This window comes from Planomonospora alba, assembly GCF_039534085.1.
In the GTDB taxonomy this organism is placed as follows: Bacteria; Actinomycetota; Actinomycetes; order Streptosporangiales; family Streptosporangiaceae; genus Planomonospora_B; species Planomonospora_B alba.
Genome location: NZ_BAAAUT010000045.1, coordinates 1 through 56163, shown reverse-complemented (window position 1 = coordinate 56163; position 56163 = coordinate 1). Strand labels below are relative to the sequence as shown.

General features: G+C 74.4%; 54 protein-coding genes (1 of these 54 only partly in view). 26 read left to right on the top strand and 28 right to left on the bottom strand.

The window, feature by feature from the left end:
• Positions 1–68: the beginning of a sugar ABC transporter ATP-binding protein gene (locus ABD823_RS24850; RefSeq protein WP_344863586.1), read on the bottom strand. The gene continues 1456 nt to the left of window position 1, outside the view; 68 of the gene's 1524 nt are visible here — the first part of the coding sequence; it begins with the start codon at positions 66–68; the stop codon falls past the left edge of the window.
• Between the two features lie 72 nt (positions 69–140).
• The gene (locus tag ABD823_RS24845; protein WP_344863584.1) at positions 141–1217 is read right to left on the bottom strand and encodes an ABC transporter substrate-binding protein; all 1077 of its coding nucleotides are present in this window, start codon (positions 1215–1217) and stop codon (positions 141–143) included.
• A gap of 286 nt (positions 1218–1503) precedes the next feature.
• Here ABD823_RS24845 and ABD823_RS24840 point away from each other — a divergent pair, with 286 nt between their 5' ends.
• Positions 1504–2316, top strand: a complete 813-nt coding sequence (locus ABD823_RS24840) for a DeoR/GlpR family DNA-binding transcription regulator (RefSeq protein WP_344863582.1) — start codon at positions 1504–1506, stop codon at positions 2314–2316.
• 131 nt (positions 2317–2447) lie between these two features.
• Positions 2448–3995, top strand: coding sequence for a sugar ABC transporter ATP-binding protein (locus ABD823_RS24835; protein WP_344863580.1), 1548 nt, complete (start codon positions 2448–2450; stop codon positions 3993–3995).
• 71 nt (positions 3996–4066) lie between these two features.
• Here the strand turns inward: ABD823_RS24835 and ABD823_RS24830 are convergent, their stop codons facing one another.
• Genes ABD823_RS24830 through ABD823_RS24820 form a run of 3 tightly spaced genes read right to left on the bottom strand, consistent with a single transcriptional unit; the run spans position 4067 to position 7077 of the window.
• On the bottom strand, positions 4067–5572 hold the full coding sequence (locus tag ABD823_RS24830; RefSeq protein ID WP_344863578.1) for a tripartite tricarboxylate transporter permease: 1506 nt from the start codon (positions 5570–5572) through the stop codon (positions 4067–4069).
• A gap of 19 nt (positions 5573–5591) precedes the next feature.
• On the bottom strand, positions 5592–6053 hold the full coding sequence (locus ABD823_RS24825; RefSeq protein ID WP_344863576.1) for a tripartite tricarboxylate transporter TctB family protein: 462 nt from the start codon (positions 6051–6053) through the stop codon (positions 5592–5594).
• Position 6054: 1 nt separating this feature from the next.
• Positions 6055–7077: a tripartite tricarboxylate transporter substrate-binding protein gene (locus ABD823_RS24820; protein WP_344863574.1), complete on the bottom strand. Its 1023-nt coding sequence runs from the start codon at positions 7075–7077 to the stop codon at positions 6055–6057.
• 172 nt (positions 7078–7249) lie between these two features.
• On the opposite strand from ABD823_RS24820, the gene ABD823_RS24815 reads away from it, so the two are divergent.
• Together ABD823_RS24815 and ABD823_RS24810 are read left to right on the top strand one after the other, a co-directional pair.
• Positions 7250–7933, top strand: coding sequence for a response regulator transcription factor (locus ABD823_RS24815; RefSeq protein WP_344863572.1), 684 nt, complete (start codon positions 7250–7252; stop codon positions 7931–7933).
• 6 nt (positions 7934–7939) lie between these two features.
• The gene (locus ABD823_RS24810) at positions 7940–9457 is read left to right on the top strand and encodes a sensor histidine kinase (RefSeq protein WP_344863570.1); all 1518 of its coding nucleotides are present in this window, start codon (positions 7940–7942) and stop codon (positions 9455–9457) included.
• Positions 9458–9588: 131 nt separating this feature from the next.
• On the opposite strand, the gene ABD823_RS24805 is transcribed toward ABD823_RS24810, so the two are convergent.
• The 4 genes from ABD823_RS24805 to ABD823_RS24790 all read right to left on the bottom strand — a co-directional run bounded on the left by ABD823_RS24805 (position 9589) and on the right by ABD823_RS24790 (position 14372).
• The gene (locus ABD823_RS24805; RefSeq protein WP_344863568.1) at positions 9589–10548 is read right to left on the bottom strand and encodes a TAXI family TRAP transporter solute-binding subunit; all 960 of its coding nucleotides are present in this window, start codon (positions 10546–10548) and stop codon (positions 9589–9591) included.
• Between the two features lie 156 nt (positions 10549–10704).
• A complete protein-coding gene (locus ABD823_RS24800) occupies positions 10705–12420 on the bottom strand; it encodes a heparinase II/III domain-containing protein (RefSeq protein ID WP_344863566.1) in 1716 nt (571 codons plus the stop codon).
• A gap of 214 nt (positions 12421–12634) precedes the next feature.
• The gene (locus ABD823_RS24795) at positions 12635–13750 is read right to left on the bottom strand and encodes a CU044_5270 family protein (protein WP_344863564.1); all 1116 of its coding nucleotides are present in this window, start codon (positions 13748–13750) and stop codon (positions 12635–12637) included.
• The gene (locus ABD823_RS24790) at positions 13743–14372 is read right to left on the bottom strand and encodes an RNA polymerase sigma factor (protein WP_344863562.1); all 630 of its coding nucleotides are present in this window, start codon (positions 14370–14372) and stop codon (positions 13743–13745) included. The genes ABD823_RS24795 and ABD823_RS24790 overlap by 8 nt, the downstream gene beginning before the upstream one ends.
• A gap of 201 nt (positions 14373–14573) precedes the next feature.
• Here ABD823_RS24790 and ABD823_RS24785 point away from each other — a divergent pair, with 201 nt between their 5' ends.
• The 3 genes from ABD823_RS24785 to ABD823_RS24775 all read left to right on the top strand — a co-directional run bounded on the left by ABD823_RS24785 (position 14574) and on the right by ABD823_RS24775 (position 18224).
• The gene (locus tag ABD823_RS24785) at positions 14574–14813 is read left to right on the top strand and encodes a DUF7873 family protein (RefSeq protein ID WP_486352086.1); all 240 of its coding nucleotides are present in this window, start codon (positions 14574–14576) and stop codon (positions 14811–14813) included.
• 1028 nt (positions 14814–15841) lie between these two features.
• Positions 15842–17407 carry a pectate lyase family protein gene (locus ABD823_RS24780; protein ID WP_344863558.1) on the top strand — a complete coding sequence of 522 codons (1566 nt, stop codon included), beginning with the start codon at positions 15842–15844 and terminating at the stop codon, positions 17405–17407.
• 274 nt (positions 17408–17681) lie between these two features.
• Complete coding sequence (locus tag ABD823_RS24775) at positions 17682–18224, top strand: hypothetical protein (RefSeq protein ID WP_344863556.1); 543 nt, start codon at positions 17682–17684, stop codon at positions 18222–18224.
• A 155-nt stretch (positions 18225–18379) separates the two neighbouring features.
• Here the strand turns inward: ABD823_RS24775 and ABD823_RS24770 are convergent, their stop codons facing one another.
• Positions 18380–19510 (bottom strand): LuxR C-terminal-related transcriptional regulator, encoded by a 1131-nt coding sequence (locus ABD823_RS24770; RefSeq protein WP_344863554.1) that lies wholly within the window; start codon positions 19508–19510, stop codon positions 18380–18382.
• A gap of 304 nt (positions 19511–19814) precedes the next feature.
• Between ABD823_RS24770 and ABD823_RS24765 the strand changes: the two genes are divergently transcribed.
• Entirely contained in the window at positions 19815–20330 is a 516-nt protein-coding gene (locus tag ABD823_RS24765; RefSeq protein ID WP_344863552.1) for a hypothetical protein, read from the top strand.
• Between the two features lie 101 nt (positions 20331–20431).
• Here the strand turns inward: ABD823_RS24765 and ABD823_RS24760 are convergent, their stop codons facing one another.
• Positions 20432–21679, bottom strand: coding sequence for an AI-2E family transporter (locus tag ABD823_RS24760; RefSeq protein ID WP_344863550.1), 1248 nt, complete (start codon positions 21677–21679; stop codon positions 20432–20434).
• A gap of 65 nt (positions 21680–21744) precedes the next feature.
• Positions 21745–22365, bottom strand: coding sequence for an L-threonylcarbamoyladenylate synthase (locus ABD823_RS24755; RefSeq protein WP_344863548.1), 621 nt, complete (start codon positions 22363–22365; stop codon positions 21745–21747).
• A gap of 204 nt (positions 22366–22569) precedes the next feature.
• Here ABD823_RS24755 and ABD823_RS24750 point away from each other — a divergent pair, with 204 nt between their 5' ends.
• Positions 22570–23451, top strand: coding sequence for an alpha/beta fold hydrolase (locus ABD823_RS24750; RefSeq protein WP_344863546.1), 882 nt, complete (start codon positions 22570–22572; stop codon positions 23449–23451).
• Between the two features lie 18 nt (positions 23452–23469).
• On the opposite strand, the gene ABD823_RS24745 is transcribed toward ABD823_RS24750, so the two are convergent.
• Positions 23470–23916 carry a MarR family winged helix-turn-helix transcriptional regulator gene (locus ABD823_RS24745; protein WP_344863545.1) on the bottom strand — a complete coding sequence of 149 codons (447 nt, stop codon included), beginning with the start codon at positions 23914–23916 and terminating at the stop codon, positions 23470–23472.
• Between the two features lie 61 nt (positions 23917–23977).
• Between ABD823_RS24745 and ABD823_RS24740 the strand changes: the two genes are divergently transcribed.
• Positions 23978–25219 carry a multidrug effflux MFS transporter gene (locus tag ABD823_RS24740; protein WP_344863543.1) on the top strand — a complete coding sequence of 414 codons (1242 nt, stop codon included), beginning with the start codon at positions 23978–23980 and terminating at the stop codon, positions 25217–25219.
• Positions 25220–25243: 24 nt separating this feature from the next.
• On the opposite strand, the gene ABD823_RS24735 is transcribed toward ABD823_RS24740, so the two are convergent.
• A complete protein-coding gene (locus tag ABD823_RS24735; RefSeq protein WP_344863541.1) occupies positions 25244–25909 on the bottom strand; it encodes a DinB family protein in 666 nt (221 codons plus the stop codon).
• Positions 25906–26790 (bottom strand): NAD(P)-dependent oxidoreductase, encoded by an 885-nt coding sequence (locus ABD823_RS24730; protein WP_344863539.1) that lies wholly within the window; start codon positions 26788–26790, stop codon positions 25906–25908. The genes ABD823_RS24735 and ABD823_RS24730 overlap by 4 nt, the downstream gene beginning before the upstream one ends.
• 127 nt (positions 26791–26917) lie before the next feature.
• Between ABD823_RS24730 and ABD823_RS24725 the strand changes: the two genes are divergently transcribed.
• The 6 genes from ABD823_RS24725 to ABD823_RS24700 all read left to right on the top strand — a co-directional run bounded on the left by ABD823_RS24725 (position 26918) and on the right by ABD823_RS24700 (position 32587).
• Positions 26918–28000 (top strand): GlxA family transcriptional regulator, encoded by a 1083-nt coding sequence (locus ABD823_RS24725; RefSeq protein ID WP_344863538.1) that lies wholly within the window; start codon positions 26918–26920, stop codon positions 27998–28000.
• Positions 28001–28090: 90 nt separating this feature from the next.
• Positions 28091–29170 (top strand): NAD(P)H-dependent amine dehydrogenase family protein, encoded by a 1080-nt coding sequence (locus ABD823_RS24720; protein ID WP_344863536.1) that lies wholly within the window; start codon positions 28091–28093, stop codon positions 29168–29170.
• Entirely contained in the window at positions 29167–29709 is a 543-nt protein-coding gene (locus tag ABD823_RS24715; RefSeq protein ID WP_344863534.1) for a carboxymuconolactone decarboxylase family protein, read from the top strand. The genes ABD823_RS24720 and ABD823_RS24715 overlap by 4 nt, the downstream gene beginning before the upstream one ends.
• An 83-nt stretch (positions 29710–29792) precedes the next feature.
• Positions 29793–31436, top strand: coding sequence for a GMC oxidoreductase (locus tag ABD823_RS24710; RefSeq protein ID WP_344863532.1), 1644 nt, complete (start codon positions 29793–29795; stop codon positions 31434–31436).
• Between the two features lie 119 nt (positions 31437–31555).
• Positions 31556–31756, top strand: coding sequence for a helix-hairpin-helix domain-containing protein (locus ABD823_RS24705; protein ID WP_344863530.1), 201 nt, complete (start codon positions 31556–31558; stop codon positions 31754–31756).
• A 66-nt stretch (positions 31757–31822) separates the two neighbouring features.
• On the top strand, positions 31823–32587 hold the full coding sequence (locus tag ABD823_RS24700) for a hypothetical protein (protein WP_344863528.1): 765 nt from the start codon (positions 31823–31825) through the stop codon (positions 32585–32587).
• A 16-nt stretch (positions 32588–32603) separates the two neighbouring features.
• On the opposite strand, the gene ybiA is transcribed toward ABD823_RS24700, so the two are convergent.
• The gene (ybiA, locus tag ABD823_RS24695) at positions 32604–33170 is read right to left on the bottom strand and encodes a riboflavin biosynthesis intermediates N-glycosidase (RefSeq protein ID WP_344863526.1); all 567 of its coding nucleotides are present in this window, start codon (positions 33168–33170) and stop codon (positions 32604–32606) included.
• A 167-nt stretch (positions 33171–33337) separates the two neighbouring features.
• Here ybiA and ABD823_RS24690 point away from each other — a divergent pair, with 167 nt between their 5' ends.
• A complete protein-coding gene (locus ABD823_RS24690) occupies positions 33338–34348 on the top strand; it encodes a YhjD/YihY/BrkB family envelope integrity protein (RefSeq protein WP_344863524.1) in 1011 nt (336 codons plus the stop codon).
• A gap of 119 nt (positions 34349–34467) precedes the next feature.
• Here the strand turns inward: ABD823_RS24690 and ABD823_RS24685 are convergent, their stop codons facing one another.
• The 6 genes from ABD823_RS24685 to ABD823_RS24660 all read right to left on the bottom strand — a co-directional run bounded on the left by ABD823_RS24685 (position 34468) and on the right by ABD823_RS24660 (position 41618).
• The gene (locus tag ABD823_RS24685) at positions 34468–35475 is read right to left on the bottom strand and encodes a sugar phosphate isomerase/epimerase family protein (RefSeq protein ID WP_344863522.1); all 1008 of its coding nucleotides are present in this window, start codon (positions 35473–35475) and stop codon (positions 34468–34470) included.
• Positions 35476–35506: 31 nt separating this feature from the next.
• On the bottom strand, positions 35507–36679 hold the full coding sequence (locus ABD823_RS24680) for a Gfo/Idh/MocA family protein (protein ID WP_344863519.1): 1173 nt from the start codon (positions 36677–36679) through the stop codon (positions 35507–35509).
• Positions 36680–36695: 16 nt separating this feature from the next.
• Positions 36696–37754: an ABC transporter substrate-binding protein gene (locus ABD823_RS24675; protein ID WP_344863517.1), complete on the bottom strand. Its 1059-nt coding sequence runs from the start codon at positions 37752–37754 to the stop codon at positions 36696–36698.
• Between the two features lie 92 nt (positions 37755–37846).
• Positions 37847–38887, bottom strand: coding sequence for an ABC transporter permease (locus ABD823_RS24670; RefSeq protein WP_344863515.1), 1041 nt, complete (start codon positions 38885–38887; stop codon positions 37847–37849).
• Complete coding sequence (locus tag ABD823_RS24665) at positions 38884–40392, bottom strand: sugar ABC transporter ATP-binding protein (RefSeq protein WP_344863513.1); 1509 nt, start codon at positions 40390–40392, stop codon at positions 38884–38886. Before ABD823_RS24665 ends, ABD823_RS24670 begins: the two co-directional genes overlap by 4 nt.
• A complete protein-coding gene (locus tag ABD823_RS24660) occupies positions 40389–41618 on the bottom strand; it encodes an ROK family transcriptional regulator (RefSeq protein WP_344863511.1) in 1230 nt (409 codons plus the stop codon). Before ABD823_RS24660 ends, ABD823_RS24665 begins: the two co-directional genes overlap by 4 nt.
• Positions 41619–41839: 221 nt before the next feature.
• Here ABD823_RS24660 and ABD823_RS24655 point away from each other — a divergent pair, with 221 nt between their 5' ends.
• Positions 41840–43009, top strand: a complete 1170-nt coding sequence (locus ABD823_RS24655) for a cytochrome P450 (RefSeq protein WP_344863509.1) — start codon at positions 41840–41842, stop codon at positions 43007–43009.
• A gap of 217 nt (positions 43010–43226) precedes the next feature.
• On the top strand, positions 43227–43784 hold the full coding sequence (locus tag ABD823_RS24650; RefSeq protein WP_344863508.1) for a hypothetical protein: 558 nt from the start codon (positions 43227–43229) through the stop codon (positions 43782–43784).
• Here the strand turns inward: ABD823_RS24650 and ABD823_RS24645 are convergent.
• Positions 43750–44295: a P-loop nucleotide/nucleoside kinase family protein gene (locus ABD823_RS24645; protein WP_344863506.1), complete on the bottom strand. Its 546-nt coding sequence runs from the start codon at positions 44293–44295 to the stop codon at positions 43750–43752. The two genes, ABD823_RS24650 and ABD823_RS24645, sit on opposite strands and share 35 nt — an antisense overlap.
• Positions 44296–44411: 116 nt before the next feature.
• On the opposite strand from ABD823_RS24645, the gene ABD823_RS24640 reads away from it, so the two are divergent.
• The 4 genes from ABD823_RS24640 to ABD823_RS24625 all read left to right on the top strand — a co-directional run bounded on the left by ABD823_RS24640 (position 44412) and on the right by ABD823_RS24625 (position 48200).
• Positions 44412–44942, top strand: a complete 531-nt coding sequence (locus tag ABD823_RS24640; RefSeq protein ID WP_344863504.1) for an HAD domain-containing protein — start codon at positions 44412–44414, stop codon at positions 44940–44942.
• A gap of 50 nt (positions 44943–44992) precedes the next feature.
• Positions 44993–45910 carry an NAD-dependent protein deacetylase gene (locus ABD823_RS24635; RefSeq protein ID WP_344863502.1) on the top strand — a complete coding sequence of 306 codons (918 nt, stop codon included), beginning with the start codon at positions 44993–44995 and terminating at the stop codon, positions 45908–45910.
• Between the two features lie 40 nt (positions 45911–45950).
• A complete protein-coding gene (locus tag ABD823_RS24630; protein ID WP_344863500.1) occupies positions 45951–46817 on the top strand; it encodes a phosphotransferase family protein in 867 nt (288 codons plus the stop codon).
• A gap of 120 nt (positions 46818–46937) precedes the next feature.
• A complete protein-coding gene (locus tag ABD823_RS24625) occupies positions 46938–48200 on the top strand; it encodes an endonuclease Q family protein (protein ID WP_344863498.1) in 1263 nt (420 codons plus the stop codon).
• Between the two features lie 104 nt (positions 48201–48304).
• Here the strand turns inward: ABD823_RS24625 and ABD823_RS24620 are convergent, their stop codons facing one another.
• Positions 48305–48646 carry an MmcQ/YjbR family DNA-binding protein gene (locus ABD823_RS24620; RefSeq protein WP_344863496.1) on the bottom strand — a complete coding sequence of 114 codons (342 nt, stop codon included), beginning with the start codon at positions 48644–48646 and terminating at the stop codon, positions 48305–48307.
• A gap of 64 nt (positions 48647–48710) precedes the next feature.
• A complete protein-coding gene (locus ABD823_RS24615; RefSeq protein ID WP_344863495.1) occupies positions 48711–51617 on the bottom strand; it encodes a PAS domain-containing sensor histidine kinase in 2907 nt (968 codons plus the stop codon).
• A 194-nt stretch (positions 51618–51811) separates the two neighbouring features.
• Between ABD823_RS24615 and ABD823_RS24610 the strand changes: the two genes are divergently transcribed.
• From ABD823_RS24610 to ABD823_RS24600, 3 genes are all read left to right on the top strand, one after another.
• Positions 51812–52501: a rhodanese-like domain-containing protein gene (locus ABD823_RS24610; protein WP_344863493.1), complete on the top strand. Its 690-nt coding sequence runs from the start codon at positions 51812–51814 to the stop codon at positions 52499–52501.
• Between the two features lie 96 nt (positions 52502–52597).
• Positions 52598–52804 carry a hypothetical protein gene (locus tag ABD823_RS24605; protein WP_344863491.1) on the top strand — a complete coding sequence of 69 codons (207 nt, stop codon included), beginning with the start codon at positions 52598–52600 and terminating at the stop codon, positions 52802–52804.
• Between the two features lie 10 nt (positions 52805–52814).
• A complete protein-coding gene (locus ABD823_RS24600; protein WP_344863489.1) occupies positions 52815–53111 on the top strand; it encodes a DUF2795 domain-containing protein in 297 nt (98 codons plus the stop codon).
• Positions 53112–53162: 51 nt separating this feature from the next.
• On the opposite strand, the gene ABD823_RS24595 is transcribed toward ABD823_RS24600, so the two are convergent.
• From ABD823_RS24595 to ABD823_RS24585, 3 genes are all read right to left on the bottom strand, one after another.
• Entirely contained in the window at positions 53163–54638 is a 1476-nt protein-coding gene (locus ABD823_RS24595; protein ID WP_344863487.1) for a DUF2254 family protein, read from the bottom strand.
• A 21-nt stretch (positions 54639–54659) separates the two neighbouring features.
• Positions 54660–55637, bottom strand: coding sequence for an aldo/keto reductase (locus ABD823_RS24590; protein ID WP_344863485.1), 978 nt, complete (start codon positions 55635–55637; stop codon positions 54660–54662).
• A 104-nt stretch (positions 55638–55741) separates the two neighbouring features.
• Complete coding sequence (locus tag ABD823_RS24585; protein WP_344863483.1) at positions 55742–55939, bottom strand: DUF2795 domain-containing protein; 198 nt, start codon at positions 55937–55939, stop codon at positions 55742–55744.
• Positions 55940–56163: the final 224 nt, after the last annotated feature.

Sequence of the window (56163 nt, the reverse complement as noted above, 5' to 3'; positions counted from 1 at the left end):
AGGGCCGTGACGCCCGGGAATGCCTTCAGCACGCCGTCTGTCTCGAGCACCGGGGCGGTGACGGGCACGGGGTTCCTTTCCTGCCGTGGGGCACGCGGGCCGCGAGGCGCGCGCCCCGGTCGGGCGCGGTCGGGCCGGGATCAGTAGGCCTGGCCGAGGGAGTCGGCGGCGTTGGCGGCGTCGTACTCGCGGTCGGCGATGACGACCTTCTCCGGGACGGCCTCGCCGTCCAGGAACTTCTGGGCGGTCTCGAAGGCCAGGGCGCCGAAGCGGGGGTTGGACTCGACCACCGCGTACAGCCAGCCGTCGACGATGCCCTGGACCGCGCCGCGGGTGCCGTCGATGGAGACGATCTTGACGTCGCCGGGCTTCTTGCCCGCGCCCTTGAGCGCGGTGACCGCGCCGAGGGCCATCTCGTCGTTCTCGGCGTAGATGCCGTCGATGTCGGGGTTGGACTGGATGAGCTGCTCGGTGACCTGCTGGCCCTTCTCCCGGGCGAACTCGCCGGTCTGCTCGAAGGTGATCTCGATGTCCGGGGCCTTGGCGGCGATCTGCTCCTTGAAGCCCTGCGTCCGCTCGGTGGTGACGTTGTTGCCGGGGGCGCCCAGCAGGATCGCGACCTTGCCCCTGCCGCCCAGCGCCTTGATCATCTGATCGGCGGCCCGCCTGCCCTGCTCGACGAAGTCGGATCCGATGAAGGTCAGGTAGTCGGAGCAGTGCCTGGCGTTGATCTTGCGGTCGATGGTGATGATCGGCACCTTCCTGGCCGCGGCCTGCTGGAGCACCGGCTCCCAGCCGTCGGAGTTGAGCGGGGCGATCACCAGCAGCTGCGCGCCCTGGGCGATGAGCTGCTGAACGTCGCTGATCTGCTTGGAGAACTGCGACTGGGCGTTGGTGGTCTTGAGGTTGGCGATGCCGAGCCTGGCCGCCTCGTCCTTGATCGACTGCGTCTCGGCGATGCGGAACGGGTTGGCCTCCTTCTCCGACTGGGAGAACCCGACCACGGCGGTCTTCAGGTCGAACGCCGCCGTGCCGTACCGCTGGATCGTGCAGCCCGCGCCGGCCGGGCCGGAGGGGGTCGCCACCTGCTGCCGGGCCTGCGAGCCGGAGGAGCCGGGCGTCGCGGCCGTGGGCTCGGCCTTGGCGCAGCCGGAGGCGAGCAGGGCGGCGGCCAGCAGGGCGGCGGCCCGGCCGGAGCGGTGGGCGAGCAGGGACATCGGTCCTCCTGGGGGCGAGGCCATCGGGTGGTGATCAAAGATTGATGGGATTCCGCAACGGGACGGTAAAGAGATGGCCTCGCAACGGTCACGATCGATCTGATTCGATCAGAAAAGTTAGACGTCCGATCAGATGTGATCGCTCACACTTCCGTCCGGGCCCCGCCGCGCCGCGACTCCCTTCCTGCGCAGGGGCGGCGGGACGCACCGGGAGCCGTCATCCATCCGTAACGCGGATTCTTTATGATCGAAGCCGATCAGCACTAGTCTCAGGGCGGGCGGACAGGTGACGGACGGGAAGACCCACGACGCGGCCGAGAGCGCCCGGCCGCTGTTCGCCGCCGAGCGGCGCCAGCGCATCCTCGACCTCGTACGCGCCAACGGCGCCGTCTCCCTGCGCGACCTCGCCCGGGCCGTCGGCTCCTCGGAGGTCACCGTCCGCCGGGACGTGCGGATCCTGGAGGGCGAGGGCCTCCTCGACCGCCACCACGGCGGGGCCACCCTGCCGGGGGAGCTCTCCCGGGAGCCGACCTACCTGCAGAAGGCCCAGCTGTCCGGCACGGAGAAGACGGCCATCGCCGACCTCGCCGCCTCCCTGGTCGAGGACGGCGACGCCATCGCCGTCGGCGCCGGGACCACCACCCAGGCCTTCGCCCGCCGGCTGGCCAGGCACACCGAGCTGGCCGTCGTCACCAACTCGCTGCTGGTCGCCCAGGCGCTCGCCGACTGCCCGCGCATCGAGGTGGTGCTGACCGGAGGCACACTGCGCGGCTCGATCCACGCGCTCGTCGGCAGTTCCGCCGAGCACGCGCTCGCCGGGCTGCGGGTGCGGCGCGCCTTCGTCTCGGGCAACGGGTTGACCGCCGAGCGCGGCCTGTCCACGCCCAACCTCCAGGTCGCCGGGGTCGACCGGGCGATCGCACGGGCCGCAGAGGAGGTCGTCGTGCTCGCCGACCACACCAAGATCGGTGTCGACACCATGGTCCAGACCGTGCCCACCGAGGAGATCGCGCACCTGGTCACCGACGACGAGGCCCCGACGGAGATCCTGGACGACCTCGCCTCCCGCGGGGTGCGGCTGCACGTCGCCCGCGGCTGAGGCCGCCCCCGGAGGCCCGCAGCGGCCGGTGGATGTCCGACTGCGATCGATGACGTTTCACTTCTTTACGGAATCGTTTCTTTTCTCGGTCATCATCGGGACATGCTCCCGGGCGATCCACGGAGGGTCATATGGCAGCCGCCATTCGGGCCGTCGAAGCGGCGGGCATCGTCAAGGGCTTCCCCGGTGTCCGGGCACTCGACCACGTGTCCTTCACGCTCGCCGCGGGCGAGGTCCACGCCCTCGTCGGGGAGAACGGCGCCGGCAAGTCCACCCTGGTCAAGGTGCTGACCGGCGTCCACCGGCCGGACGCCGGGCGGCTGCGCCTGCACGGCAGGGAGGTGCGGTTCGCCGGTCCCCCGGAGGCCCGGCGCGCCGGGATCTCCACCGTCCACCAGGAGGGCAACCTCGTCCCCAGCATGAGCGTGGCGCGCAACCTCTTCCTCGGCCGCGAGCCCAGGAACCGCTTCGGGCTCATCGACCTCGCCCGCGCGAGACTGCTGGCCGAGGAGATCCTGCTCGGGTACGGCCTGCGCCTGGACGCGCGCCGGCCGCTCGGCTCGTTCGGACCGGGGACGCAGCAGTTGGTGGCCCTGGCCCGGGCCGTCCAGGCGGACGCGCGGGTGGTGGTGCTGGACGAGCCCGCCTCGTCGCTGGAGGCCCGGGAGGCGGAGACCCTCTTCGAGGTGATCGCGCGGCTGCGGGCCGAGGGCCGGGCGGTGCTCTACGTCAGCCACCGGCTGGACGAGGTCTACCGGATCTGCGACCGGGTCACCGTGCTGCGCGACGGCCGCGTGGTGCACACCGGCCCGGTCACCGGGCTCGACCGGCTCCGCCTGGTCTCGCTGATGCTCGGCCGCAGAGCGGCCGAGATCGCGGAGCAGGGGGTGAGCGCCTTCGCCGGCTCCCATCCCGAACCGGCCGACGCCCCGCTCCTGCGCGTCACCGGCCTGGTCAAGGAGCCCGTCCTGAAGGGGGTCTCCCTGGCCGTCCGCCCGGGCGAGGTCGTCGGCCTGGGCGGGCTGATCGGCTCGGGGCGCAGCGAGACCGCCCGCGCCATCGCGGGCGCCCTCCCCCCGGACTCCGGCAGCGTGACGGTCGCCGGCCTGCCCGTGCGCGGCCGCACGGTCCGCGGCGCGATCCGCGCGGGCATCGGCATGCTGCCGGAGGACCGCGCGGCCGAGGGGCTGATCCCCTCGCTCTCGGTCAGGGAGAACATCGCGCTCGCGGCGCTGCCCCGGCTCTCGCGGGCCGGCATCGTCTCCGACAGGAGGATCGACCGGATCGTCGAGACCTTCATCAGGCGGCTCGGCATCAAGGCCACCGGCCCCGGACAGCGCGCCGGCGAGCTGTCCGGCGGCAACCAGCAGAAGGTCCTGCTCGCCCGCTGGCTGGCCATGAGCCCCAAGGTGCTGCTGCTGGACGAGCCCACCCGCGGCATCGACGTCGGCGCCAAGGCCGAGATCCAGGCGCTCATCGACGAACTGGCCGTCGACGGCCTGGCCGTGCTGCTCATCTCCTCCGACCTGGAGGAGCTCGTGGAGGGCTCCGACCGCATCGTGGTGCTGCGCGACGGGGCCGTCGCGGCCGAACTCAACGGCCCCGACGTCACCGCCGGGCTGATCATGCGGGCGATGGCGGCCCACTCCCCCGCCCCGGTGCCGTCCGGCGGAGCCTAGGTCCGTGCCGGGCCCGGCGCCGCCGGCCGGTCCCAGATGTGCCGGGCCCGGCGCCGCCGGCGGAGCGGCGCCTACTCCTCCTCGGCGAAGACGACCTCGCGGCGCCTGCGGACCGCCGGGAGGACGGTCACGACGATCGCCGCCGCGGCCAGGGCCAGGAGCACCGCGGAGATCGGCCGGGTCAGGAAGACCGACGCGTCGCCGCGGGAGATGATGAGCGCCCGCCGCAGGTTCTCCTCGAGCAGGGGCCCGAGGACGAAGCCGAGCAGCAGCGGCGCCGGCTCGCAGCCGCACTTGATCAGGACGTAGCCCAGGATCCCGAAGAAGACGATCGCGTGGACGTCGTAGGCGTTGAAGCCCAGGGAGTAGGTGCCGATCGCGGCGAACAGGATGATCATCGGGAACAGCACCTGGTACGGGACGCGCAGCATGCGCACCCAGAAGCCGATCAGCGGCAGGTTCAGCAGGACGAGCAGCACGTTGCCGATCCACATCGACGCGATCAGGCCCCAGAACAGCACCGGTTCGTCGGTGATGACGTTCGGGCCGGGGGTGATGCCGTGCACGATGAACGCGCCGACCATCAGCGCCATGACCGGGTGGGCGGGCAGGCCCAGGGTGAGCAGCGGGATGAACGACGTCTGCGCCGCGGCGTTGTTCGCCGACTCGGGGCCGGCGACGCCCTCGATCGCGCCGTGCCCGAACTCCTGCCGCCGCTTCGAGATCCGCTTCTCGACGGCGTAGGAGGTGAACGAGGCCAGCACGTGGCCGCCGCCGGGCAGCACGCCGAGCGCGGCGCCGAGACCGGTGCCCCGCAGGATCGGGCCGACGATCCTGCGCCGGTCCTCGCGGGTCGGCCACAGGCCCTTCACCTCGCCGACGACCGCCGTGCGGGTCCGCTCGCCCTCCAGGTTGCGCAGGATCTCGGCCACCCCGAACACGCCGACGGCCACCGACACGAAGTCGATGCCGCCGTACAGCTCGCGCCGGTCGAACACGAACCGGGGCGTGCCGGTGTAGATGTCCTGGCCGACCGTGCCGAACAGGACCCCGAGCGCGATCATCGCCAGTGCCTTGAGCGCCTCGCCGCGTGCCAGCGCGATCGACACGATCAGGCCGAGCAGCACCAGCGAGAAGTACTCGGCCGGGCCGAAGCGCAGGGCGACGCGGGCCAGGGGCGGGGCCGCGACGGCCAGCACGACGGTGGCCGCCGTCCCCGCGACGAAGGACCCGATCGCGGCGGTGGCCAGTGCCGCGCCGGCCCGGCCCCGCCGGGCCATCTCGTGCCCGTCCAGCGCGGTGACCGCCGCCGACGACTCGCCCGGCAGGTTGATCAGGATGGCGGTCGTCGAGCCGCCGTACTGCGCGCCGTAGTAGATGCCGGCCAGCATGATCAGCGCCGTCACCGGCTCGAAGCCGAACGTGATCGGCAGCAGCATCGCCACCGTCGCCGTCGGCCCGATGCCCGGCAGCACGCCGACCGCCGTCCCGAGCAGCACCCCCGCGAAGCAGTAGAGGACGTTCTGGGCCAGCAGCGCGGTCGAGAGGCCCAGGGCGAGGTTGTCGAGGAGTTCCATGCCGCACTCCGGATCCCGGTCAGAGCCCCAGCCACGGACCCCACAGGGGGATCCGCAGCTGAAGCCCGACGACGAAGATGAGCGTGGCCGCCGCGGTCAGGCCGGCGGCCACGGCCGCGGCAGCGAGCGGCCGTACGCGCCTGGCGGCCAGCGTGGTGAGCAGGGCGGTCACCGCCGACGTCGGCACGAATCCGAGGCCCCGCACGGTGGATCCGAAGAACAGGACCGCGAGCACGATGACGGCGACCGCGCGCCAGGGGACCGGCCCGAACGCGGCCACCCCGCCGGCGACGAGCCCCTTGACGACGATCGCCAGGCCCAGGGCGGCCGTGATCGCGCCGACCAGCAGCGGGAAGGCGCCGGGGCCCATCCGCAGCGGGGTGCCCAGCTCGTGACCGAGCGACCCCGCCGCGAACGCGCCACCGATCAGGACGAAGATCCCTCCGGCGAGGACGTCGGGGAGGGAGCGGCGGCGCTCCACCTCAGGAGGCCTTGACGCCGGCGTCGGCGATGACCTTCGCCCAGGTGCCGAGCTGTTCTTCGAGCTTGGCCCGGTGCGCCTGCGGCGTCGCGTCCCCGGCCGGGACCGGCGCGGTGCCGAGCTCGGCCATCTGGTCGACGATCTTCTGGTCGGCCAGCGCCGCCTGCAGCGCCTCGGACAGCTTCCGCACGACGTCCTGCGGCGTGCCCACCGGGACGTAGAGGCCGTGCCACACGCTGACCTGGAGCCCGGGCAGCCCGGCCTCGGCCGTGGTGGGCAGGTCGGGCAGGCTCTCGACCCGCTCCGGAGTGGTGACCGCGTACGCCTTCACCTCGCCCGCGGAGATCTGGCCGCTGGTGTTGGTCGTCTGGTCGCACATGAAGTCGACCTGGCCGCCGACGAGGTCGGTCAGCGCGGGGCCGGTGCCCTCGTACGGGACCTCCTGGAGCTTGACGCCGGCGGCGGTCTGGAACAGCAGGCCGCACAGGTGGGACGCGGCGCCGATGCCGGCGTTGGCCAGCGTGACCTCGCCGGCGTTCGCCTTCACGTGGGCCACGAGGTCCTTCAGGGTCGCGGGCGCGAAGTCCTTGCGGGCGACGACCGTCATCGGCACCTCGGTGACGAGCCCGACCGTCTCGAAGCTCTCCAGCGGCTTGTAGCCCAGGTCCCGGTAGAGGGCGGGCGCCGTCGACATGCCGATGTGGTGCATGAGCACGGTGTAGCCGTCGGGCTTCGCCCGCGCCACCTGGCCGGCGCCGACCGTGCCGCCGGCGCCCTCGACGTTCTGGACGACGATCTCGCCGCCGAGCGCGGCCGCCATCGGCTCGGCGATCATGCGGGTGACGGTGTCCGTCGGGCCGCCCGCGCTGAACGGCACGACGAACGTGATGTTCCGGTCAGGGTAGCCGCCGGGGGCGCCTCCGCCGGAGGCGCCCCCGTTGCCGGAGCAGGCGGCGGCGAGCGAAACGACGCCGATCGCGGCGATCACCCGCGCCACGGCCCGGTGCCTGCTGGTCGTTCTCATGTCGCGACCTCCTCGTCAGCGCCTCCGCATCCGTCGGTGCGTGCGCCGCCTCAGTCTCGGCCGACGGGGGCGCGGATGGTGTCAGGGAAATCCCAAGGAATGCACCGGACGTCAGGGAGATCCCAAGAACTGAGGGCTGACACGGGTGTCCGTCCCGGTCTTAGAATCCGGTATGCGGATCACCATCATCGAGGACGACGACCGCGTGGCGCGGGGTCTGGTGACCGTCCTGTCCCACGCGGGGTTCGAGGTCCACCGCCTGTCCACCGCCGTCGAGGCCGTGCACGCCACCCCGTCCGACGTGGTCCTCGTCGACCTGAACCTGCCCGACGGCGACGGGCTCGACGTGATCCGCAGGCTGCGCGACCGCCCGGAGACCGCCGTCATCGCCGTGACGGCCCGCTCGGAGGAGCACGAGCGGGTCCGCGGCCTGCGCGCCGGTGCCGACGACTACATCGTCAAGCCGTTCGGCGTCCCGGAGCTGCTGGCCCGGATCGACGCCGTCCTGCGGCGCACCCGCGCGGCGCGTGCCCTGAGCCCCCCGGACGAGCCGCTCGTCCTCGGCCCGGTGCGGATCGGCGTCGGCACCCGCGAGGTCACCGTCGGCGGCGCGCCCGCGGCACTGACCCGCAAGGAGTTCGAGCTGCTCCTGCTGCTGGCCCGGCGGGCGCCGAACGTGGTCAGCCGCGACGTCATCCTCGACCAGATCTGGGGCGCGACCTGGGAGTCGTCGAGCCGCACCCTGGACACCCACATCGCGGCGCTGCGGCACAAGCTCGGTCCGGCCGTGCCCATCCGCACGATCCACGGGGTCGGCTACCGGCTCCTGGCCGACCGGCCGGAGCCGACCGGCTGACGTGCCGTGCACCGCCGCCTGCTCGTCGTCCTGGTGCCCCTCGCGGTGCTGCTCGTCGCGGCGCTCGGGGTGCCGCTCGGCGTCTCCGTGGCCGAGCGGGAGATGCAGGAGACGTACGTCGATCGGCTCAACGACGTCGGCCGGTTCGCGTCACTGGCCAGGACCGCGCTGTCGACCGGGCGGACCGGGGCGTTCCAGCAGGAGCTGACGCGCTACCACGAGCTGTACGGCATCCCGGTCGCGGTGGTCGACACCTCGGGCGCGGTGCTGCTCGGACCGGCGGACGCCTACCGCCGGGCCGCGCAGGACGAGCCGGCGCTGCCCCGGATCGTGACCGCGGCGCTGGCGGGGACGCGGCCCGAGCCGTCCGCGCACTGGGCGCCGTGGGACGACTCCGCGCTCGTGGTCGCCGAGCCGGTGGGGCGCGACAGCGAGGTCGCCGCCGCCGTCGTGACGATCTCCGACCTGTCGCGGACGCGCCGGCGCATCCTCGTGCGCTGGGCCCGGCTCGCTGGCCTCGGGCTGCTGCCGCTGGCCGCGCTGGTGGCCGTCGCCTGGCCGGTGTCGGCGTGGGTGCTGCGGCCGGTGCGGGAGCTGGACGCGGCGAGCTCGCGGATCTCCCGGGGCGACCTCACGATCCGGGCGGACGCCGAGGCCGGGCCGGTCGAGTTGCGGCGGCTGGCGGAGTCGTTCAACACCATGATGGACGCGGTCGAGAACGCCGTGCGGCGGCAGCGGGCGTTCGTGTCCGACGCCTCGCACCAGTTGCGCAACCCGCTGACCAGCCTCCGGCTCGCGGTGGAGAGCCTGGAGCCGCACCTGCGCGCCACCGGTGACGGACGGCAGGTGTACGACGTCGCCGTCGACGAGCTGAAGGCGATGCAGCGGCTGCTGAACTCGCTGCAGGCCAGCGCGCGGATGGAGAGCATCCGGACGGCCTCACCGGTGGATCTCGACGCGGTGCTGGCGACCCGGGTGGAGCGGTGGCGGGCGTTGACGGCGGCGGCGGGGCAGAGGCTGGCGGTCGACGTGCCGCCGGGGCTGCGGTTGCTGGAGCCGACGGGCGGCCTGGGCGGCATCCTGGACGAGCTGGTCAGCAACGCGCTGCGGCTGTCGGGGGCGCAGGTGGTGGAGGTGAGCGCCCGGGTCGTCCCCGGTGGCGCGGGCGCCGGGCACGGCGCCGCCGCCACGGGCGGAGACGGGGCTGGAGACGTGGCCGGGGACATGGCCGGGGACATGGCCGAGATCGCCGTCCGCGATGACGGCCAGGGGATCGACGCGTCCGACAGGGCCCGGGCGCTGCAGCGGTTCTGGCGGTCGCCGCGGCACCAGAACGTGCCCGGCACCGGCCTGGGACTGGCGATCTGCGCCGACCTGGTCGGGGCGGCCGGGGGCGGGCTGCGGTTGGAGGAGGGACTGCCGCGCCCGGACGGGTCCGGGCGCGGATTCGCCGCGGTGGTCGCGCTGCCGCTCGTCCCCCGGGCCGCGTCGCCGTCCGGCGCGCCGGATCCCTCACCGGTCTGAGGACCCGGGGGCTCCACCGCCGTCCCGCCGCCCCGCGGTCCCGCCACCCGCCGCCGCCCCGCGGTCCCGCCACCCGCCGCCGCCCCGCGGTCCCGCCGCCGGCCGGTCGTCGTCCCGGCTCGGCTCCCGGGTCAGCGCTTGTGGTCGCGGAACCAGGCGGCCGCGCCCGGATGGAGCGGGATCGACGCGGTGGAGATCCCGGTGCGCACGTTGATCCGCCACGCCTCGGGAACGGCTTCGGCGTCGTCGCGGCCGGCGGAGGCGACGGTGCCGGTGTGCGTGAAGACGGCACCGGTGACGGCGTGGACCAGGTCGCCGGGCAGGTCGTCGCGGACGAGGAGCACGTTCGGCACGGCCACGGTGCGGGTCGCCCGGACGCCGGCGTAGGCGGTCGCGGGGATCACGGCCGGCGCGTAGGGACCCGGGAACGCCGTGAGGAGCGCGTCCGCCTGCGCGTCCAGCGGGATGAGCCGGATCGGGTGCCGCTGCGCCAGCGCCGTGATGGCGGGGGTCGGGACGCCGGTCAGGGAGAACATCGCGTCGATCCCGCCGTCCCGCAGCGCCGCCGCCGATTCGGCCTGGCTGAGGTAGCGGCCGTCGGCGCTCACCCGGCCGAGCTCCAGGACCCGCAGCGACGTGAACTCGGTGCCCGAGCCGCGGGCGCCGAGGGACACGCGCCTGCCCCGCAGGTCCCGGAACTCCTCGATCGCCGAACCGGCCATGACCAGCAGGTGCAGATGGCTGTCGTAGAGCCGGCAGATCGCCGAGAGCCCCGCGGGCGCACTGCCGTCGGCCGTGATCAGCGCGTCCAGGCTCGTCAGCCCGAGGTGCGCCTCGCCGTCCCGCAGCATCCGGATGTTGTCCGCGGACGCCCCGCTCGGCACGGTGGTCACCGTGACGCCCGGCACCTGCTCGGAGATGTGTCCGGCCAGCGAGCCGCCGACGCGCCGGTACACCGCCCCCGCCGGACCGGTGGCCAGTCTCAGGTGGACCGGGCCGGCCTCGGACCGCCGGGAGCAGCCGGCGAGCAGCCCTCCGGCGGCCAGGAGCACCGCCCGCCGGCTGATCCGCGGCTCCGGGTTCGGCACCATGCCGGGATGATACGGACGGCGGCCGCCGGCCGCACCGGGGCGCGGGCGTCCCGCCGGCGCGCTCCGCCCCGCGCCGGCCCCCGCCGGCGGCGCGGACGGCCCCGCGCCGGAGGCGCACGCGTCTCCTCGGCCCCCGGAGCGCTCGCCCCCTGCCGATCACGGACCGGACCGGTCGAGGGAGAGCGGGAAGGAGACCGGGCCGCCGGGGGTGCGGACGGTCACCCGGCCGCCGGAGCAGGTGATCCCGGGGTCGCCGGTGCCGGGGACGACCAGGGTCAGCACGGAGCGCGCCGGAGGCGACAGGACCGTCGCCGACCGCGCCGTCCTGAGGTGGCCGGTCGCGATCTCCTGGACCTCCACCTCCTGGCCGTCGAGCGGCAGCCCCGAGGCCGGATGGAGCTGGACCAGCGTCACCCGCCGTTCCCCGTCGGCCAGCACGACCCTGCCGGCGCGGACGGAGACCGCGGTGAGCGACGGGTCGAAGTGCCAGAGACTGCGCAGCACCGACCCCGCCGGGACCTCGTCCAGCACGGCCATCAGGTCGGCGCCGTGGCAGACCAGCACCGAGCGGGTACGGCGGACGCCGTAGGCGTCGTCGGCGAGCCGGAAGCACTGCCGCTCCGGACCGACGGACGCGCTCACCAGGCGCGTCGCCGTACCCTCCCGGAACGTCGCGCCCGGCACGACCGGGACGTTGTGCGCCTCGGGCGAGGCCGTCCACCGCTGGTACGGCGTGCGCTCGTAGGAGTGGAAGCCCGCCTCGACGAGGACGGCCCGGCCCTGGGCGTGGTAGGTGAGGCCCAGGTGGTCCTCGTGGCCGTGCAGCCTGCGGCCGGGGCCGAACCTGATCGAGTAGTACGCCGAGGACGGGTCGTCCCAGGCGGTCCTGGCGAAGACGTAGCCGGCGTCGAACACCTTCACCGTCTCCCTCTGGGCGGGGATGCCCGCCGGGCGCACGCCCGCCGGGCCGTCGCCGATCGGCACCAGGCGGCCGTCGGGCTGGGTGGCGTGGGCGATGTAGGACTCCAGCGACGCGCGCCGCGCGGCCAGGCCGGCCGGGACGTCGAGCCCGCACGCGGCGATGGTCTCCAGCGCGGCCCCCAGCCGCCGGTGCACGTAGAGGCCGTACCGCGGCGCCTGCTCGTGCAGCGCGCCCTGCCCGTCGATCGCGATCAGCGCCGAGGCCGTCATCCGCCGGACGGCCAGCTCCTGCCAGGGCCGGTGGCCGAGGCGGCGGCCGATCGTCAGCAGCGCGATGTCCTGGTCCAGGCCGTGGTTGTGGCCCTGGCGGTAGCGCGCCGGATCGGCCAGGACCCGTCCGTGCTCGGCCAGGCTCCGGAGCAGCCAGGCGGCGCGCACGTGCGCGCTGAGGCAGACCAGGGCCGGGCCGCGCAGCGCGACCGGGTGCTCGGCCCAGGCCCACGGGCTGACCCCGGTGCCGCCTTCGGGGTTGTTTCGCACCCAGTCCTCGGCGATCGCGGCGGCGCGGTCGAGGAACTCCCGGTTCCCCGAGCGCTCGTACTCCACGACCAGGCTGCCCATCCAGCGCAGCGCGTGCAGGTTGAGCGCCCAGGACCTGCTCCGGTGCGGGTCGAGGTGCCAGTCGATCGCGCCCGTGCCGAGTTCGACGGGCGGGAGACCGGAGAACGCGACCCGGCCCCGCAGGACCTCGGAGACCTCCACCGCGGGGAATCCGCCGGGCACGCAGACGGCCGGGCCCTCGCCCGATGGGAGGGGCGGTACGGCGCGCCGCTCCCCGAGGGCCCGCGTGGCGGCCCGCCGCAGGAGGGCCGCGCCCGCACGGCGCAGCCGCGCCGGTGCGGCGGGCCGGTGCGCTGCGGGGCCGGACGCCGCGCTGACGTGGTTGAACAAGTGCTTGCTCCGATCAATGGTATGGGCGGCTCCGCGCGCCCCGGGTCGCACCCGCGAGCGTGCCCACGGGTCACGCCCACGGGTCGCACCCGCGGGCGTGACCGCGGTCGCCGAAGACCCACGCGGCGGTTCGCCGGAGACCCGAACGGGCGGTTCGGCGGAGAGACCGCGTGGCGGACCCGGGACGGTCCGGAGGACCGCCCGGCGCGGCCGGTTACGGGAGGCCGGGGGCGGCCGGTTCGTCGTCGGTCCAGCCCGCCTCGAGGACCAGTTCGACCTGGTCGCCTCCGGCTTCGGACAGGCCCGTGGCGGTGGAGGAGAGCACCTGCGAGTCGCCGGGATCGATGATCAGTGTCCGCCGGACGGAGGGGGTGGTCCGCAGGGTGAAGGAGAACGCGGCGCCCGTGCGGCCCAGCTCGTCCGCGGCCTCGCCCAGATAGCGGACGTTCGGCAGCTCCGCCAGGGCCCGGTAGGCGGCCGCCCGCACGGCGGGCGGTGACGGCTTGCTCCACAGCAGGCCGCTGAGCGCGTCGGCGACGACACCGTCGGGCGAGCCGCCGGCGGAGGCGCCGCCCGCCTCCTGCTCGCGCACCACCCGGCTCACCCGGTCCTTCAGCGCGGCGGCCTCGGTCGGCAGCCCCTGGATCTGCTCGAAGGTCATCGCGCGGCCGGCCATGCTGAACGGCACCTTGCCCGTGGCCGCCGTGAGGCGCCCCTCCTCCGGCGAGGTGGACAGCACGCGTCCCCGGCTCGACCACTCGGCGGGCGAGCCGTCGCGCCGCCAGGCGTCCTCGTCGGCCTTGCTCGCCGGGCGCGCCCCCAGCGCCCGGGAACCGGACCAGACCCGGCCGTCCCTGGCCACCCACTGCTCGGTGATCCGCGACTCCACCAGCCGGTAGCGGTTCTCGCCCCGGCCGAGCGGCTCGGGATGCACCTGCCGGTGCAGCTTCCTGACCCTCCAGTACGCGCCGGTCTCCTCGGGTTCGGAGGCGGCCGTGCTCGCCGCCGCCAGCAGGATCGACCGTCCGGAGACCGCCGAGACCCGGCCCGGCGCCCCCGGCTCACCGGCCGTCGTCCCCACGACCGCCACCGCCGCCGCCATCGCCACGGCGGTGAGCGCGGCCGCGGCCACCGCCCCCGACGGCCTCGGACGCCACCGCCCCGGCCCGGCCCCCAGGCGCGTCCAGAATCCGGCTCCCGGGCGCCGGCCGGCCCCGGCCGCCAGGTGGTCGCGGACTCCGTCCTCCACCCGGACGCGCACCCTGGCCGCGGCGAACGGGTCGGCCTGCGGCTCGCCGTACAGCTCGCGGAGCGTCCTCAGGTCATCCACGGCCGGCCTCCTCGGGGTCGAGCATCGGGTTGCCGCCGCCCAGCGCGGCACGCAGCTTCTTCCTGGCCCGGCTCAGCCGGGATCCCACGGTCCCGTACGGGATGCCCAGGGCGGTGGCGACCTCCTCGTGGCTCAGCCCGGCCAGGGCGACCAGCAGCAGGACGTCGCGGTCGCGCCGGTGGAGACCGGCCACCGCCGCCGCGAGCTCCGGCCGCAGGCTCTGCGCGCTGACCCGTGCGGCGACGCGCTCGTCGTGCCCGGGAGCGTCGACGTCCGAGCCGTAGCGCCCGAGCGCGCGCAGTGTGCGCACCTCCAGCCGGCGGTGCCTGCCGACGAGGTTGGTGGCGATGCCGTACAGCCACGCCCGCACGCTCGCCCGCGACGGGTCGTAGGAGTCCCGCTTGCGGAACGCGGTGAGGAAGGTCTCGGCGACGACGTCCTCGGCGTGGTCGGGACCGAGCCGCTGGGCGACGTAGCGGTGGATCTCCGCGAAGCAGGCGTCGAAGACCGCGCCGAACGCCTCCGGGTCGTCGAGGGAGAGCGGACCGGCCCCGGCGTCCTCTGCGGGCGGGATCGGCTCGGTCCCCTCCGGAGACAGGGCGATCCGGGGCAGTGCGGTCATGATGGTCTCCCCGGCATGTTCATCCTTCCGGGATCGATCGGACGGTCGCTTCTTATCGCCCGATCCCCCGGTCCGCTTTCACGGTCGCCGATGTGGCGTGCGTCACTCTCCCGGACCGCGCCCCGGGCACACGCCATCCCCGGACATCGGCACATGAGAACAGCATTCAGGAAAAGGCAGGATATTCAGATGTGAGACGTCCTGGCCGAGGCGACCGACAAGCACCCGGCGCAGGTGCAGGTCTACAACGAGGACACGGTCGTCGGCTACCGGGCGAAGGTGACGTTCTCCGGTGCGCTTCCGCAGCGCCGCGTCAACGAACTCCTGGGCAGGGTGCAGAAGCTCCGGGACGCGGTGAAGTACGCCCGCGAGGAGGCCAACGGCATCGAGGTCACCGACCGGCGGATCGCCGAGACCGTCTTCGGCTACCTGCTCGGGTAGCCTCACGAACCCCCATCCCCGGCGGATGGGCGCGCGAGGAGCGCAAGCTGAAACCGAACGTCAGCCTGGACGACGGCGGCAGTGGAGGTTCGATCCCTCCCCCGGGCACGAACGGGCCCGGGGGGCCCAACCGGCAGAGGCAGCCGATCGAACTCAGACTCTCGCTCCGGATTCAGCATCGCCGTCGAGCGTCAGATCGACCGGGGTGGACTGTGATCGTTGAGGTGCCGGTCCGGGTCCGGCCCGGTGCTCTGCCGTGCGCCGGTGGTTCAGCGGCAGAGCGCGACGCCGTCACGACTGATCCACTCTCTTGAACGCCGCTGACGCCGGAACATGGCGGCTCCCCAGCCCCCCGGGGACATGGACAGGCACCCGGGGGTCGCTCCTTTCCCGGCGCGGCCCGACGGCGGTCCGGTCCGCGCGCTCCCCGGTGCGGGCGGACCCAGAGCCCCGTCCGGGCGGCCGGGATCAGGTCTCAGGGCGCCGGTCCGGGCGGCCCGGGCTCAGGCCGCCCGGACCGGCCTCTACCGGTGCGATCGGTCCGGCGGCGCCCCGCCGAGTCCGGCGCGCTCGACCCGGACGGATGAATTCCCGGTGACCGCGGTCTTGCCAACCTGACGGACACCCGCCTATTCTCGCCGTCGGAAAACGCTTTCCTGACCCGGAGTGACCGGGCCTGTGAAGGCGGAGCCCGCGGCGCCTGCAGCTACTCCGTGTATGAGCCGCTGAGCCGCCACCGATCCGGCGCGGGGACTTCGTCCAGCATGCCGACGCGCCACGGAACGAAGGGTGCACGCCATGACCGAGACGTATCGCGCCATCCATCGCGGCCCCGACGGCGACGGCCTCTCGTGACGGGTGGCGGGACCGCCGACCCGGCCCGCATCGACGAGAACGACCGCATCCGCACCGACCGGCGACCTGCCCGGCGACCTGCCCGGCGACAGGCCGGCGGCCCCGACGGCCCGCCGGGACGACCACGGCATGCAGCAGCGGAACCCGGCACTCGACGACGAAAGAAGGCAAGGATGAGACGACGACTCTATGCGGCGCTGGCCACGACGGCCGTTGTGGCCGCGACCGGTACGGCCCTGTCGGCACCCGCGGCGTCGGCGGCGGCCGGCGGCGCCACCGGCTACGCGACCCAGAACGGCGGGACCACCGGCGGCGCGGGCGGGCAGCGGGTGCGGGCCACCACGGGGACCGCGATCCACGCGGCCCTGTGCAACCGGGCCAGCAGCAGCACCCCGATCATCATCGAGGTCGAGGGGACCATCAACCACGGCAACACCGGCAAGGTGTCGGGCAGCAGCTGCAACACCGCCGCCGGTGTGATCGAGCTCAAGCAGATCAGCAACGTCACGATCGTCGGCGTCGGCGGCGGAGCCGTCTTCGACCAGGTGGGCATCCACATCCGCGACTCCAACAACATCATCATCCAGAACGTGACCGTCCGGAACGTCAAGAAGTCGGGCTCACCCACGTCCAACGGCGGCGACGCCATCGGCATGGAGAGCACGGTCCGCAACGTCTGGGTCGACCACGTCACCCTGGAGGCGTCGGGCGGGGAGTCGGAGGGCTTCGACGGCCTGTTCGACATGAAGGACAACGTCCAGTACGTGACCCTGTCCTACAGCATCCTGCGCAACTCCGGCCGCGGCGGCCTCGTCGGGTCCAGCGAGAGCGACCGCTCGAACGGCTTCATCACCTACCACCACAACCTGTACGAGAACATCGACTCCCGTACGCCCCTGCTGCGCGGCGGCATCGCCCACATCTACAACAACCACTACGTGAAGCTCAACGAGTCCGGCATCAACTCCCGGGCCGGGGCGCGCGCCAAGGTGGACAACAACTACTTCAAGAACTCCAAGGACGTCCTCGGCACCTTCTACACCGACGAGGCCGGCTACTGGCAGGTCAGCGGCAACATCTTCGACAACGTGACCTGGTCCAGCCCCAGCGGCGACAACAAGCCCGCCGGCCCCAACCCGCAGTCCAACACCACCGTCAGCATCCCCTACTCCTACAGCCTCGACGCGGCCGGCTGCGTGCCGAGCATCGTGAGCCAGACGGCGGGCGCCGGCAAGGGGCTGAAGGTGTCGGACGGCAGCTGCTCGCCGCAGACGCCGGACCCCACCCCCACCGCCACCCCCACGTCCACCCCGACCTCCACCCCCACGTCGACGCCGACCTCCACCCCCACGTCGACGCCGACCCAGCCGAGCGGGACCAACCTCAGCATCGGGGCCGGCTCCGACGGCTCCAGCAAGGCCAGTGGGACGAGCTACGGCAACGTGCGGGACGGCGACCTGAGCACCTACTGGTCGCCGGCCGGCTCGACCGGCTCCATCTCGATCAAGTGGGGCTCCGCCACCGCGGTGTCCAAGATCAACATCCGTGAGGCGTCGGGCTCCGCGGGCAGCATCAAGACCTGGCGGGTCCTCAACGGCGACACCGGCGCCGTGCTGACCTCCGGCAGCGGGGCCGGCGTCATCACCTTCCCCCGGACCTCGCTGCGCAAGATCACCTTCGAGATCACCGGCTCGACCGGCACGCCCAAGGTCGCCGAGTACGAGACGTACGCCGGATAGCCGTACGGTCCCGCCGTCCGCCCGGAACCGGCGCACCCCCGGTCCGCCGGGCGGCGGGAACGCCTCCGGCCCCGGCGCCGCGACCGCCGTACGGCGCCGGCCACCCGGGGCCGGGGGCGGTCGGATCGGACGGCTCCCCGGCCCCGGGCCGCCGAGGCCCCGCCCACGGCACCGCCCCCGGAACCCCCGCATGATCCGCGGCCTCGCCGGAGCGAACTTTCGCGGCCCGTCCTCCGTCGAACCGGTGTACGGCCCACCATCCAACGGAGGAAACATGACGAAGCACACGACCGCCCGGCGCCTGAGCCACGCGGCACTGGCCGCGGCCCTGTCAGGGACCGCGCTGCTGTACGGCGCCGCGCCCGCGGCGGTCGCGGAGTCCGCGGCGGACCGGACCGCGGCCCGGGTGAAGGGCACGCTGGGCCCGTTCGGATACGGTGGCGTGCGGCTGGGGATGAGCACCGGGAAGGCCCGGGCGACCGGGAAGATCGTGCGCAAGCCGGGCACGGGCCCGTGCACGGGCTGGGACCTGAAGGCGCATCCGACCGGCCGCGACGAGGTCGGCCTGTACATCTCCAGGAAGCGCGGCGTGGCCATGATCTTCGCTCCCCCCGGCGTGAAGACTCCGCAGGGAATCAGGATCGGCTCCACCGCCGGGCAGATGATAAAGGCCTACCCCAAGCTGAAGCAGGCGGCCAGCGGATACGCCACCGTGTCCGTGCCGGGCAACCCCCGGGCCTCCTACTACTTCCTGCTGTCCCACGGCGAGATCTACGAGATCGCCCTGGCGCTCAAGAACCAGGACTGCGCCAACTAGCGCGTCCCCGGCCACGGGCGGGCGGCGCCGCGCCGCCGCCCGCCGCGCCGCCGCACCACCCGCCCCGGCACGCCGCCGCACCATCCGCTCCGGCACGCCGCGGCGGGCGGCGGACGGGCGGCGGACGGGCGGCTCGCGGCGGCACCCCTGCGGTCTCAGAGGGCGGTGTGGATGTCCGGGTTCAGCGTGCCCTTGTGGTGTTCAGCGAAGATCTTCGCCACGAGGCCGCCACGGGTCGACACCTCGACCTTCTCGAACACCTGCTTCAGATAGCCGCGGACGGTGTGGGTGGACAGGCAGAGCGTCGCGGCGATCTCCGCGGTGGACAGGCCGCCGGCGACCAGCCGGGTGATCTGCTGCTCACGCCGTCCGAGCCGGTAGGCCCTGACGATGAGCGGTGCGAGGTCGGTGGCCTTGGCCGGTTCGATCACCACGGCCGTCTTGCCGCCCTCGCCGTTCGGCTCCCGCAGGGGGAAACCGTGGATCATCAGCCAGCGGCCGTGGAGCAGCAGGCGTGCCCGTGCGGTGCCCGCGTCGCGGCCGGCGGCGATGGCGCGGGCCTTGTTCACGACCGCGCGCAGCTCGGCGGGGATGGAAACGGCGTCCCGGCCGTCGCCGTCCACCTGCGTGAACGGCAGCTCGCGCAGCCACAGCTCCGCGGTCTCGGTGACCGATTCGAGCCTTCCCGACCGGTCGAAGGTGAGCACCCCGGGCGCGTCGAGCGTGTCGGCCGCGGGATCCGGCCGCAGCAGCGCCGCGCGGCGGAAGGCGTCACCGATCGGAGCGGACAGATCGGACAGGAAGCGCTCCTCGGCGGTGGTGAAGGGCCGGGCGCCGTGCGCACGCCACAGACAGGCGTAGCCCCACACCTCACCGCCGCTGCGGAACAGGCAGCGCAGCTCGTCACCGAGGCCGAGTGGCCGGTTGAGGGTGTGGTAGCGGGAACTGCGCGCCGGGTGCCCGTCCGTGGCCCGGTGGAGGGATGCGGTCGGCGTCCTGCGGCGGGCCAGCGTACGGAAGTGGTTGACGTCCTCCACGAAGAACTCGTTCTCCCAGTAGCTGTCGCAGGCTTCGCCGGAACCGAGGTTCTCCAGCCTGGTGGGAGAGGTGGCGAGCATCGTCAGCGGGTCGGCCGCCGCCCAGAAGGCGGCGTCGAAGGGGACGGCCTCCCGCAGCAGCCGGGAGATCTCGTCCAGCAGGGCGTTGTCCGCGATGCGCGCCCGAACCGCCCGTCGGATCCGTTCGAGCACGCGCGAGGCCGGCGGAGTGCCGGAAACAGGCTCCACCGATCGATCGTGGACGCTCGGACGAGATCCCACAACCCCCCCGTTTGAGGGGATTGTCCACCCGCCCGCCCCTCATTCGCGGGGTGCCGCGGGAACGGTCCAAAACGCATTCTGAGGACGACAACGACGGCAGCCGGAAGCGACGCGGCCGGCAACGGGAGCCGTCCGCGCCGGAGGCCCCCGGACCACCCGGCGGGACGCTCCGTCCACGCCCCGCCCGCCGTCTCCGGCCGACGGCACGCGCCGGGACGCCGCACGACGGCGCCGGCGGTTCTCTCCCGCACTCAGGAGACAGGAGAACACGATGCACCGTTCCATCCGCCGCCTCCTCGGCCTGACCGCCGCCTGCGGCGCACTCGCCGCAGGCGGGGCGGCCGCGCTCACCGCCGCCGCCGAGGCGACCGCCCCGGCCGCGGCCGCGGCCGCGGGCTTCCGCGCCGACCCGCCCGAGCGCTGGGGACCGGTCTACTCCCGCTACCACGAGGGCTCGCGGGCCTACGCCGTCGGCCGCTACCTGGTGGACGAGGAGCACGGCGACAGGTTCGTCGTCGACGCCAGGCTGTACGACAAGGGCTCGCCCTCCTGGCTGTGCGCGCACCTTGAGGTCAAGTTCGAGGGCGACGACCTGGACAGGAGCTACTGGGCCAGGAAGTGCGGCTCCGCGGGCTTCGCCCGTTTCAGCCGCGCCGTCACGGGCTTCGGCGTCACCCACGTCTCGGCCCGGGTCTGCTACTGGGACGACGAGACCGAGCGCAAGAAGTACTGCGGCAAGTGGGTCTACCTCTACAGCGGGGGCGAGGAGGAAGAGGAGGAGGAGTAGCGGCGCCGTTCCGCCGCGGCCCGCCACCGGCTCTCCGTGTGACGGACGATGGGGAGGCACCGGCCCCGGGGCATCCCGCCCCGGGGCCGGTGCCGGGGGTCTCACCCCGAGGCCGGTGCCGGAGCGGGCGCGGGTGCCGGACCGCTGTCCGATCCGCCCGCCCCCGGCTCCCGGTCCGATCCGCCCGCCCGCGGCTCCCGGTCCGATCCGCCCGCCCGCGGCTCCGGACCAGGCTCCGGACCAGGCCCCGGCTCCGGTCCCGGCTCACCCGCGCCCGGCTCCGGGCCCGCTTCGCCGAGCTGCTCGCGCAGGTAGTTCCAGAACACGGCGACCAGCGCGGCCGCCGGCACCGCGAGCAGGCTCCCGACGATGCCCGCCAGGCTGCCGCCGAGCGTGACCGCGAGCAGGACCACCGCCGCGTGCAGGCCCAGGCCGCGGCTCTGCACCATGGGCTGGAAGACGTTGCCCTCGAGCTGCTGCACCGCGATGATGACGGCCAGCACGATGAGCGCGTCGGTCAGGCCGTTGGAGACCAGCGCGATGAGCACGGCCACGAATCCGGCGAAGAGCGCGCCGATGATCGGCACGAACGCCGACACGAACGTCAGCACCGCCAGCGGGAGCACCAGGGGCACGCCGACGATCCACAGGCCCAGGCCGATGAAGACGGCGTCCAGCAGCCCGACGAAGGCCTGGGAGCGGACGAACGCCCCCAGGGTGTCCCAGCTGCGCGCGGCGACGGCCGGGAGGTCGACGGCGAGCCTGCCGGGCAGCTGGCGGGTCAGCCACGGCAGGAATCTGGGGCCGTCCTTGAGGAAGAAGAACATCAGGAAGAGGGCCAGCACCGTGGTGACGAGTCCGTTGAGCACCGTTCCCACGCCGGTGACGGTCGCGTTGACGATGCTGCCGACGCTGTCCTGGATGCGGGTCACCGCCGTGTCGAGCGCCTGCGCGAGCTGGTCGTCGCCGATGTTCAGCGGCGGGCCCGCGGCCCATCCCCGCATCTTCTGGATGCCGTCGATCACGCCGGCGGTGAGCTCACCGGACTGGGACGCGACCGGTACGGCGATCAGCACCACGATGCCGGCCGCCAGCACGAGGAACAGCACGGTCACCACCGACGCGGCCAGGGCGGGGGGCCAGCCGCGCCGGCGCAGGAAGCGGGTGGGCGGCCAGGTCAGCGTGGTCAGCAGCAGCGCGACGATCACCGGCCACGTGACCGACCACATCCGGCCCAGCGTCCACAGCGCCACGACGATCACCAGCAGGACCAGGAGCAGCTCCAGGGAGATGCGGGCCGAGGCACGCAGTGCCGCTCGGGTCTTCGCGGGACTCATGGGGGCAGGCATGGGATCACCCTAAGGCGCCCGGTGGGCGGAGCCGCCCGCCGCCTGCCCCGTGGCGCGCAGGCCGCCTACTCGAACGGGGAGGGATCTCCGGCTCCTCTGCGGAGGATCTCGGGCTCGTCCTGCGAGAAGTCGACGACCGTCGTCGGCACGGCACCGCAGTCACCGGAGTCGATCACGGCGTCCACCGCGTGGTCGAGCTCCTCCTTGATCTCCCAGCCCTGCGTCATGGGCTCGGTCTCATCGGGCAGCAGCAGGGTGCTCGACAGCAGCGGTTCACCGAGCTCGGCCAGGATGGCCTGCGTGACGACGTGGTCGGGGATGCGGACGCCGACCGTCTTCTTCCGGGGATGCAGCAACCGCCGCGGCACCTCCTTCGTCGCGGGCAGGATGAACGTGTAGCTGCCGGGGGTGGCCGCCTTGATCGAGCGGAACAGCGCGTTGCCCATGTGGACGAACTGACCGAACTGGGCGAAGCTCCCGCACATCAAGGTGAAGTGGTGGTCGTCGCCGAGGCGGCGGATCTCCTTGATCCGGTCGATGCCCTCCTTGTTGCCCAACCGGCAGCCCAGCGCGAAGCACGAGTCCGTCGGATACGCGATCAGCCCGTCCGCGCGCAGCAGGTCGGCCACCTGACGGATCACTCGGGGTTGCGGGTTGTCCGGATGCACATCGAAGTACTTCGCCATGATTGAGAGCTTAGGAGCCGGCGCTCCGGCACAGGACGGCCGGACCGCCGCAGGAGGACCGGCAGACCGGTCCGATCACCCCCTGCACACTGTCGGTGGACTGGACTAAGGTTCCCCCGAAAGGGTGTTCGATTTCCGTGCTGCCGGGTGGCGGACAGCACCGCTCCCGGCGGCCCCCATCACGATCGTCGACAAGGAGATCGCATGACCGAGCCCAGGACCCGCACCCTCGAGGTGCCCGGTGCCGTCCTCCGCTACGACGTGCGGGAGGCCGACGAGGCCGACGCGCCGGTTCTGCTGATGATCGGCTCCCCGATGGACGCCGGCGGGTTCACCACCCTGGCCGGGTACTTCCGGGACCGCACGGTGGCGACCTACGACCCGCGCGGGGTCGGGCGGAGCGAGCGGACCGACGGCGGCGGCGAGCTGACGCCCGAGCAGCACGCCGACGACCTGCACCGGCTGATCACCGCGCTCGGCGGCGGGCCGGTGGACGTCTTCGCCAGCAGCGGGGGCGCCGTCAACGCGCTGGTGCTGGTGGCCCGGCACCCGGAGCAGGTGCGCACGCTCGTGGCGCACGAGCCCCCGGCCGCCCAGGTCCTGCCGGACCGGGAGCGGGCGCTGGCCGCGGTGGCGGACATCCGCCGGACGTACGAGCGGGACGGTTTCGGCGCGGCGATGGCGAAGTTCATCGCGGTCACCGGGCTGCGCGGCGAGATCCCGGCCGACTTCGCCGACCGGCCCTTCCCCGGCCCGGCCGATCTCGGGCTGCCGGTGGAGGACGACGGCTCCCGCGACGACCCGATGTTCGCGCAGAACCTCATGACCTGCACCCACCACGAGCACGACTTCGACGCCCTGCGCGCCGCGCCGACCCGCATCGCGGTCGGCGTCGGAGCCGAGTCGGAGGGGGAGATGGCCCACCGGGCGGGCGTGGCGGTCGCCGCGCGGCTCGGCTCGGAGCCCGTGGTCTTCCCCAGCCACCACGCCGGCTTCCTCGGCGGGGAGTTCGGCATGAAGGGCGACCCGGAGGCCTTCGCCGCCACGCTGCGCCGGGTCCTGGCCGGGGAGGACCCTGTCCGCTGACGCGCCCCGAGCGGGCGGTCAGGCGCCGTCGCGCAGCGCGCGCTCCAGGGCGCCGAGGGAGGGGATCGCCCGCAGGAGGGCCTCCCGGTGCTCGGCCGTCAGGCCGTCGAGGGCCGCCGCCAGCAGCTCCGCCCTGGCCTCCTCCAGGAGGCGGGCGTTCTCCACGGCGCGGGACGTGGGCAGGACGCGGGTCGCGCGGCGGTCCACCGGGTCGCTCTCGCGCGTGACCAGGCCGGCCTCGGCCAGGCGGCGCAGCGCCGCGCTGACGTTGCTCGGCTGCATGCCGAGCTCGGCGGCGATCTGCCCGGGACTCGCCCCCGGCCGGTGCACCACCAGCCGGACGATGCCGGCCTCCGTCTCCGGCAGGGGCTCGATCCCCGCCGCGCGCTTGCCCCGGCGCACGAGGGTGCGGTTGAGGTCGCGCAGGACGGTCCCGAGCGAGCGGAGGGTCAGGGTGTCGTCCACGGTCCCATGATACATATGATTATGTATATATAAATATAAGTATCGACAGAGAGACCTCCGAATGCCCCGCCCCGTCGAACGCTCCGGCGTGCCCGGCCCCCTCCTGCTCGTCCTCGCCCTGCTGTCGGCCCTGGCGCCGTTCGCGACGGACATGTACCTGCCCGCCTTCACCGCGCTGGCCGCCGACATGCGCACCACGGCTCCCGCCGTCCAGCTCACCCTGACCGCCTTCCTCATCGGGCTCGCCGCGGGCCAGCTCCTCATCGGCCCGCTGTCGGACCGCTTCGGCCGCCGCGCCCCGCTGCTCGTCGCCATGACGGTCGCCACCGCGGCCGGTGCGGCGTGCGCGCTCGCCCCCGACGTACGGGTGCTCATCGGCGCGCGGTTCGTCCAGGGCTTCGCGGGCTCGGCGGGCATCGTCATCGCCCGCGCCGCCGTCGCCGACCGCGTCGCCGGCCCCGCCGCGGCCAGGATCTTCGCGCTGCTGGCGAGCATCGGCGGCATCGCCCCCGTCGTCGCCCCGCTCGCCGGCGGCGCGCTCGTGCCCTTCGGCTGGCGCAGCGAGTTCTGGGTGCTCACCGCGATCTGCGCCCTCATGCTGCTGGGATCCCTGCTCACGGTGCGCGAGTCCCTGCCGGCCGACCGGCGCCACACCGGCGGCCTGGCCGTCACCGGACGCACCGTGCGCCGGCTCTTCACCGACCGCGTCTACCTCGGCCACACCCTCGCCTTCGCGCTCGGTTTCGCCGGTCTCATGGCCTACATCTCCGCCTCCCCGTTCGTGCTGGAGGGCGTGCTGGGCCTGTCCACCACCGCCTACACCGTCGCCTTCGCGGTCAACGCGCTCGGCATGATGGCGGCGGGCCTGCTCGGTTCCCGGCTGGTCGGCCGCTTCCACCCCCGGACACTGCTCACCGCGGGCCAGATCGTCGTCCTGGTGCTCTCGGTGGTGCTGCTGGCGCTGCTCGCGCTCGGCCTGCCCGCCCCCGTCGTGCTGCCCGTGCTGTTCGTACTGGTCGGCTCGGTCACCCTCATCCTGGGCAACGCCTCGGCGCTGGCCGTCGACCGCGCCCCCTGGGCCTCCGGCACGGCCGCCGCCGTCATGGGCGCCCTGCAGTTCGCCCTCGGCGCCCTCGTCTCCCCCCTGGTCGGCATCGCCGGCGAGGACACCGGGCTGCCGATGGGCATCGCGCTGGTCACCACGGCCGTCCTGGGCCTGGCCGCCCGGCTGCTGACCAGGGGCGCGGCCGAGCCCTCCGGGGAGCGCGCCCGCGGGGCCGAGCCCTCGCCCGCCGTGCCCTGACCGCCTTGAGGGACCCCGAAGGGGCTACCCGCCCGGCGCGGCCGCCGCGGGGTCCTGCGCGGCGCCGCCGTGCCAGCGCCAGGCCGTACGGCGGGGCAGCCCGGGGAGCGGGATGCGGCCCGTGCACCACAGCAGGGTGGCGGACGGGTCGTGCCCGGACGGCGCGTCGGGGAAGAGGCGGGCGAGGACCGCGGCGCTGGCCCCGCCGGGCGGTGTCCAGGACAGCCCGAGGCCGCGGGCGATGTCGTGGGTGTGGACGGACAGCTCGGTGATCCCCATCGCGGCGAAGCCCGCGGCGTCGGAGTGGCCCCACGGATGCCAGGCGCGCACGTCCGCGGCCGTGTCCCGGACCGTGGCGGCCAGGAGGGAGGCGGCGATGCCGACGCCCTCCAGGCAGGCGGGGACGGGCGCCCGGGAGTCCAGCGAGGCGAAGAGGGTGATGTAGCGGTCGCGAGGGCGGGCGATGAGCAGGCCCGCGTAGCCGACCAGGCCGAGGGCGAGGTGGTCGAGGGTCTGCCGGCAGGTCCAGTCGAGGTCGCCGGCCCGGCGTGACCAGTCCCGGCCCGCGCCCTCCAGGAGGACGGCCCGGCACTCGTCCGCCACCGCCGGCAGCAGGTCCGGCCACGCGGCGGCGGGAGGCACCGGTCCGGCCCCGGGGCGGGAGGCGGCCGGCGCCGCCGGGGCGCTCATCGGCCGCCCGCCGGGTTCTTCAGGACCTCGATCACGCTCGCGTAGCTGTCGGAGCCGTGGCCCGCGTCCCTGGCCCGCTCCATGGTGTGCTTCAGCAGCTCGGGCAGCGCGTTGTCGACGCCCCGGGCCCGCGCGGCGTGGATGAGGTGGTCGATGGCCGCGATCTGCACGTCGACGGTGGCGTCGTCGCCCGGGTAGCGGCCGGCGTCCACCTGCGGGGCGTACGTCGTCATGAAGCCGGCCACGGCGGTCAGCCAGCGGACCGCGAAGGGCGTGAAGGCCGTCGCCTCCTCCTTCTCCGCACCGAGCAGGGCGGCGCCGTGCAGCCAGCCGGTCAGGGTGGACCACATCAGGCCGAGCAGCGCGGCGTCGTAGAGGGAGGCCAGCCCCGGGTCGGCGCCCAGGTGCACGGGGTCGCCCAGGGCCGCCAGGGTCGGGCGGTGGGCGTCGAACACCTCGGGCGGGCCGCTGTAGAGGAACATCATCTCCGCACTGCCGACGCCCGGCGGGGTCGTCATGATCGCGCCGTCGAGGTAGCCTGCGCCGAGCGACCGGGCCCAGCCGGCCGTCTCACGCGCCTGCTCCGGGGAGCCGGAGGTGAGGTTGACCAGGACCTTGCCGGCGAGGGAGCCCTCGACGGGCTCCAGGACGGCGCGCAGCGCCTCGTAGTCGAGCACGCAGGCGACGACGAGCGGACTCGCCGCCACCGCCTCCCCCGGGGTCGCGGCGGGGCGGGCGCCCCGGGCCGCCAGCGCCTCGGCCCTGCCCGCCGTACGGTTCCACACGGTGGTCGGGTGGCCGCGGTCCAGCAGTGCGGCGGCCAGCGCCGAACCCATCGAGCCCAGGCCGATGACGGTCACGGCCGGGTGATCGGAATTCATGTGTCAGCTCCTCGTCCATCCGCCCAGGGCGGTCGATCACGTGGGGACCACGTTCCCAGCGCGCCGGGCCCGGGGACAGTGACAGGAATGACGATGATCGACAAATTCCTGCCATAGGCTCGGGGGAATGAGCGCCGGTTCCGTCGCCGTGGTCGTGGCCGAGGAGATCGAGGTCCCCTCCTGGGACCTGTACGAGCTGAGCATCCCCTGCACCGTCTTCGGCAAGCCGCAGCCCGATCTCGCCGATCCCTGGTACGACCTGCGGCTGTGCGGGACGGGTGAGCGGCCGCGCGAGGGCCGTGCCGGGCCGGGGCTGACGCTGCGCGCCGCGTACGGGCTCGACGGGCTCGACGGGGCGGACACGGTCATCGTGCCCTCGGTGCCCGACTCCTGCGTCGAGGAGGGGCGGCCGCTGCCGCCCGCGCTGATCGCGGCCCTGCGCCGCGCCCACGCCGCCGGTGCCCGCATGGTCTCCCTGTGCACCGGCGCCTTCGCGCTCGCCGAGGCGGGGCTGCTCGACGGGCGGCGGGCCACCGCCCACTGGATGCACACCGCCCAGCTGGCCGAGCGCTATCCGAAGGTCCGGGTCGACGACTCGGTGCTGTACGTGGACGACGGCGACGTGCTCACCAGCGCCGGGTTGACGGCGGGGCTCGATCTCTGCCTCCACCTGGTCCGGCGCGACCTCGGCGCGCACGTCGCCAACCAGCTCGCCCGCCGGATGGTGGTGCCCGCCCACCGGCCCGGCGGCCAGGCGCAGTTCGTCGACCTGTCCGTGCCGGCGGCCGACGACGAGAGCCTGGTGCCCGCCCTGGAGTGGGCCGGCGCGCACCTGGACCGGCCGCTCACCGTCGAGGACCTGGCACGGCGGGCCGCGATGAGCCCTCGGACGTTCTACCGGCGGCTGCGCGCGGCGACCGGGATGACGCCGATGCAGTGGCTGCTCAACCGGCGCCTGTCCCTGGCGCAGAGCCTGCTGGAGTCGACCGGCCTGCCGATCGCGAGGATCGGGGAGCTGAGCGGGTTGGGGACGGCCAACAACCTCCGCTACCACTTCCTCAAGCAGGTGGGGGTGCCACCGGGCGAGTACCGGCGGGCCTTCCCCGGAGGGCACCGGACCGGGTCCGGTCCCACGGGGACCGGCCCCGCGGACGCCCGGCCGGAGGCCCCGGGGAGGGCGGCCGGCTCCCCGGGGCGCACCGGCGCGTGACCGTAACCCGCCGGACACACTTCTGAGGTGGCGGGTGGGGCGGCGGGGGACGCCCTATGCGTTGAACCAAGCGCTTGCTACGTTCAGTTCATGCTCTCCACGGTCGTCTGGGGCACCGGGAACGTCGGGCGGGCGGCCATCCGGGCCGTCGAGGCCCACCCGGCGCTGGAACTGTCCGCCGTGCTCGTCCACTCCCCCGGCAAGGTCGGCCTCGACGCGGGCGACCTCGGCGGGCTCGGCCACCGCCTGGGGCTGGCGGCGACCGGCGACGTCGGCGCGGTGCTGGCCGCCCGTCCCCGTGCCGTGGTGTACGCCGCCTCCGGCGACGTCCGGCCCGAGGAGGCCCTCGCCGACGTCGTCAGGGCGATCCGGGCCGGGGCCGTGGTCGTCACCCCCTCGCTGTACGCGCTCTACGACCAGCGCAGCGCCCCGCCGGAGCTCCGGGAGCCGGTGCTGGCCGCCATCGCGGACGGCGGCGGCTCGCTGTTCGTCTCCGGCGTCGACCCCGGCTGGGGCAACGACGTGCTGCCGCTGCTGGTCAGCGGGCTGGGCACCGTCGTGGACGCGGTCCGCTGCCAGGAGATCTTCGACTACTCCACCTACGACCAGCCCGACTCGGTCCGCAACCTGGTCGGCATGGGCCGGCCGATGGACTACGAACCGCCCATGATCGCGCCGACGGTGCCGACCATGGTGTGGGGCGGGCAGGTACGGCTGATGGCCCGGGCCCTCGGCGCCGGGCTCGACGGGATCCGCGAGACCGTGGAGCGGCGCCCGCTCGACGCCGCGGTGACCACCGCGGCGATGGGCGTGTTCGAGGCCGGCACCCAGGGCGCGGTCCGGTTCGAGGTGCAGGGGATCGTCGACGGGGAGCCCCGCATCGTCATCGAGCACGTGACCCGCATCCACCCGTCCTGCGCGCCGGACTGGCCGGCGCCGCCCGGCGGCGCCGGGGCGCACCGGGTGATCATCGAGGGCCGCCCGCGCATCGAGGTCACGGTCGAGGCGGTCGACGAGGGCGGCAACCGGTCCGCGGGCGGGAACGCCACCGCGGCCGGCCGGCTGGTGGGCGCCATCGACTGGCTCGCGGACGCCGAGCCCGGCCTCTACGACGCGCTCGACGTCCCGCTGCGCCCCGCGACCGGCAGGCTCGGGAGGAAACGCTCATGAGGATCGACGTCCCCGAGGGCAAGGACCCGATCGCGTACGTGTGGGGCGAGATGGTCCCCGGCATCGGGGCCGCCGCCTCGCACCTGTCGCTCTCGGTGTACGAGCACACCACGCTCGGGCTCCGCGAGTTCGAGGCGGCGCGGCTGCGGATCGCGCAGATCAACGGGTGCGCCTTCTGCCTCGACTGGCGCACCGAGCGGGACGGCCGGAGGGTCGAGGAGGGGTTCGCCGACGCGGTGGCCGACTGGCGCGCCACCGACGCCTTCGACGAGCGCACCCGGCTGGCCGCCGAGTACGCCGAGCGGTACGCCCTGGACCACCACGGCCTCGATGACGCGTTCTGGGCGCGGATGACCGCGCACTACAGCCAGACCGAGATCGTCGAGCTGAGCATGAGCATCGGGGCCTGGCTGGCGTTCGGCCGGCTCAACCACGTGCTCGGCCTCGACACCGTGTGCGCGCTGCCCGCCGGCCCGTCCCCCGCGGGCGGCCGGGCGGACGACGCATCCCGCGGCCCCGGCCGTACGGCCGGGCGCTGACCCCCGCCCTGCGGGCGGCGAGCCGGGAGACGGGCGGCACTCGGGACCCGCCCTCGTCTCCTCGTGATGAGTGAGGACGTCACATGAGCGGCAGCACCTCCGGACACCCCGGTCACCCGGGCATCTCACGCCGTGGATTCATCGCCGGGACCGGCTCCCTCCTGGGGGCCGCGGCCCTCGCGGGGCGCGTCCCCGCGGCCCGCGCGGAGGCCGCCCCCGCGGCGGCCCTGCTCGTCTCCGGGGCCCGCCTCCCGGTCCTGGTGATCGGCACCGGGTACGGTGGCTCCGTCGCCGCCCTCCGCCTCGCCCAGGCGGGCGTCGACGTGCACATGGTCGAGATGGGCATGGCCTGGGACACCCCCGGCCCCGACGGCAAGGTCTTCTGCAACACGCTGGAGCCGGACCACCGGTCGTACTGGCTGCGCACCCGGACCAAGGCGCCGCTCAACTACTTCCTCGGCCTCCCGATCGACCGGGACATCCCCCGCCACACCGGGATCCTGGACGCCGAGGAGTTCGGCGGCATCACGGTCTACCAGGGGCGCGGCGTCGGCGGCGGGTCGCTGGTCAACGGCGGCATGGCGGTCACCCCCCGGCGGGAGAACTTCGGCGCCGTCCTGCCCTCGGTGGACCCCGCCGAGATGTACGGCGTCTACTACCCGCGCGCCAACGCCGAGCTCGGGGTCGGCACCGTCGACCCGGACTGGTTCGACTCCACCGAGTGCTACCGGTACGCCCGGGTGGGCCGCAAGCACGCCCAGCGCTCCGGCTTCCCGTTCGTCTTCGTGCCCGACGTGTACGACTGGGACCACATGGAGCGGGAGGCCGCCGGGACCGCCCCGAAGTCCGCGCTGGCCGGGGAGATCCTCTACGGCAACAACCACGGCAAGAAGTCGCTGCAGCAGACGTACCTCGCCCGGGCCAGGGCCACCGGCAGGGTCTCCGTCTCGCCGCTGCACCGGGTCGTCTCGGTCGCGCCCGCGGGCGGCGGCGGGTACACCGTCGTCGCCGAGCAGCTCGACACCGGCGGCGCGGTCACGGCCACCAAGACCGTGACCGCGGACCGGGTGTTCTTCGCCGCCGGCAGCGTCGGCACCAGCAAGCTCCTGGTCACGCTGAAGGCCACCGGCGCGCTGCCCCTGCTCAACGACGAGGTCGGCAGGGGCTGGGGTGACAACGGCAACGTCATGTGCGGCCGCGCCAACCACCTGTGGGACCCGACCGGCAGGCTCCAGTCGGCCATCCCCTGCGCGGGCATCGACAACTGGGCCGCCGGCGGGGCGTTCGCCGAGGTCGCGCCGCTGCCCACCGGGATCGAGACCTACGCCTCGTTCTACCTGACGATCACCGCCAACCCGCACCGCGCCCGGTTCTCCTGGAACGCCGCGGCGGGCAGGGTGGAGCTGGACTGGCGGACCGCCTGGAAGCAGCCGTCCATCGACATGGCCAGGACCATCTTCGACCGGATCAACGCCAAGGAGGGGACGATCTACCGGACCGACCTCTTCGGCGTCTACAAGATCTGGGGCGACCACCTGACGTACCACCCGCTCGGCGGCGCGGTGCTGGGCCGGGCCACCGACCACTACGGCCGCCTGACCGCCTATCCCGGCCTGTACGTCATCGACGGCGCGCTGATCCCCGGCAACACCACGGTCAACCCGTTCGTCACCATCACGGCGCTCGCCGAACGGAACATCGAGAAGATCATCGCCACCGACCTGTGACGACGTCCCGGCGCGGCGGGACCGCCGGGACGGGCCGGACCGCCGGCCGTACGGCGGGCTCCGGACCTGTCGGTGGGGCCTGATAGGACGGGGCCGGACCGCAGGAGAGAGGAGACCCCGTGGAGACCGACGAGAGCGATCTGCCGTACATCGGCGCCCCGGCGCGGCGCGCGCTGGCCGTCGCCGGGCACACCCGGCTGGAGCAGCTCACCGCCGTCACCGAGGCCGAGCTGCTGGCGCTGCACGGCGTGGGGCCGAAGGCGGTGGGCATCCTCCGCGACGCCCTCGCCGGACGGGGCCTGTCCTTCCGCGAGGGGTGACGCCGGCACCGCATGGATATCGGATACCTCTGTCCAAAAAGGGGTAATTCGGATATCTTCCTCGCTGTGATCCGGCTGTTCTCGATCGTGCACCTCCGCACGCTGCTCCTGACGTCCCTCGGCGGGACGGTGGTGATCGCGGTGGCGCTCCGGCTCCTGCTCCGCGGCTGGGACCAGGGTCCCGGCGCCGTCTGGCTCCTCTCCCTGGGCCTGCCGGCCGCGGTGCTGCTGGTGGTGCTGCTCGTCCTGGCGACGACGACGCGGCCGCAGGAGCACCTGCGGGAGATGGAGCGGATGCTCGCCGGACAGGGCTGGGCGCACTGGCACTACGACGAGGACGCCTGGAGGGCCGCCAACGGCGTCGAGTCCCGCCGCGACCGGCGGGACTCCTACACGGCCGCGCTGCTCGCGCTGGCCGTCGGCCTGGTGGCGGCCGTGATCGGGCTCGTCGCGGGCGTGGACCTGTTCGTCTTCGCCGGTGTGCTGAGCGCCGGGATGGCGCTGGTGGCGCTCGCGGCCGTCGCGACCGCGGGCACCGCCCTGCCCGCGCGCGGGAGCCCCCGGGGCGAGATCCACATCAGCCCGCTCGGCGTCTACCGCAGGCCGGGAGGGTACGTCGCACTGCGCTCGCTCGGCACCCGGCTGTGCGGGGTGGACCTCGTCGAGGCCGCCGGCGGGGACCCGGCGGTCCTGCGGTTCACCGCGATGGTGCAGGGCAGGGGCGGCGCCGTGCCGACGCGGCTGGCCGACGTCGCGGTGCCCCCGGGACGGGAGGACGAGGCGCGGGCGCTGGTCCGGCGCTTCCACGACGAGGTGCTCCGGACGGACTGACGGCCCGCGCCGGCCGTCACCGCAGTCGCAGCGCCCGCCGCACCTCCATGAGGGCGAACCCGAGCAGGTTCAGCCCCCGCCACAGCTCCGGATGCGCGGCCCGCTCGTCGTCGGCCGCCAGGCCGATCCCCCAGACGCGGTCCACCGGGCTGGTCTCGACCAGCACCCGCTCCCCGGTGCCGAGCAGGAACTCCCCCAGGTCGGGGTTCTGGCCGAACTTGGCGAGGTTGCCCCGGACCACGAGGTCGAAGCGGGCCGCCTCCCACACCCGCTCGTCGAAGCCGAGCACCCGCCGCCCCAGGTCCTTGGCCTGCTTGGGGTGGCCGGCCGCGACGATCTCCGCCGCGGTCTCCTCGTCGCCGAACAGCCGCGCCTTGCCGGCCATCATGAAGTGCTCCGCGGTGCGGTAGACGACGCCCTCCACGGTGAAGTCCGCCGGCCACCACTGCGACAGGCACCCCGCCCCGACCCCGCCGGAACGCGGCGGTCGGTGCCCCCAGAACATGAGATATCTGACCCGCTCGCCGCGCTCCACCGCCGCGGTCAGGGCCGCCACGTCACGCACGTCCGCCGTCTCCGCCATACCGCGCACCCTGCCACTCCCCCGCCGCCGGTGCCACCCGGTTTTCCCGCCGGCCTGGCCCCGCGCGCCCGGACGGGACCGGCCCGCGAAGGCCGAGACGGCCGCGACGGCGAGCGGGCCGGGCCGCACCGGGATGAACGGCCGCGCGCGGGGTAGAGTGCGCCGCCATGACGGTCGTCGCGAGGACAAGCCGGTGGGCCGGCGGCTTCACCCGGGCCTGGGCCGGCGCGCGGCGCCGGTGGGGGCTGCTCGACCACCTCGTCCGGGCCGCCGTCCACTACGACCGCGCCGACGCGGGCCGCCTGTCCGCGGGAATGACCTACTACGCGTTCTACGCCACCTTCGCCCTGGCCCTGCTCGGTTTCGTGATCGTCGGGCACGTGCTGGACACGCCCGCCGTGCTGGAGCAGGTGGAGCGCTACCTGAGCGACACGTTCCCGCGCCTGGACGTGCAGGCGCTGCGCGACGCCCGCGACACGGCCGGGGCGGTCGTCTCCCTGGGCCTCCCGCTGACCGGGCTGTTCTGGATGGACTCCATGCGCTCCTGCATCCGGGCGGTCTGGGGGCTGGAGCAGTATCCGGGCAACTTCTTCCTGCGGTGGCTGATCGACCTGGGCGTGCTGGCCGCCCTCGGGCTGCTGCTCTCGGTCTCGCTGACCCTGTCCTTCGGCGCGCAGAGCGTGCTGGTCCGGCTGACGGAGCACACGGTGGGGACGGAGGCGCTGCCCGCGCGCTGGACGCTCTCGGCGGCGGCCTTCGCGCTCGGCGTCTGCGTGAACCTGCTGCTGGCCGCGGCGCTGCTGACGCTGCCTCCCCGGCTGCGGCTGTCGCCGCGCCGCCTGGCCGGCCCGGCCCTGATCATCACCGTCGGGCTGGAACTGCTGAAGACCGTCGGCCAGGTCTACTTCACCGTCAACGCCGAGAACCCGGCCTACCAGGTCGTCGCGGGCGCGGTGGGCATGCTGCTCTTCCTGAAGCTGGTCAACGTGCTGCTCCTGTTCGCCGCCGCGTACGCGGCGACCGACCGCCGCGGCTCGGTCGTCGACCTGACCACCGGGCGGCCCGTCGGCGAGCCGCGCACGGAGGTCGTCACCGCACCGGCCATCCCCGAGGTCAGGACGGGACCGCGCCGGACCGGGCCGCGCCGCTACGACTTCCGGTCGCGGCGGGCGCGCTGACCCGCCGCGGCCGACCGGCCGCCCCCCACTGCCGGACGGCCCCGGCGACCGGGCGGCCCCGCGCCGGGCGGCCCTGAAGCGGACATCCCGGAGCGGACGGCCGCCCGCCGCCGGCCCGCCTACTCCGAGGAGAAGGCCGCGTCGAACGCCGCGGCCGGCGGGGTGATCGCGTTGAGGCCGCGGATGTACGCCAGGGCCTCCGGCGCGCCGTGCAGGCGGTCCATGCCCGCGTCCTCCCACTCGATGGAGATCGGCCCGTCGTAGCCGATCGCGTTGAGCGCGCGGAAGCACTCCTCCCACGGCACGTCGCCCCGGCCGGTCGAGACGAAGTCCCAGCCGCGCCGCGGGTCGGCCCACGGCAGGTGCGAAGAGAGCCTCCCCCGCCGGCCGTTGCCGGTGCGCACCTTGGCGTCCTTGCAGTCGACGTGGTAGATCCGGTCGGCGAAGTCGAGGATGAACCCGGCCGGGTCGAGGTCCTGCCAGACCATGTGGGACGGGTCCCAGTTCAGCCCGAACGCGGGGCGGCGCCCGACCGCCTCCAGCGCGCGCGCGGTCGTCTCGTAGTCGTAGGCGATCTCGCTCGGGTGGACCTCGTGCGCGAACCGGACGCCGACCTCGTCGAACACGTCGAGGATCGGGTTCCACCGGTCGGCGAAGTCCCGGTAGCCCGCCTCGACCATCGACGGCGGCACCGGCGGGAACATCGCCACGGTGTGCCAGATCGACGAGCCGGTGAAGCCCACCACGGTCGAAACGCCCAGCCGGGCCGCGGCCCGCGCCGTGTCCTTCATCTCCTCGGCCGCGCGCCGCCGCACCTCCTCCGGGTCGCCCGAGCCCCAGATCCGGGCCGGCAGGATGCCCCGGTGCCGCTCGTCGATCGGGTGGTCGCAGACGGCCTGGCCGACGAGGTGGTTGGAGACCGCCCACACCCGCAGGCCGTACTTGTCCAGCACCTCGCGCCTGCGCTCTGTGTAGGAGTCGTCCGCCAGCGCCTTGTCCACCTCGAAGTGGTCGCCCCAGCAGGCGATCTCCAGGCCGTCGTAGCCCCACTCCGAGGCCAGCCGGCACACCTCCTCGAAGGGCAGGTCGGCCCACTGGCCGGTGAACAGCGTGATCGGTCGCGTCATGCCACACCCGCTCTCATGATTCCGTGCATGGTCAGGGCACCGCCGTCCACCGGGACCCGGAGGCGGCGCTCTCCTCGACGGCGGCGAGCACGCGCTGCACGCGCAGCCCGTCCTCGAAGGTCGGCGAGGGGTCGGTCCCCGCCGCGATCGCCTCCAGGAAGTCCTTCACCTCGTGGACGAACGTGTGGTCGTAGCCGAGCCCGTGCCCGGGCGGCCACCAGGCCCCCGCGTAGGGGTGGTGCGGCTCGGTGACGAGGATCCGCCGGAAGCCCGCCTCCGGCTCGGCCGCGTCGTGGAACCACAGCTCGTTCATGGACTCGAAGTCGAAGGCCAGGCTGCCCAGCGCGCCGTTGACCTCGATGCGCAGGGCGTTCTTGCGGCCGGTGGCGAAGCGGGTGGCCTCGAACGAGCCCAGCGCGCCGCCCTCGAACCGGCCGATGAACAGCGCCGCGTCGTCGACCGTGACCTCCCCCCGTTCCCCGCCGCGGCCGGCGCCCGCCAGCCCGCTGGAGTCCTCGGCGAGCGGCCGCTCCTTGACGAACGTCTCGGTGAGGGCCGACACGCCGGTCAGCGCCTGGCCGGTGACGAACTGGGCGGTGTCCACGATGTGCGCGCCGATGTCCCCGAGCGCCCCGGACCCGGCCTTGTCCTTGCGGAGGCGCCAGACCAGGGGGAAGTCCGGGTCGACGATCCAGTCCTGGAGGTACTGGGCGCGCACGTGCCGGATCTCGCCGAGGCGGCCCTCGGCGACGAGCCGCCGGGCGAGGGCCACGGCGGGCACCCGACGGTAGTTGAAGGCGACCATGGCGCGCACGCCCCGCCCGGCGGCCTCGCGCGCGGCCTCGGCCATCGCCTCGGCCTCCGCGACGCTGTTGGCCAGCGGTTTCTCGCACAGCACGTGCTTGCCCGCGGCGAGCGCCGCGATGGCGATCTCCGCGTGCGAGTCGCCCGGCGTGCAGACGTCCACGATCGCGACGTCGTCGCGGTGGACGAGCCGTTTCCAGTCGGTCTCCACGGCGGCCCAGCCCAGGGACGCGGCGGCGGCGGCCGTACGCTCCTCGGACCGGCCGCCGAGGGCGGCCATGACCGGCCTGACCGGCAGGTCGAAGAAGGCGCCGACGTTGCGCCACGCCTGCGAGTGGGCGCGCCCCATGAAGGCGTACCCGACCATGCCGACCCCGAGTGCCGGCCTGCTGTCTGACACGTGATCTCCCCCCGGATCAGGATTCGAAGCCCAGCGGCAGGTACTTGTCCACGTTCTCCTTGGTGACGGTCTCTGAGGCGAGGGTGATCGACTGGGGCACCTCGTTCTCCACCAGGTCGCTCATGCCCTTGCCCTGCGCGATCAGCCGGGCCAGCTTCACCGCCGAGGCGGCCATCGACGGGCTGTAGGTGACCGTCGCCTCCAGCACGCCGCCCGCCTGGATCTCCCGCATCGCGTTGGCCGAGCCGGCGCCGCCGACCATGAAGAACTCGTTGCGGCCCGCCTCCTTGATCGCGGCGAGCACGCCGATGCCCTGGTCGTCGTCGTGGTTCCAGATCGCGTCGATCTTCTTGTGGGCCTGCAGCAGGTTGCTCGCGACCTGGGTGCCGGACTCGACGGTGAACTTGGCGTCCTGCTGGGCGGTGACGGCGTAGCCGTACGTCTTGAGCGCGTCGGCGAAGCCCCTGCTGCGGTCCTGGGTGAGCGGGAGCGTGGCGATGCCCTGGATCTCCAGGATCACCGGGTCCGCCACGCCCTTGTCCTTCAGCTTCCTGCCGATGTAGTGCCCGGCGGCCACGCCCATGCCGTAGTTGTCGCCGCCGATCCAGGTCCGGTAGGAGAGCTTGTCGGGGAAGACCCGGTCGAGGTTGACGACCGGGATGCCGGCGTCGGTGGCCCGGCGGGCGACCTGGTTGAGCTGCTCGCCGTCGTTGGGCAGGATCACCAGCGCGGCGACCTTGGCCTGGATGAGCGTCTCGACGGCGGAGATCTGCTGGTTGATGTCGTTGGTGGGCTCGACCGGCTTGAACTCCACGTCGGAGTAGCGGGCGGCCTGCTCCTGGGCGTTCTTGGCGATGGCGGCGATCCAGCCGTGGTCGGCGGCGGGCGCGGAGAAGCCGATCACCACCCGGGTGCCGGGCCGGTCGTTGTCGGTGCCGCCCGCGGCCGTCTGCTGCGGCGACGGGGCCGAGGCGGGCTGGGCGGGTTCGTTGCTGGTGCAGGCGGTCAGCAGGGCTCCTGCGCCGGCGGCGGCTCCTGCGACGAGGAAACCGCGCCGGGCGACGTTCTTGGGCATGGAACGTGCCTTCCTTCCGGTTGGGGGGTGCGGGCCGGGCCGCGGGGCCCGGCCGGGTGCGTGGTCCGAGGGCTGGGTGCCTGGTCCGGGGTCTAGGTGCGTGGTTCGAGGCCGCGCCGCTGGAGGAGCACGGCGACGACGATGATCAGGCCCTTGGCGATGAGCTGGTCGCTGGTGTTGAGCCCGTTGAGGATGAACAGGTCGGTGATGACGGTGAAGATCAGCAGGCCGAGGATCGAGCCGGCGATGGTGCCGCGGCCGCCGGTCAGCAGGGTGCCGCCGATGATCACCGCGGCGATGGCGTCGAGCTCGTAGAGGTCGCCGTGGGTGCTGGAGCCGGTGGTGGTGCGGGCCATGATGATGATCGCCGCGATGCCGCAGCACAGGCCGGACAGGGCGTACAGCAGCACCGTGTGGCGGCGCACGTCGATGCCGGCGAGCCGGGCGGCCTCGGGGTTGCCGCCGACCGCGTAGGTGCGGCGGCCGAAGGTGGTGCGGTTCAGCACGAGCCAGCCCGCGACCACGACGAGGGCGAAGACGTAGACCAGCAGCGGCAGGCCGAGCACCCGGGTGGTGGACAGCTCGACGATCGCGTCGTTCTCCGGGCGGACGAGCTGCGTCCTGCGGTCGGACATGCGCTGGGCGAGGCCGCGCGCGGCCACCAGCATCGCCAGCGTGGCGATGAACGGCACCAGGCGGCCGTAGGCGATGAGCAGCCCGTTGACCAGCCCGGCGCCGGTGCCGACCAGGATCGCGCAGACCGCCATGACGAGCGGGCCGTACGACTGGGTGGCCAGCGTGGTCGCCCAGACCGAGGCGAGCGCCATGACGGCGCCGACCGACAGGTCGATGCCGCCGCCGATGATGACGAACGTCATGCCGACCGTGATGACGCCGATGGTGGAGGCCAGCGCGAGGATGCTGACCAGGTTCGACGAGGTCGCGAACGTCTCCGGGGTGGTCACCAGGCCCACGACCGCGAGCAGCAGCAGCGCCGCGACCAGCCCGAGGTGGCGGGTGCGGCCCAGCCGCGCGAGCAGGGACGCCCCGGCGGACCGTGCCGCCCCGTCGGGCGGGCTCTGCCGCGGTGACCCCTCCACGGGCGGTACGGCCCCGGCGCGTGCGTCCGTCACAGCGCACTCCCTTCCATGATCATGTCCAGTACGCGGGCCTCGTCGAGCTCGCCGGCGACGGCCTCGCGGATGACCGCGCCCTCCCTGAGCACGAGCACCCGGTCGGCCAGGCCGAGGACCTCGGGCACCTCGCTGGAGACCAGCAGCACACCGATGCCCTCGTCGGCCAGGCGGCGGATCACCGCGTACAGCTCCGCCCTGGCCCCGACGTCGACGCCGCGGGTCGGCTCGTCGAGCAGGAGCAGCCGGCGGCCGCGGCCGAGCCAGCGGGCGAGCACGGCCTTCTGCTGGTTGCCGCCGGACAGGGTGCGCACCGGCCGGTCGGGGTCGGGCGGCCGGATGTCCAGCTCCCGCACCAGGCGCTCGGCCTCCGCGCGCTCGCGGCGGCGGTCGATCCAGCCCAGCCGGGCGAAGCGGCCGAGCCCGGCGATCGTGATGTTGCGCGCCACGCTCTCGTCCAGCAGCAGCGCCTGCGCCTTGCGCTCCTCCGGCGCCAGCCCCATGCCGAGCCGTACGGCGCGCGCCGTGCTGCCGGGCCGTACCGGCTCGCCGTCGAGGAGCACCCGGCCGGCGCTGGGGCGGCGGGCGCCGTAGACCGTCTCGATGATCTCCGAACGGCCCGAGCCGACCAGTCCGGCGAGGCCGACGATCTCGCCCTCCCGGACGGTGAACGAGACGTCGGCGAAGCGGCCGGGCAGCGTCAGGTTCTCCACCCGGAGCACCTCGCGGCGGCCGTCCCGGGCGCCGGGCGCGGGCCGGGGCGGGAAGACGTACTCCACGTCCCGGCCGGTCATGAGCGAGACGATCGCGGAGGTGGGGGTCTCTCGGGCGGGCAGGCCCACCGCGGCCGTCCTGCCGTCCTTGAGCACGGTCACCCGGTCGCCGATCTCGCGGATCTCCTCCAGCCGGTGCGAGATGTAGACGACGGCGACGCCGCGGGCGGTCAGCTCCCTGATGACGCGGAACAGGTTGGCGACCTCGTCGTGGGCGAGCGCGGCCGACGGCTCGTCCATGACGATCAGGCGCGCCCGGTGCGAGAGCGCCCGCGCCATGCTGACCACCTGCTTGGCGGCGGCGGGCAGCCGGCCCACCTCGGTGGTGGGCCGCAGCTCGCCGTGGCCGAGCCGGCCCAGCAGCTCGGCGGCGGCCCGGTTCGCCTGGCGGGGCCGGGTGAAGCCGAGTCGGGCGGGCTCGTGGCCGAGGAAGACGTTCTCGGCGATCGTCAGCCCGTCGACCAGGTCGAGCTCCTGGTAGATGGTGGAGACGCCGGCCCGGATGGCCGCCACCGGCCCGGCGAACCTGACCCGCTCGCCGCCGAGCTCGATCGTCCCCTCGTCGGGTCGGTGGGCCCCGGCGAGGATCTTGATGAGGGTGGACTTGCCCGCGCCGTTCTGCCCGAGCAGGCAGTGCACCTCGCCGGCCCGCACGTCGAGGTCGACGCCGTCCAGCGCGCGCACGCCCGGGAACCGTTTGACGATCCCGCGCATGGTCAGCAGTTCGCTCATGGGGCCTCCGTCCCGGCCGGAACGCCGCGGTCGCGTCGCGGAGAGGACGCCGCGGAGAAGACGTGGTCGCTGACGAGCCGGGCGCCCCCGATGACCCCGGCGGTGTCGCCCAGCTCCGACAGCACGATGGGCAGGTTGCCGGTGGCCAGCGGGAGCGACCTGCGGTAGACGACGCTCCTGATCTCCGCCAGCAGCACGTGGCCGATGCGGGCCACCCCTCCCGCGATGATCACCAGGCCGGGGTTGAAGAAGCTCACCAGGCTCGCGAGGACCTGGCCCACCTGCCGCCCGCCGTCCCGGACGAGCCGGACGGCGGCGCCGTCCCCGAGCGACGCGGCGGCGGCGACGTCCCGGGCGGTGAGTTCCCCGGCGACCGCGAGGCGCTCGGCGAGGTACGGCGAGCGCGGGGCGATCCTGACCGCCTCCGCGGCGAGCGCGGCCCCGCCGAAGTACGCCTCCAGGCAGCCGGTGTTGCCGCAGGTGCAGGTGGGCCCCTGGTCGGCCACCCGGATGTGGCCGATGTCGCCGGCGCTGCCGGACACCCCCCGGTAGATCTGGCCGCCCGCGACGATCCCGCAGCCGATGCCCGTGCCGATCTTCACGAGCAGGAAGTCCTCGACCTGCCGGGCCAGGCCCGCGTGCAGCTCCCCCACGGCCATGAGGTTGACGTCGTTGTCGACCACGGCCGGGCAGCCCAGCTCCTGGCTGATCGCCTCCCGCACCGGGTAGCGGTCCCAGCCCGGCATGATCGGCGGGGCGACCGGGACGCCCTCGCGGAAGCTGACCGGGCCCGGCACCCCCACCCCGGTCCCGTGCAGCGTGGTGAACAGGCCCTGGTCCTGGAGCTTGCCGAGGAGTGTCAGGGCGCGGTCGAGCACCGCCACCGGCCCGTCCCGCACGTCGCACGGCTCGGCGACGTGGCCGAGGATCTCCAGCTCGCCGTCGGTCACCGCGACGTCCACCGAGGTGGCGCCGATGTCGATGGCGGCGAACCTGAGCTGGGGCGAGAGCCGCACCATCCCCGAGCGCCTGCCTCCGCGCGAGGCGGCCAGCCCGGCCGGCTCGACCAGGCCCATCGCGATGAGGCGTTCGAGTTCGGCGTTGAGCTTGGCGCGGGACAGCGCCACGACGTCGCCGATCTCGGCCCGGGAGCGCGCGCCGTCGCGCAGCAGGCGGAGCAGGGTCGCCTGGTGGACGTTCTCCGGGCGGCTGGGGCTGCGCTTCACAGGTCCTCCCACGGCCGGGTGATTGACCAGAAGGTAAGCCCGTTCGGTCGGTTTGTGAAGACCTTCTCTCTGAAGTCTCTGAACTTTCGTCGATATCAACGAAAGTGGGTACGGCCCGGCGCCTCCGCGCCGGACGGGTGCCTGGCCGGCCCCCGGTCTGTAGGGTCGGCACAGGGAAGGACGATCGGTCGCCGGTGACCCGAGGAGGTCGCGTGCACGACGTGTCAGCACCACCCCTGCACATGCGGCGGGACGGGTTCGATCCCGTCCCCGAGCTCTCCGCGGTGCGCGAGGCCGAGGGGATCACCCGGGTCCGCACCGTGTTCGGCATCGAGGCCTGGCTGGTGACCAGGTTCGAGGACGTCCGGGCGGTGCTGAGCCACCCGGAGCTGTACAGCAACGCGCTGGTCCCCCCGTTCCGGCCGCCCGGCGCGGCGCCGGACGGGGAGGAGGGCGCCGGCAACCTGCTCGGCTCCGATCCCCCCGAGCACACCCGGCTGCGCCGGATGCTCGCCCCGGAGTTCACCGCCCGCCGGATGCGCGGGCTGGAGCCCCGTATCCGCCAGATCGTCGACGAGCACCTGGACGCCATGGAGCGCGGCGGCCCGCCCGCCGACCTCGTGACGGACTTCGCCCTGCCGGTCCCGTCCCTGGTGATCTGCGAGCTGCTGGGCGTGCCGTACACCGACCGGGCCGGCTTCCAGCGCACCTCCCAGCGGATGCTGGACGTCTCCCTGCCGCCGCAGGAGCGCGCGGCGGCCGCGGCGGAGGCCCGCGCGTACATCACCGGCCTGGTCACCGCCATGCGCCGGGACCCCGGCGACGACCTGCTCGGGATGCTCATCCGCCAGCACGGCGGCGAGCTCACCACCGCCGAGCTCGCCGGGATCGGCAGCCTGCTGCTGCTCGCCGGGCACGAGACCACCTCCAACATGCTCTCCCTGGGCACGCTCGCGCTGCTGCGCCACCCCGGCCAGCTCGCGGTGGTGCGCGACGAGCCGGACCGGGTCGAGGGCGCCGTCGAGGAGCTGCTGCGCTGGCTGAGCATCGTGCACGCCGGGACGTTCAAGGCCACCACCACCGAGGTGCGGCTCGGCGGGCGGACCATCGGCCCCGGCGAGCTCGTGATCTGCTCCATCCCCGCCGCCAACCGCGACCCCGCGTTCGTGCCGGACCCCGACCGGCTGGACGTCGGCCGCAACACCCTCGGGCACGTGGCGTTCGGGCACGGCGTGCACCACTGCCTGGGCGCGCACCTGGCCCGGCTGGAGATGCGCATCGCGTTCCCCGCCCTGCTCCGGCGCTTCCCGGGCCTGCGGCTCGCCGGCGAGCCCGTCTACCGCTCCTTCACCGTCGTGCACGGCCTGGAGACGATGCCCGTGGCCTGGTGAGCACCGGCCGGGACGGCGCCGGGGCCGGGGTCCGCGGGCGGACGCCCGGCGCCCCGGCGTGGCGCCTTCACTTTCCCGGATCGCGACTTATGGTCGATATCACCGCCTGCCGGTGACACGCTTCCGCATCCCCGACCGAGCGACCGCGCGGCGGGCCGTACGGGGGACGAGGGGGTGCCGCGGTGGTGCGGACGGACGCGCCGGGGACGGGGGAGGCATGACGGTCTCCGCCGCCGTCTGGCTGGCCGCCGCCTACGGGACCTTCCTGCTGCTGGTCGCCTTCGCCCTGGATCTGATCGCCAGGCGGGCCTGCGGCCGCACCCCGGACCGGCGGCCGGGCCCCTTCACCTACCACGCCGGCCACGACGCCTGGCTCTGCCCCGAGGACCAGTGGCTGCGGCCGTACTCCTTCGACCCGGGCACCCGGGTGATGCGCTACCGGGCCCTGCCCGCCGTGTGCAACGGCTGCCCGGTGAAGCAGACCTGCACCACCTCCGACACCGGCCGGGAGATGGCCCGCAGCGTCGACCCCTGGCCCGCCTCGCAGGCCGAGCGCCTCCACCGCGGGATCGCCTGCACCGTCGCCCTGCTCGGCGTGCTGTGGCCGCTGGCCACGGCGCTGGGCACGCGCACCGCGGCCGAGCGCGTCGTGCTCGCCGGGACCGCCCTGCTGCTCGCCGCGGCCAGCAGGCCGCTCTGGTCGCACCTGCACCGTGCGCCGGCGGACTTCCCCGGGGACTTCAGCGCCGAGCCGGGGGATCGGGGACGGGGGTGAGCGCGGCGGCCGCCACCGTCTCGGCGACCCGCGCGGGCGGGACACCGGTCGTGTCGACGACCTCCGCCGCCCGGCGCAGCCAGGGCAGGGCCTCGCGGTAGTCGGCGAGATGGTCGAGCCGCCACTGCCTGGCCGTGGTCTCGACGGCGTCCGCCTCGATCCGGCGGGTGAGGGTCTCCTCGTCGGTGTGGAGCACGAAGTGCCGGACGGGGACGCCGGCCTTCTCCAGACCGGTGCGGATCTCCGACCAGTACTCCTCGACGAGGACCGTCTGCGGGACGACCAGCACCCCGCCGAGGTAGTCGAGCAACTGCACGGCGGTCTGCACGACCAGGCCGCGCCAGGGCGGCCACTGCTGGAAGTTCCCCACCTCCGGCAGCCCCTTGACGTGGCGCAGCATGAAGCCCACGTACTCGGAGTCGAAGATCCTGGCCTGCGGGACGATCCGGACGAGTTCTCCGGCGGTGGTCGTCTTGCCCGCGCCGAAGGTGCCGTTCAACCAGACGATCATCGTGTCAGCCTAGCCGCGCACCGCCGGCCGCGGCGGGTCTTCGCCGCAGCCCGGTGGAAGACCGCGCGCCGTCGCGGCATCATGGCAGGCGGCGCCGACAGATCAGGAGAATCACCATGGAGCCGCCGCTCATCCTGCTGGACGTGGACGGGGTGCTCAACCCGGCACGGCGTTCCTCTCCGCGGCTGCGCCGCCACACGTGCGTCCTGGACGGCGAGCCGCAGCGGGTGCTGCTCGACCGGCGGCACGGGGCCAAGCTCCTGGCGCTGGCCCGCGAGACCGGCGCGGAGCTGGTGTGGGCCACCCGCTGGGAGGAGCAGGCCAACACCGAGATCGGCCCGCGCGTCGGCCTGCCGGACCTGCCGGTGGTCGCCGTGGCCGGCGCGCCGTCCCTGCTCACCGGGGAGAACGTCAAGACCCGGCCGGTGGCCGCGTACGCCCGGCGCCGCCCGTTCGTCTGGTTCGACGACCACCTCACCGCCGCCGACGAGGACTACCTGCGCGGCCACCCGGAGGTGGGCGACTTCCTGCTCGTCGGCGTCGACCCGCGCACCGGCCTGACCGACGGCCAGCTCGCCCGGGCACGCTCCTGGCTCACCGCGGCCGCGGCCCGCCGCGACCGCTCCCCCCAGGGCTCGGCGGTCTGAGGGCCGGGCCCGTGGCTCGGGCAGGTGCGGGCGTCGGGCACCATGGATGGATGACGCGGGTGGTGGGCGAGGGCTCCGGCGGCGTACCCGGCGGGCCGCCCGGCCGGGCGGGCACGGCCGCGGGCCCCGGGCTCCGGCTGCTGGCCGACCTCGTCGCGGACGGCGAGGTGGTGGTGCTGAGCGGGGCAGGTCTGTCGACCGAGTCCGGCATCCCGGACTACCGCGGGGAGACCGGCCGCAGGCGGCGCTCCGAGCCCATGACCTATCAGACGTTCGTCGGCAGCGCCGCGGCCCGCAGGCGCTACTGGGCGCGCAGCCACCTGGGCTGGCGGCACATCGCCCGGGCCGCCCCCAACGCCGGCCACCGCGCGGTCGCCGAGCTCCAGCGGCGCGGCCTGGTCTCCGGGATCATCACCCAGAACGTCGACGGCCTGCACCAGGCCGCAGGCGCCCGGCGGGTGGTCGAGCTGCACGGCGGGCTCGACCGGGTCCGCTGCCTGGCCTGCGGCCGGCGCACCCCCCGCGAGCTGCTCGACCGGCGGCTGCGCGAGGCCAACCCCCGCTGGCACGCCGGAGCCGGGACCATCAACCCCGACGGCGACGCCGCCGTCCCCGACGACCTGGTCGAGTCCTTCCGCGTGGTGGACTGCCACGACTGCGGCGGGGTGCTCAAACCCGATGTGATCTTCTTCGGGGAGAACGTGCCCCGGCCGCGGGTCGAGGAGTGCTACGCGCTGACCGAGCGGGCCGGCCTGCTGCTGGTCCTCGGCTCCTCCCTGACCGTGATGTCCGGCTACCGGTTCGTCCGCCACGCCGCCGAACGCTCCATCCCCGTCGTGATCGTCAACCGGGGGGCGACCCGGGGCGACGCCGACGCCCTCCTCACCCTCGACGCCCCGCTCGGCCCGGCCCTCACCGCACTGCTGGGCGAGCTGTCCGGCCCGCCCGCGCCGCCCGCGCCCCGGTGACCCCGCCGCCCGCCTCCGCCCGGACCGCTAGGGTGCGGATGTGATCGACGAGATGCCCGCGCTGCTCGCCCGGCACCTGCCCGGCTGCGAGGTCAGGTCCGTGACCGTGCTGGGCGAGGGGTGGGACAACGTCGCCTACGAGGTCAACGGCGAGCTGGTCGTACGGCGGAGCAAGGCGGCCGATCCGGCCGAGCGGAGCGGGCAGGTCCGGCGTGAGGCGGAGCTGCTGGCGGCGGTGGCCGGGCTGTCCCCGCTGTCGGTGCCGCGGGTGGTCTTCTCCGACCCCGGGGCGGGCGTCCTGGCCTACGCCAAACTGCCCGGCCTGCCCCTGAGCGAGCACCCGCCGGCGGATCCGGTGCGGCTGGCGCCCGTCCTGGGGGAGTTCGCCGCCCGCCTGCACGGGGCCCCCGCCGAGACCATGGCGAGGCTGGTGCCGCAGGACGTCACCGCGCCGCAGGAGCTGCTCGACGAGGCCGCGGGGGACTACCGGCAGGTCGCCGGGCTCGTGCCCGCGGCCTGGCGCCGCCGGGTGGAGGACTTCCTCGGCCGGACACCGCCGCCCGGCCCGGACCGCCTGGTCTTCTGCCACAACGACCTGGGCGACGAGCACGTGCTGGCCGACCCGGCCACGGGCGCCGTCACCGGGATCATCGACTGGACGGACGCAGCCCTCGCCGACCCCGCCTACGACCTCGCGCTGCTCCACCGGGACCTCGGCCCGGAGGTCCTCGCGGCGGCCGCCGACCGCTACCGGGCCTGCGGGGGACGCTGGGAGGCGGCCGACCACGAGCGGGCGGTCTTCCACGCCCGCTGCGCCCTGCTGGAGGACATCGCCTATGGCGTGCGCACCGGCTCCCGCCGCTACACGGAGGCGGGCCTGGCCCGGCTCGCTCCCGTCTTCTCCTGATCCGGGTCCCGGCTCCCGATCCGGGTCTCCGGCCGGGCACCGGCGACGCCCGCCGCATCGGCCCGCGGCCCGTACGGCGGGCGGGGCATGGCGGCCCGTTCCGCGGGAAGGACGCCGGGGATGCGCTTCCATGCCGATCTGCACATCCACTCCAAGTACGCCCGCGCCTGCAGCCGGGACAGCGACCTGGAGCAGCTGTCCTGGTGGGCGCGGCGCAAGGGCGTCACGCTGCTGGGCACCGGCGACTTCACCCACCCGGCCTGGTACGGCCGGCTGCGGGAGAGCCTCGTGCCGGCGGAGCCGGGGCTGTTCCGGCTCCGAGACGACCTGGAGCGGGCCGTCGACGGCACCCTGCCGCCCGTCCTGACCGGGGGCCCGCTCCGGTTCATGCTCTCGGTGGAGGTCGCCACCGTCTACCGCCGCGGCGGGCGCACCCGGAAGATCCATCACCTGGTGTACGTGCCGGGCTTCGACGCGGCGGAGGCGTTCAACCGCGCCGCCGGGCGGGCCGGCGACCTGGCCTCGGACGGCCGGCCCGTCCTGGCGATGGACTCCCGTGACCTGCTGGAGGCGGTCCTGGCCTGCGGCGACGGCGCCTACCTGGTGCCCGCGCACGTCTGGACGCCGTGGTTCGGCGTGTTCGGCTCCACGTCGGGCTTCGACACGGTCGAGGAGTGCTTCGGCGACCTCACCGGGCACGTGTTCGCCCTGGAGACGGGGCTGTCCAGCGATCCGGCGATGAACCGGCGGGTCTCCGGCCTGGACCGCTACCGGCTGGTCAGCCACTCCGACGCGCACTCGCCGCCCCGGATCGGCCGCGAGACCACGGTGTTCGAGACCGACCTGGACTACTTCGCGGTGCTGCGGGCGCTGCGGACCGGGGACGGGCACGCGGGGTCGGTCGAGTTCTTCCCCGAGGGGGGCAGGTACCACCTCGACGGGCACCGCAAGTGCGGGGTGCGGCTGGAGCCGCACGAGACACGCGAGCGCGGCGGGCGCTGCCCCGTGTGCGGCAGGCGGCTCACGGTCGGCGTGCTGAGCAGGGTCGAGGAGCTGGCCGACCGGCCGGACGGCGCCGGCCCGGACGGCGCGGCGGGCGTCCGCAGCCTCGTCCCGCTCCCGGAGGCCGTGGGCGAGGTCCTCGGCGTGGGGCCGGGCAGCAAGAAGGTCCGGCTGGAGGTCGACAGGCTCACCGCCGCGCTCGGACCCGAGCTGGCGATCCTGGAGGACGTGCCGGTCGGCGAGATCGCGGCCTGCTCGCCGCGACTCGCGGAGGCCGTCGGCCGGCTGCGCCGCGGCGAGGTGCGCAGGGACGCCGGGTACGACGGCGAGTACGGCACGATCCGGATTCTCTCCCCCGATGGGACTCCTCAGCCGGGATGAGGCTCCCGCACGCGGGGCTCCGCGGCTCCGGGGGCTCCGCGTCTCCGGGGGGCGGGCCGGGCCCGGCGGCCGCCGTCTCGGGCGGGCCCCGGTGACGGCGGCCCCTACCCCCGGGTCCGGTCCACGGCGCCCTCGTCGAAGGCCTTCACCAGCCGCGGCGGCGCGCTCAGCCGCCAGGCCTCGGTGATCAGTTCGCGCAGCTCGTCCTCGGGCAGCCCCGCCGTCCGGACCAGCACGTACCGGTGGTTCTCGTAGTGCGGGGTGACGAGGAAGATCTCGGGGCGCTCGGCGACGAGCGCCCCGCGCTCCTCCCGGGAGATCTTCACCACCGTCAGGCCGGGGTCCTCATGCCGGCGCAGGAACAGCCGTCCCCGGACCTTCAGCGACGGCGTCCCCCAGGACACCGTCTCCTCGACCTCGGGCAGTTCCAGTGCGATGTCGCGCACACGATCGAAATCAGACACATTCCATGATCGCACGCGCCGCGCGCCCGGGTTCCCGGCCGGCGTGTCAGGCGCCGACCGCGGGGTCCTCGGGGAGCCGCACCGTGAAGACGGTGCCGCCGCCCTCCCGCGGAGCCGCGGAGATCTCGCCGCCGTGCGCGTCGACGATGGCCTTGGTGATGGCCAAACCCAGGCCGGTGCCCTTGGTCCCGGCCTCCTGGGCGGTGGAGGCCCGGAAGAACCGGGTGAACAGCTGCGGATACTGCTCGGCCGGGATGCCGATGCCGGTGTCGGCCACCGCCACGACCACCTCGTCCCCGTCGTGCCGGGCGGTGACGGTGACGCGGCCCCCCTCGGGGGTGTACTTGACGGCGTTGGACAGCAGGTTGTCCATCACCTGGCGGAGCCGTACGGGGTCGGCGTGCACGCCCAGGTGGCGGTCGAGGCCGACCTCGACGGCCAGGCGCTTGGCCTCGGCCTCGGGCCGGTGGTCCTCGACGCTCTGGCGCACCAGCCGGGTCAGCGAGACCGGGCGGGAGTCGATGACGATGCCGCCGGAGTCCAGCCGGGCCAGGTCGAGCAGGTCGTCGACCAGCCGCTGCAGGTGGGCGCTGGTGCGGTCGATGATGTCGGCGAACATGCGGTGCTCCTCGCCCAGGTCGGGCGCGTCCAGGAGCATCTCGGTGTATCCGCGGATGGCGCCGATGGGGTTGCGCAGCTCGTGGCTGACCACGGCGACCAGCTCGTCCTTCATCCGGTCCAGCTCGCGCAGCCGGCGCACCTGCTCCCGTTCCCGGGCGAGCAGGCGCTCGCGCTCCTCCTCCATGCGGTGGTGCTCGGTGACGTCGGTGGAGATGCCGTCGACGAAGAGCCGGTCGCCCTCGCGGCGGGGCAGCGCCCGGATCCACACCCAGCGGGTGACGCCGTCCAGGCCGTCGAAGCGGCACTTGATCTCCGCCGGTTCCCCGGAGATCAGCCGCTCGCAGAAGGCGTCGAACTCGGCCCGGTCGCCGGGGTGGACGTGCCGGCCGACGATGGCGACCATGTCGCCGCCGTCGCCGTCCTCGGGCGGCACCTGCCTGCCGAGCACGCCGGCGCCGGACGTGCTGACGTAGACCGGGCGCGCCCTGCCCTCGGGGGTGATCTCGGCGGTCCACACGTCGTCGTTGACGTGGGTGACGATCTGGTTGAACTGCCGGCGGCTGGCGGCCAGCTCCAGTGCCAGCTCCTCGGCCCGGCGGCGCTCCATGTAGCGGCCGACGTGGGCGCAGACCCCGTCGAGCAGCGAGGTCAGCTCGTCGTCGCGGTCCTGGACGCTGTCGCTGTAGAAGACCAGCACGCCCAGGATCGTCCGGCCGCTGCGCACCGGGAGCGCGATGGCGCCGCGCAGGCCGGCCCGGAGGGCGTCCCGCCCGCGGGCGGGGCCGCGCGACCCGGCCCGCAGGTCGCGAACCCAGATCTCGCGTCCGGTGGCCCACACCTCGCCCACCACGCCCTCGCCCTCGCGGAGCGTCACCGGCCCGTCGCCGGTGAAGGCCGACAGGTCCCGGCCGGGCCGGGTCCACGAGCCGATGCGGGTCAGGCCGCTCCCGTCGGCGTCGACCTGCCAGTACTCCCCGCAGGTCCAGCCGAGCGCGTCGGTGACCGCGGCGGCCACGCCGGTGGCCGCCTCCTCGCTGGAGGCTGCGTCGGCCAGCACCCGGGCCACGGCGTGCTGGGCCCGGGTCAGCGTCTGGACGCGGTGCTGGTCGGTGATGTCGTGGACGGCGACCACCGCGCCCAGGCCGCGCCCGTCGGCGCTCTCGATCGGCCGGCCGTTGACCAGGGACCGGGACGGGGGGCGCCCGGCCGCGCACACGACGATCTCCTGGCCGTCGATCCGCTCCCCGGCGAACGCCCGGGCCAGCGGCACGTCCTCGGGCCGGAGCGGGGTCCGCCCGTCGGCGGCGAGCACGCGGTAGGCGTCCGCCAGCTCCCGCACGTGCAGCCCCCTGATGTCCGGGCGCAGTTCCCGCAGCACGCGGTTGGTCAGGATGACGCGGCCGTCACTGTCGCAGGCCGCGACCCCCACGTCCAGGCTGTCCAGCAGCGCCCGCAGGAACGTCTCCCCCTCCTCCGTCCGCCGCCGGTCGGCGTGCCGGTCGGTGATGTCGTGCAGGAAGGCGTGGAAGACCCGCGCGCCGTACTCGTCGGCGGTCTGCAGCGCCATCTCGACCGGGAACTCCCGGCCGGTCCGGTCGGCCGCGGTCAGCTCGATCCGGTGACCGGCCGGCGACCGGCCGTCCCGGTCCTCGGCCGCCCTCTCCAGGAACGCCCGCCGCAGCCGTTCGGGGATGATCAGCTCGTGCACGGGACGCCCGACGGCCTCGGCCGCCGACCAGCCGAACAGCCGCTCGGCCGCGGCGTTCCAGGCCGTCACCGTCCCCGCGGCGTCCGTCGAGACGAACGCGTCGCAGGCGGTGTCCAGGATCGCCTGCAGCCGCAGCGCCTCGTGGCGCGCCGCGATCTCCCCCTCCGCCGTCCGGGCGAGGTCGCCGGCCAGCTCCAGTTGCGCCCGCTTCCACCGGCGGGGCCGGGTGTCGATCGCGCAGAGCGCGCCGAGCGTCTCGCCGTCCGGGCCGTGCAGCGGGAACGCGGCGCAGGCGGCCGCCTCCAGGTCGCCGATGGTCAGGTCCCCGCTCGGCCGCCCGTCGGCGCGGGCGTCGGGGACGACCAGCGGGCCGTCCGCGGCGGCGACCCCCTCGGACAGGAACGGCGGCAGGGGCGAGCGCCGCCGTGCCTGCGGTTCGGCCGCTCCGGTCGCGCTGACCACCACCTGCCGGTCGTGGTCGGCCAGGGACACCAGCGCGGCGGGCGCGTCCAGCAGCCGCGCGGCCATGCGGGTCAGGTGGTCCAGCGCGGGCACCTCGGGCAGGTCGAGCAGGCCCGTGGTCGGTGAGCGCCGGGAATCGTGCACGGTGTCTGCTGCCCCCACGGTTCCGTCTTCCCTCCAGCATCCCCGCGTCCGAGCGGCCCGTCCCCGTGGCCGAGGCCACCGGAGGCCGCAGCGAGGGTCATGGACCAGTCTTTCCATCTCATGCCATGCCAATACAGACATATAGCTCTTTTAGTTAGATATATGGCAATTTCTCCAGAGTTGAACCCCTCGTCCTGGGTACGGCGGCCGTTATGGTGCAGCCGATCGACCGCGACGCCGTACGGGAGCTGATCGACGGGCGGGACGCCCTGCTCCTGGAGGTGCTCCCGCCACCGGAGTACGAGTGGGCCCACCTCCCCGGTGCCCGCAACCTGCCGTTCGCCGGGCTGGACGGGGCCGCCGCGACCCTGGAGCCGTCCCGGCCGGTCGTCGTCTACTGCCGCGACTGGGCGTGCGACCTGAGCCCGCGGGCCGCCCACCGGCTGGAGCGCCTGGGCGTGCGCGAGGTGTACGACTACCCGGCGGGCAAGGCGGACTGGCTGGCCGCCGACCTCCCCTACGAGGGGCACGCCGTCCTCGTGTCCCGGGTGATGCGCCGCGACCCGGTGATCGCGTTCCCCGGCGACCCGGTGGACGACCTCGCGGAGCGGATCCTCTCCGACCCGGCGGGGGTGGCCGTGGTGGTCGTCCCGCGGCACCGGGTCGTCCTGGGCCTCGTCGGCCCCCGCGAGCTGGAGCACGCCCCGCCGGAGGCCACGGCCGAGCAGGTCATGTGCTCCGGCATCACCACCGTCCGCCCCGCCGAGCCCCTGGAGGGGCTGCCGGAGCGGATGGACCGGGCCGGGGTCCACGCGATGGCCGTGACCCGGCCGGACGGCGTGCTCGCCGGCCTGTACACGACCGGCACCACCCGCGCGCCGGAGTCGGACCCGGACCTGTGAGGCCGTCCGCGCCGGGGGACGGGTGAGCGGAGGTGTGACCGCTGGTCAGGCGGGTAGCGGAGCCCAGGACCGAGAAGGACGAGAAAGGAGTTTCCCATGCCTCGTCCCGGCAGCCATGCCTACGACACCAAGCGCGCCCGGCTCCGCGGTGACATGGAGAAGGAACACGGGCTGAGCGAGCGCGAGCTCGAGGAGCACGTCCAGGAGGCCCTGCAGTCCGATCCCGGGAACCGCCCGCGCAAGACCGGCGGCGACCGCGCCGAGGGCCCGCAGTCCGAGCGCCCGCCGCGGGGCGAGCGGTGAGGGGGGCGACATGACGAAGGCGACGGACCCCGACCTCATCCGCCGTGCCCTGATGAGCCTGGACTACCCCGCCGACAAGGAGTCGGTGGTACGGCACGCGGCCGGCGCCGGGGCGGAGGATCCGGTGATCCGCGCGCTCTCCGCCCTGCCGCTCGGCACCTACGACAACCTCGACGAGATCCTGCGTTCGGTCCCCCGCGACCCCGCGGAGGGCGAGGAGCGCTCGGCCTCCGACCGCTCCATGCAGGCCCGGGAGCGGACCGGCGCGGGACGCGGCCGGATCAGCGAGCACCTGCGGGAGCACTGACCCCGCGCGGCGGCGACCCCGGCGCGGAGCCGGCGGGCCGGCCGCACGGACTCAGCCGGGGTGGGCCGCGCCGGGCTCGTCGGACGGCTTGGGCAGGACCCGGGCGGTGGCCTCCGACAGCAGCGACCGCACCCGCGCCACCCGGGACGTCTCGTACCCGCACTCGCGCATGACCCGTTCGAGCTCCTGCAGCGCCTGCGCCAGGCTCGGCACCTCGGCGTGCTGGAGCACGGACGGCAGGCCCGCGGCCAGGGCCCGGCCGAACATCGCCCGCTCCTCCTCGCTGCGGAGCCGGGGGGCGACGCCCGCGAAGGCGCGCAGCAGTTCCGCGCACGTCTGAGCCTGCCGCGACTCGGCGCCGGCGACCAGGAGCGTGGCGAGCGAACCCAGGACGCGCCCGACCGCGCCGTCGACGTAGACGACGGGCAGCTCCTCCTGCCGTCCCGCGCGCCCCGAGCGGTCCCGCTCCCCGGCCACCAGCCAGCGCGCCAGCAGGTCGCGCAGCGCGCGCACCGCGGTGGAGGCGGTCTGCGGGCTCTGCTGGGCGCTCGACGCGCCCGCCCAGGCGATGTTCGCCAGCTGGTCGACGGCGTATCCGCACTCGACCTCCACGTCGCGGATGTCGTCCAGGCCGAAGGCGGAGCGGACCTCGTCGTCCCACGACCCGTCGCCCGGGGCCACCCCGGTGATCCGGGCGGCCACGTCGCCGAAGACGAGGTACTCGCCGAGCGTGCCCTCCACGACGACTTCCACCTCGTCTCCCGCGCCCCTCACCGCGCCCCCGGCCGCCCGCGCCACCGCCGCCAGCCGGTCCACGTCCACCGTGACGACGTATCCGCTGTCCTGCACCGTGACGGCGCGTTCCGGCGCCCGCGGGCCGCTCCGCCTCCGGGGCCGGGTACGGCCGAGCAGGACGAGCTCCCGTTCCCGGGCGCGCAGGGCGAGCTCGTGGATCGACCGGACCACGGACTGCGGCCGCATCTGGTCGATGGTGCCGTGGATGAGCAGGAGCAGCACGACCAGCGCCACGACCATCAGGACGAGGGTGATCGCGGCGCCGTAGACGGGCGCGGGGTCCTGCCGGGCCGTGCCGAGGACGATGAAGGAGAACGCCGACAGGCCGACGAAGAAACCGAAGTAGACCTGGTTCGCGGTGCGGCGCAGGAACTGGTCGAAGACCACCGCCGTCAGCGAGGCGGCCGTCTGCTGCACGGCCAGCAGCAGCACCGAGAACGTGATGGACGTGACCGTCAGGACGCTCGTCGCGGCCGCCGACACGAACTCGGCCGCCCCGCCGCCGGGCACCACGGCCGCGGCGGCCCCGCGCAGCGGCGCCCCGGTGCCCGCCGCGGCGTCGAGGACCCCCACGAGCACCCCCGCGGCGCAGGAGGCGGCGATGATGAGCAGGGGCAGCCGGAGGAACTCCGCGACGCCCCGGCGCAGGCGGCCCGCCTCGTGCAGGCCGCCCAGGCTGCGCAGCGGATCGTGCAGCGCCGCCTCACGCGCCCTGCGGCCGCCCTCGCTCATCCCGCCTCCCGGCCCACCGGATCACCAGCGGTGGTGCACCTGGGGCCGGACCAGCTCGTCGTAGACCTCCCGGACGCCCCGCAGCGCGGCCTCCGGCAGCGGGGGCGCCGCGGCGGCCGCGGCGTTGGCGCGGGCCTGCTCCGGGTTCCTGGCGCCGGGGATGACCACGGAGACACCGGGCTGGTCGATGATCCAGCGCAGCGCGAACTGGGCCGTGGTCATGCCCTCCGGCACCAGCGGCCGCAGGCGGCGCACCGCCTCCAGGCCGGTGCCGTAGTCGACGCCGGAGAACGTCTCGCCGACGTCGAACGCCTCACCGTGGCGGTTGAAGGCGCGGTGGTCGTCGGGGGCGAAGGTCGTCGACTCGTCGTACTTGCCCGACAGCAGGCCGCTGGCGAGCGGGACCCGGGCGATGATGCCCACCCCCGCCTCGGCCGCGGCCGGCAGCACCCGCTCCAGCGGCTTGAGCCGGAAGGCGTTGAGGATGATCTGCACGGTGGCCACGCCCGGCCGCGCGATGGCGGTCAGCGCCTCCTCGCAGGTCTCCACGCTCACCCCGTAGGCGGCCGTGCGGCCCTCCTCGACCAGGGTGTCGAGGGCGTCGAAGACCGCGTCGGCCGAGTAGACCGGGGTGGGCGGGCAGTGCAGCTGCACCAGGTCGAGGGTGTCCACCCCCAGGTTGGCGCGGGACCGGTCGGTCCAGGCGCGGAAGTTGTCCAGGGTGTAGGCCGCCGGGTCCTGGGGGACGCGCCGGCCCATCTTGGTGGCCACGGTCAGCCCGGGCCTGCTCTTGATCAGGCGTCCGACGAGCCGCTCGCTGCGGCCGTCGCCGTACACGTCGGCGGTGTCGATGAAGTCCACGCCGGCGTCGACCGCGGCCTCGAGGGTGGCCAGGGCGTCGTCCTCGCCGACCTCGCCCCAGCTGCCGCCGATCTGCCAGGCGCCGAGCCCGACGACCCCGATCTCCCTACCGGTTCTGCCCAGTTTCCGCTTCTCCACCTGCACGATCGTAGTCCCGCCCCCTCCGGCCGCCGCGCCGGGGGGCGCGGACACGGTGTCACCGGCCCCGCGGACCCCGGCCACGGGGCCCGCCGGGCCGGGCGTCAGCTCCGTCCGGCGACGGCCTTGCTGACGGCGTTGGGACCGTCGTACTCCCGGTCCGGGACCTCCTGCAGCGCCTTGATCAGTTCGTCGTCGGCGCCGTGCTCTCGCGCCGCCCTCACCAGGTCGTCGCGGCTGGCCGGATAGTCGACACCCGACAGGTGCTTCTGCAGCTCGATCGGGTTGAGCGTCTTGCCCATGGTCTTCCTCCCCCGGAGAACACACTTACCCGGCTTCGTTACCCGGCGTAACGGTTCGCTACTCATCACCCGCTCACCGGCCGGCCGGGACCGCGCCGGGATCCGCCTCCAGCAGCCGCCGGGCCGCCTCCACGGCCGGCGGCAGCGGCCGGCGGCGCGCCAGCGCCAGGGGCAGCCGCCGGGCGGCGTGCCAGAGCGCCCGCCTGCCCACCGGCCCGCCGCGC

Bases quoted from the DNA above. Each gene is read 5' to 3' on its own strand.
- ABD823_RS24845 (WP_344863584.1), bottom strand. From the start codon at position 1,217: ATGTCCCTGCTCGCCCACCGCTCCGGCCGGGCCGCCGCCCTGCTGGCC.
- ABD823_RS24835 (WP_344863580.1), top strand. From the start codon at position 2,448: ATGGCAGCCGCCATTCGGGCCGTCGAAGCGGCGGGCATCGTCAAGGGC.
- ABD823_RS24830 (WP_344863578.1), bottom strand. From the start codon at position 5,572: ATGGAACTCCTCGACAACCTCGCCCTGGGCCTCTCGACCGCGCTGCTG.
- ABD823_RS24820 (WP_344863574.1), bottom strand. From the start codon at position 7,077: ATGAGAACGACCAGCAGGCACCGGGCCGTGGCGCGGGTGATCGCCGCG.
- ABD823_RS24815 (WP_344863572.1), top strand. From the start codon at position 7,250: ATGCGGATCACCATCATCGAGGACGACGACCGCGTGGCGCGGGGTCTG.
- ABD823_RS24805 (WP_344863568.1), bottom strand. From the start codon at position 10,548: ATGGTGCCGAACCCGGAGCCGCGGATCAGCCGGCGGGCGGTGCTCCTG.
- ABD823_RS24790 (WP_344863562.1), bottom strand. From the start codon at position 14,372: ATGACCGCACTGCCCCGGATCGCCCTGTCTCCGGAGGGGACCGAGCCG.
- ABD823_RS24780 (WP_344863558.1), top strand. From the start codon at position 15,842: ATGAGACGACGACTCTATGCGGCGCTGGCCACGACGGCCGTTGTGGCC.
- ABD823_RS24775 (WP_344863556.1), top strand. From the start codon at position 17,682: ATGACGAAGCACACGACCGCCCGGCGCCTGAGCCACGCGGCACTGGCC.
- ABD823_RS24765 (WP_344863552.1), top strand. From the start codon at position 19,815: ATGCACCGTTCCATCCGCCGCCTCCTCGGCCTGACCGCCGCCTGCGGC.
- ABD823_RS24760 (WP_344863550.1), bottom strand. From the start codon at position 21,679: ATGCCTGCCCCCATGAGTCCCGCGAAGACCCGAGCGGCACTGCGTGCC.
- ABD823_RS24755 (WP_344863548.1), bottom strand. From the start codon at position 22,365: ATGGCGAAGTACTTCGATGTGCATCCGGACAACCCGCAACCCCGAGTG.
- ABD823_RS24750 (WP_344863546.1), top strand. From the start codon at position 22,570: ATGACCGAGCCCAGGACCCGCACCCTCGAGGTGCCCGGTGCCGTCCTC.
- ABD823_RS24740 (WP_344863543.1), top strand. From the start codon at position 23,978: ATGCCCCGCCCCGTCGAACGCTCCGGCGTGCCCGGCCCCCTCCTGCTC.
- ABD823_RS24735 (WP_344863541.1), bottom strand. From the start codon at position 25,909: ATGAGCGCCCCGGCGGCGCCGGCCGCCTCCCGCCCCGGGGCCGGACCG.
- ABD823_RS24730 (WP_344863539.1), bottom strand. From the start codon at position 26,790: ATGAATTCCGATCACCCGGCCGTGACCGTCATCGGCCTGGGCTCGATG.
- ABD823_RS24725 (WP_344863538.1), top strand. From the start codon at position 26,918: ATGAGCGCCGGTTCCGTCGCCGTGGTCGTGGCCGAGGAGATCGAGGTC.
- ABD823_RS24720 (WP_344863536.1), top strand. From the start codon at position 28,091: ATGCTCTCCACGGTCGTCTGGGGCACCGGGAACGTCGGGCGGGCGGCC.
- ABD823_RS24715 (WP_344863534.1), top strand. From the start codon at position 29,167: ATGAGGATCGACGTCCCCGAGGGCAAGGACCCGATCGCGTACGTGTGG.
- ABD823_RS24710 (WP_344863532.1), top strand. From the start codon at position 29,793: ATGAGCGGCAGCACCTCCGGACACCCCGGTCACCCGGGCATCTCACGC.
- ybiA (WP_344863526.1), bottom strand. From the start codon at position 33,170: ATGGCGGAGACGGCGGACGTGCGTGACGTGGCGGCCCTGACCGCGGCG.
- ABD823_RS24690 (WP_344863524.1), top strand. From the start codon at position 33,338: ATGACGGTCGTCGCGAGGACAAGCCGGTGGGCCGGCGGCTTCACCCGG.
- ABD823_RS24685 (WP_344863522.1), bottom strand. From the start codon at position 35,475: ATGACGCGACCGATCACGCTGTTCACCGGCCAGTGGGCCGACCTGCCC.
- ABD823_RS24675 (WP_344863517.1), bottom strand. From the start codon at position 37,754: ATGCCCAAGAACGTCGCCCGGCGCGGTTTCCTCGTCGCAGGAGCCGCC.
- ABD823_RS24665 (WP_344863513.1), bottom strand. From the start codon at position 40,392: ATGAGCGAACTGCTGACCATGCGCGGGATCGTCAAACGGTTCCCGGGC.
- ABD823_RS24650 (WP_344863508.1), top strand. From the start codon at position 43,227: ATGACGGTCTCCGCCGCCGTCTGGCTGGCCGCCGCCTACGGGACCTTC.
- ABD823_RS24645 (WP_344863506.1), bottom strand. From the start codon at position 44,295: ATGATCGTCTGGTTGAACGGCACCTTCGGCGCGGGCAAGACGACCACC.
- ABD823_RS24640 (WP_344863504.1), top strand. From the start codon at position 44,412: ATGGAGCCGCCGCTCATCCTGCTGGACGTGGACGGGGTGCTCAACCCG.
- ABD823_RS24635 (WP_344863502.1), top strand. From the start codon at position 44,993: ATGACGCGGGTGGTGGGCGAGGGCTCCGGCGGCGTACCCGGCGGGCCG.
- ABD823_RS24625 (WP_344863498.1), top strand. From the start codon at position 46,938: ATGCGCTTCCATGCCGATCTGCACATCCACTCCAAGTACGCCCGCGCC.
- ABD823_RS24610 (WP_344863493.1), top strand. From the start codon at position 51,812: ATGGTGCAGCCGATCGACCGCGACGCCGTACGGGAGCTGATCGACGGG.
- ABD823_RS24605 (WP_344863491.1), top strand. From the start codon at position 52,598: ATGCCTCGTCCCGGCAGCCATGCCTACGACACCAAGCGCGCCCGGCTC.
- ABD823_RS24600 (WP_344863489.1), top strand. From the start codon at position 52,815: ATGACGAAGGCGACGGACCCCGACCTCATCCGCCGTGCCCTGATGAGC.
- ABD823_RS24595 (WP_344863487.1), bottom strand. From the start codon at position 54,638: ATGAGCGAGGGCGGCCGCAGGGCGCGTGAGGCGGCGCTGCACGATCCG.
- ABD823_RS24585 (WP_344863483.1), bottom strand. From the start codon at position 55,939: ATGGGCAAGACGCTCAACCCGATCGAGCTGCAGAAGCACCTGTCGGGT.